Source organism: Cupriavidus sp. F041 (genome assembly GCF_057814235.1).
On record NZ_JBVASY010000002.1, the window covers coordinates 3,899,714 to 3,957,384 of the forward strand.

42 protein-coding genes, 6 tRNA genes, 3 rRNA genes and 1 pseudogene (2 of these 52 running past the window's edge) are annotated in these 57,671 nt (G+C 63.6%); 20 read left to right on the top strand and 32 right to left on the bottom strand.

Annotated elements, in window-relative coordinates; translation table 11 throughout:
• From ACZY0R_RS35385 to ACZY0R_RS35475, 19 genes are all read right to left on the bottom strand, one after another.
• Nucleotides 1-369: the start of an IS1595 family transposase gene (locus tag ACZY0R_RS35385; RefSeq protein WP_488865037.1), read on the bottom strand. It extends 657 nt beyond the left edge of the window; 369 of the gene's 1,026 nt are visible here — the first part of the coding sequence; its start codon is at nt 367-369; the stop codon falls past the left edge of the window.
• 186 nt (nt 370-555) lie between these two features.
• Nucleotides 556-4,800 (bottom strand): DNA-directed RNA polymerase subunit beta', encoded by a 4,245-nt coding sequence (gene rpoC / locus ACZY0R_RS35390; protein ID WP_035876149.1) that lies wholly within the window; start codon nt 4,798-4,800, stop codon nt 556-558.
• Between the two features lie 130 nt (nt 4,801-4,930).
• Nucleotides 4,931-9,037 carry a DNA-directed RNA polymerase subunit beta gene (rpoB, locus tag ACZY0R_RS35395; protein WP_035876151.1) on the bottom strand — a complete coding sequence of 1,369 codons (4,107 nt, stop codon included), beginning with the start codon at nt 9,035-9,037 and terminating at the stop codon, nt 4,931-4,933.
• Between the two features lie 411 nt (nt 9,038-9,448).
• The gene (rplL, locus tag ACZY0R_RS35400; RefSeq protein ID WP_035876154.1) at nt 9,449-9,823 is read right to left on the bottom strand and encodes a 50S ribosomal protein L7/L12; all 375 of its coding nucleotides are present in this window, start codon (nt 9,821-9,823) and stop codon (nt 9,449-9,451) included.
• Nucleotides 9,824-9,898: 75 nt separating this feature from the next.
• Complete coding sequence (gene rplJ / locus ACZY0R_RS35405) at nt 9,899-10,447, bottom strand: 50S ribosomal protein L10 (protein WP_006162335.1); 549 nt, start codon at nt 10,445-10,447, stop codon at nt 9,899-9,901.
• Between the two features lie 422 nt (nt 10,448-10,869).
• Nucleotides 10,870-11,565 (bottom strand): 50S ribosomal protein L1, encoded by a 696-nt coding sequence (gene rplA / locus ACZY0R_RS35410; protein ID WP_488865040.1) that lies wholly within the window; start codon nt 11,563-11,565, stop codon nt 10,870-10,872.
• Nucleotides 11,566-11,997, bottom strand: coding sequence for a 50S ribosomal protein L11 (rplK, locus tag ACZY0R_RS35415; RefSeq protein ID WP_006162338.1), 432 nt, complete (start codon nt 11,995-11,997; stop codon nt 11,566-11,568).
• Nucleotides 11,998-12,176: 179 nt separating this feature from the next.
• Nucleotides 12,177-12,758 carry a transcription termination/antitermination protein NusG gene (nusG, locus tag ACZY0R_RS35420; RefSeq protein ID WP_488865042.1) on the bottom strand — a complete coding sequence of 194 codons (582 nt, stop codon included), beginning with the start codon at nt 12,756-12,758 and terminating at the stop codon, nt 12,177-12,179.
• A gap of 10 nt (nt 12,759-12,768) precedes the next feature.
• Nucleotides 12,769-13,149: a preprotein translocase subunit SecE gene (gene secE, locus ACZY0R_RS35425; protein ID WP_045243152.1), complete on the bottom strand. Its 381-nt coding sequence runs from the start codon at nt 13,147-13,149 to the stop codon at nt 12,769-12,771.
• 61 nt (nt 13,150-13,210) lie between these two features.
• Nucleotides 13,211-13,286 (bottom strand) — tRNA-Trp (locus ACZY0R_RS35430).
• Nucleotides 13,287-13,370: 84 nt separating this feature from the next.
• Nucleotides 13,371-14,561, bottom strand: a complete 1,191-nt coding sequence (gene tuf / locus ACZY0R_RS35435; protein WP_488865032.1) for an elongation factor Tu — start codon at nt 14,559-14,561, stop codon at nt 13,371-13,373.
• 43 nt (nt 14,562-14,604) lie between these two features.
• Nucleotides 14,605-14,679, bottom strand: a tRNA-Thr gene (locus ACZY0R_RS35440).
• A gap of 41 nt (nt 14,680-14,720) precedes the next feature.
• A tRNA-Gly gene (locus ACZY0R_RS35445) sits at nt 14,721-14,794 on the bottom strand.
• Nucleotides 14,795-14,853: 59 nt separating this feature from the next.
• Nucleotides 14,854-14,939 (bottom strand) — tRNA-Tyr (locus tag ACZY0R_RS35450).
• A 343-nt stretch (nt 14,940-15,282) separates the two neighbouring features.
• A 5S ribosomal RNA gene (gene rrf, locus ACZY0R_RS35455) occupies nt 15,283-15,395 on the bottom strand.
• A gap of 134 nt (nt 15,396-15,529) precedes the next feature.
• Nucleotides 15,530-18,408: ribosomal RNA gene (locus ACZY0R_RS35460) — 23S ribosomal RNA — on the bottom strand.
• 314 nt (nt 18,409-18,722) lie between these two features.
• Nucleotides 18,723-18,798 (bottom strand) — tRNA-Ala (locus ACZY0R_RS35465).
• A gap of 46 nt (nt 18,799-18,844) precedes the next feature.
• Nucleotides 18,845-18,921: transfer RNA gene (locus ACZY0R_RS35470), tRNA-Ile, on the bottom strand.
• 60 nt (nt 18,922-18,981) lie between these two features.
• Nucleotides 18,982-20,513: ribosomal RNA gene (locus ACZY0R_RS35475) — 16S ribosomal RNA — on the bottom strand.
• The 16S, 23S and 5S rRNA genes sit together here with 5 tRNA genes alongside, the layout of an rRNA operon.
• A gap of 646 nt (nt 20,514-21,159) precedes the next feature.
• Here ACZY0R_RS35475 and ACZY0R_RS35480 point away from each other — a divergent pair.
• Nucleotides 21,160-21,555, top strand: coding sequence for a DUF488 domain-containing protein (locus tag ACZY0R_RS35480; protein ID WP_488865044.1), 396 nt, complete (start codon nt 21,160-21,162; stop codon nt 21,553-21,555).
• A 450-nt stretch (nt 21,556-22,005) separates the two neighbouring features.
• Here ACZY0R_RS35480 and ACZY0R_RS35485 read toward each other — a convergent pair whose 3' ends face one another.
• Nucleotides 22,006-22,764 carry a GntR family transcriptional regulator gene (locus ACZY0R_RS35485; protein WP_082094995.1) on the bottom strand — a complete coding sequence of 253 codons (759 nt, stop codon included), beginning with the start codon at nt 22,762-22,764 and terminating at the stop codon, nt 22,006-22,008.
• Nucleotides 22,765-23,056: 292 nt separating this feature from the next.
• On the opposite strand from ACZY0R_RS35485, the gene ACZY0R_RS35490 reads away from it, so the two are divergent.
• The 3 genes from ACZY0R_RS35490 (at nt 23,057) to ACZY0R_RS35500 (ending at nt 27,324) form a co-directional block, all read left to right on the top strand.
• On the top strand, nt 23,057-24,304 hold the full coding sequence (locus ACZY0R_RS35490) for a nucleoside recognition domain-containing protein (RefSeq protein ID WP_488865046.1): 1,248 nt from the start codon (nt 23,057-23,059) through the stop codon (nt 24,302-24,304).
• A gap of 555 nt (nt 24,305-24,859) precedes the next feature.
• Nucleotides 24,860-26,953 carry an FUSC family protein gene (locus tag ACZY0R_RS35495; RefSeq protein ID WP_488865048.1) on the top strand — a complete coding sequence of 698 codons (2,094 nt, stop codon included), beginning with the start codon at nt 24,860-24,862 and terminating at the stop codon, nt 26,951-26,953.
• Between the two features lie 92 nt (nt 26,954-27,045).
• On the top strand, nt 27,046-27,324 hold the full coding sequence (locus ACZY0R_RS35500) for a DUF1488 family protein (RefSeq protein ID WP_441635616.1): 279 nt from the start codon (nt 27,046-27,048) through the stop codon (nt 27,322-27,324).
• Between the two features lie 92 nt (nt 27,325-27,416).
• On the opposite strand, the gene ACZY0R_RS35505 is transcribed toward ACZY0R_RS35500, so the two are convergent.
• Both ACZY0R_RS35505 and ACZY0R_RS35510 read right to left on the bottom strand, forming a co-directional pair.
• Nucleotides 27,417-27,887, bottom strand: coding sequence for a universal stress protein (locus ACZY0R_RS35505; RefSeq protein WP_488865050.1), 471 nt, complete (start codon nt 27,885-27,887; stop codon nt 27,417-27,419).
• 127 nt (nt 27,888-28,014) lie between these two features.
• Entirely contained in the window at nt 28,015-28,830 is an 816-nt protein-coding gene (locus ACZY0R_RS35510) for a L,D-transpeptidase (protein WP_488865052.1), read from the bottom strand.
• Between the two features lie 483 nt (nt 28,831-29,313).
• Between ACZY0R_RS35510 and ACZY0R_RS35515 the strand changes: the two genes are divergently transcribed.
• Together ACZY0R_RS35515 and ACZY0R_RS35520 are read left to right on the top strand one after the other, a co-directional pair.
• Nucleotides 29,314-30,108 (top strand): DUF1835 domain-containing protein, encoded by a 795-nt coding sequence (locus ACZY0R_RS35515; protein ID WP_488865054.1) that lies wholly within the window; start codon nt 29,314-29,316, stop codon nt 30,106-30,108.
• A 23-nt stretch (nt 30,109-30,131) separates the two neighbouring features.
• On the top strand, nt 30,132-30,776 hold the full coding sequence (locus ACZY0R_RS35520; protein WP_488865056.1) for a TetR/AcrR family transcriptional regulator: 645 nt from the start codon (nt 30,132-30,134) through the stop codon (nt 30,774-30,776).
• 41 nt (nt 30,777-30,817) lie between these two features.
• On the opposite strand, the gene kefC is transcribed toward ACZY0R_RS35520, so the two are convergent.
• Nucleotides 30,818-32,641, bottom strand: a complete 1,824-nt coding sequence (gene kefC / locus ACZY0R_RS35525) for a glutathione-regulated potassium-efflux system protein KefC (RefSeq protein ID WP_488865058.1) — start codon at nt 32,639-32,641, stop codon at nt 30,818-30,820.
• A gap of 10 nt (nt 32,642-32,651) precedes the next feature.
• A complete protein-coding gene (gene kefF / locus ACZY0R_RS35530) occupies nt 32,652-33,209 on the bottom strand; it encodes a glutathione-regulated potassium-efflux system oxidoreductase KefF (RefSeq protein ID WP_488865060.1) in 558 nt (185 codons plus the stop codon).
• 415 nt (nt 33,210-33,624) lie between these two features.
• Between kefF and ACZY0R_RS35535 the strand changes: the two genes are divergently transcribed.
• Nucleotides 33,625-34,323 (top strand): GNAT family N-acetyltransferase, encoded by a 699-nt coding sequence (locus ACZY0R_RS35535; RefSeq protein ID WP_441635630.1) that lies wholly within the window; start codon nt 33,625-33,627, stop codon nt 34,321-34,323.
• A 79-nt stretch (nt 34,324-34,402) separates the two neighbouring features.
• Here ACZY0R_RS35535 and ACZY0R_RS35540 read toward each other — a convergent pair whose 3' ends face one another.
• The 3 genes from ACZY0R_RS35540 to ACZY0R_RS35550 all read right to left on the bottom strand — a co-directional run bounded on the left by ACZY0R_RS35540 (nt 34,403) and on the right by ACZY0R_RS35550 (nt 36,638).
• On the bottom strand, nt 34,403-34,894 hold the full coding sequence (locus ACZY0R_RS35540) for an Lrp/AsnC family transcriptional regulator (RefSeq protein WP_035862473.1): 492 nt from the start codon (nt 34,892-34,894) through the stop codon (nt 34,403-34,405).
• 396 nt (nt 34,895-35,290) lie between these two features.
• Complete coding sequence (locus ACZY0R_RS35545; protein ID WP_488865063.1) at nt 35,291-35,884, bottom strand: EF-hand domain-containing protein; 594 nt, start codon at nt 35,882-35,884, stop codon at nt 35,291-35,293.
• A gap of 163 nt (nt 35,885-36,047) precedes the next feature.
• The gene (locus ACZY0R_RS35550) at nt 36,048-36,638 is read right to left on the bottom strand and encodes a hypothetical protein (RefSeq protein ID WP_488865065.1); all 591 of its coding nucleotides are present in this window, start codon (nt 36,636-36,638) and stop codon (nt 36,048-36,050) included.
• Nucleotides 36,639-36,907: 269 nt separating this feature from the next.
• On the opposite strand from ACZY0R_RS35550, the gene gspG reads away from it, so the two are divergent.
• The 11 genes from gspG (at nt 36,908) to gspF (ending at nt 48,547) form a co-directional block, all read left to right on the top strand.
• On the top strand, nt 36,908-37,375 hold the full coding sequence (gene gspG / locus ACZY0R_RS35555; RefSeq protein WP_045239261.1) for a type II secretion system major pseudopilin GspG: 468 nt from the start codon (nt 36,908-36,910) through the stop codon (nt 37,373-37,375).
• 36 nt (nt 37,376-37,411) lie between these two features.
• Nucleotides 37,412-37,897, top strand: coding sequence for a GspH/FimT family pseudopilin (locus ACZY0R_RS35560; RefSeq protein ID WP_488865067.1), 486 nt, complete (start codon nt 37,412-37,414; stop codon nt 37,895-37,897).
• Nucleotides 37,894-38,322 carry a type II secretion system minor pseudopilin GspI gene (gene gspI, locus ACZY0R_RS35565; protein ID WP_488865068.1) on the top strand — a complete coding sequence of 143 codons (429 nt, stop codon included), beginning with the start codon at nt 37,894-37,896 and terminating at the stop codon, nt 38,320-38,322. The genes ACZY0R_RS35560 and gspI overlap by 4 nt, the downstream gene beginning before the upstream one ends.
• Nucleotides 38,300-39,016, top strand: a complete 717-nt coding sequence (locus ACZY0R_RS35570) for a PulJ/GspJ family protein (protein ID WP_488865070.1) — start codon at nt 38,300-38,302, stop codon at nt 39,014-39,016. Before gspI ends, ACZY0R_RS35570 begins: the two co-directional genes overlap by 23 nt.
• On the top strand, nt 39,013-40,086 hold the full coding sequence (gene gspK, locus ACZY0R_RS35575; protein WP_488865072.1) for a type II secretion system minor pseudopilin GspK: 1,074 nt from the start codon (nt 39,013-39,015) through the stop codon (nt 40,084-40,086). Before ACZY0R_RS35570 ends, gspK begins: the two co-directional genes overlap by 4 nt.
• A 343-nt stretch (nt 40,087-40,429) precedes the next feature.
• Complete coding sequence (gene gspL / locus ACZY0R_RS35580; RefSeq protein WP_488865074.1) at nt 40,430-41,827, top strand: type II secretion system protein GspL; 1,398 nt, start codon at nt 40,430-40,432, stop codon at nt 41,825-41,827.
• Nucleotides 41,828-41,850: 23 nt separating this feature from the next.
• Nucleotides 41,851-42,468 (top strand): type II secretion system protein M, encoded by a 618-nt coding sequence (locus ACZY0R_RS35585; protein ID WP_488866365.1) that lies wholly within the window; start codon nt 41,851-41,853, stop codon nt 42,466-42,468.
• Entirely contained in the window at nt 42,468-43,298 is an 831-nt protein-coding gene (locus ACZY0R_RS35590) for a type II secretion system protein N (RefSeq protein WP_488865075.1), read from the top strand. The genes ACZY0R_RS35585 and ACZY0R_RS35590 overlap by 1 nt, the downstream gene beginning before the upstream one ends.
• A gap of 53 nt (nt 43,299-43,351) precedes the next feature.
• Entirely contained in the window at nt 43,352-45,766 is a 2,415-nt protein-coding gene (gene gspD, locus ACZY0R_RS35595) for a type II secretion system secretin GspD (protein ID WP_488865077.1), read from the top strand.
• Nucleotides 45,767-45,774: 8 nt separating this feature from the next.
• On the top strand, nt 45,775-47,313 hold the full coding sequence (gspE, locus tag ACZY0R_RS35600; protein ID WP_488865079.1) for a type II secretion system ATPase GspE: 1,539 nt from the start codon (nt 45,775-45,777) through the stop codon (nt 47,311-47,313).
• A 16-nt stretch (nt 47,314-47,329) separates the two neighbouring features.
• Nucleotides 47,330-48,547 carry a type II secretion system inner membrane protein GspF gene (gene gspF, locus ACZY0R_RS35605; protein ID WP_045239267.1) on the top strand — a complete coding sequence of 406 codons (1,218 nt, stop codon included), beginning with the start codon at nt 47,330-47,332 and terminating at the stop codon, nt 48,545-48,547.
• A gap of 1,222 nt (nt 48,548-49,769) precedes the next feature.
• Here gspF and ACZY0R_RS35610 read toward each other — a convergent pair.
• Nucleotides 49,770-50,559: pseudogene (locus ACZY0R_RS35610) on the bottom strand (NYN domain-containing protein); the annotation flags it as partial.
• Nucleotides 50,560-50,886: 327 nt separating this feature from the next.
• On the opposite strand from ACZY0R_RS35610, the gene ACZY0R_RS35615 reads away from it, so the two are divergent.
• Nucleotides 50,887-54,480 carry an indolepyruvate ferredoxin oxidoreductase family protein gene (locus ACZY0R_RS35615; RefSeq protein ID WP_488865081.1) on the top strand — a complete coding sequence of 1,198 codons (3,594 nt, stop codon included), beginning with the start codon at nt 50,887-50,889 and terminating at the stop codon, nt 54,478-54,480.
• A gap of 236 nt (nt 54,481-54,716) precedes the next feature.
• On the opposite strand, the gene ACZY0R_RS35620 is transcribed toward ACZY0R_RS35615, so the two are convergent.
• Nucleotides 54,717-55,175 (bottom strand): hypothetical protein, encoded by a 459-nt coding sequence (locus tag ACZY0R_RS35620; RefSeq protein ID WP_488865083.1) that lies wholly within the window; start codon nt 55,173-55,175, stop codon nt 54,717-54,719.
• A gap of 62 nt (nt 55,176-55,237) precedes the next feature.
• Between ACZY0R_RS35620 and ACZY0R_RS35625 the strand changes: the two genes are divergently transcribed.
• Nucleotides 55,238-55,630, top strand: coding sequence for a hypothetical protein (locus tag ACZY0R_RS35625; RefSeq protein ID WP_488865085.1), 393 nt, complete (start codon nt 55,238-55,240; stop codon nt 55,628-55,630).
• A gap of 129 nt (nt 55,631-55,759) precedes the next feature.
• Here ACZY0R_RS35625 and ACZY0R_RS35630 read toward each other — a convergent pair whose 3' ends face one another.
• The 3 genes in view from ACZY0R_RS35630 to ACZY0R_RS35640 are tightly spaced (each overlapping or abutting the next) and all read right to left on the bottom strand, a layout consistent with a single transcriptional unit that may run on beyond the window.
• Complete coding sequence (locus ACZY0R_RS35630) at nt 55,760-56,194, bottom strand: hypothetical protein (RefSeq protein ID WP_488865087.1); 435 nt, start codon at nt 56,192-56,194, stop codon at nt 55,760-55,762.
• On the bottom strand, nt 56,191-56,790 hold the full coding sequence (locus ACZY0R_RS35635; RefSeq protein ID WP_488865089.1) for a DUF4166 domain-containing protein: 600 nt from the start codon (nt 56,788-56,790) through the stop codon (nt 56,191-56,193). Before ACZY0R_RS35635 ends, ACZY0R_RS35630 begins: the two co-directional genes overlap by 4 nt.
• Nucleotides 56,787-57,671 carry the 3' portion of a TIGR01777 family oxidoreductase gene (locus ACZY0R_RS35640; protein ID WP_488865091.1) on the bottom strand. 624 nt of this gene lie beyond the right edge of the window, so 885 of the gene's 1,509 nt are visible here — the last part of the coding sequence; its start codon lies off the right edge, out of view; the stop codon is at nt 56,787-56,789. Before ACZY0R_RS35640 ends, ACZY0R_RS35635 begins: the two co-directional genes overlap by 4 nt.

Genomic DNA, 57,671 nt, shown 5'->3' on the forward strand with positions numbered 1-57,671 from the left:
GAAGGCGGTCTCGTAACGCGACAGGCCGAGTTGGCGCTGGAACTGAACTGCCGACATGCCAGGCGTCTGACTGGCGACCAGATACGCCGCCCAGAACCAAACCGACAGCGGTGTGTGCGTGCGCTCCATGACGGTGCCAGCAGTGAGGCTCGTGTCGCGTGTGCAATGGCGACAACGGAAAACGCCGGGGCGATTGGCAAAGCGGTACGGCTCACCAAGCAAGCCACAGTGGTCACAAATGAACCCATCGCTCCATCGAGCGCGCTCAAGGTAGGCCATGCATGCCGCTTCGTCTGGAAACATCCGCTGAAACTCCGGCAGCGAGCCCGGAAACGGCAGATCGCCTCGGTCAAGCACATCAATAACCATGGCTGCCCCGGGTTGGCACAGATGCCCAACATACTATCGGTAGAGGGCTTGGGAGACAACCGGATAAGCACGGTCGAAACAATGCACAGCAAAACAAAATCCGAAATATAGAAGCAGGCAAAAAAATGCCCGGCCGCCAGGGCCGGGCATCTTCATGCAGCTTGCTGCAGGTTCAGGCTGGCAGTCTTAGACCGCGTCGCCCTCGCCTTCGGTCGTCGCCGGCACCACCGGCGGCTCGATGAAGAGCGACTGCTCTTCGTCGGAGATCGCCTGGGCGCGTTCGCGCTCGGCCGCCTCGCGCGCCTTGCGGGCGCGGTGGTAGGCCAGACCAGTACCAGCGGGGATCAGTCGGCCAACGATCACGTTTTCCTTCAGACCACGCAGGTCGTCGGTCTTGCCCATGATCGCGGCTTCGGTCAGCACGCGGGTAGTTTCCTGGAACGATGCCGCCGAGATGAAGCTGTCGGTGGACAGCGACGCCTTGGTGATACCGAGCAGCAGGTTTTCGTACGTGGCCGGACGCTTGCCCTCGGCGATCACGCGATCGTTCTCGTCGAGCAGTTCCGAACGCTCCACCTGTTCACCCGGGATGAACTTGGTGTCGCCCACATCCGAGATCTGCACGCGGCGCAGCATCTGGCGCACGATCACTTCGATGTGCTTGTCGTTGATCTTCACGCCCTGCAGACGGTAGACGTCCTGCACTTCGTCGACGATGTAGTGCGCCAGTTCCTCGATGCCCTTCAGGCGCAGGATGTCGTGCGGGTCCGCCGGACCTTCCACGATCATTTCGCCCTTGTTCACCACCTGGCCATCGTGCACCAGGACTTGCTTTTCCTTGGTGATCAGGAACTCGTGGGCGTTGCCGTCCAGGTCCGTAATCACCAGGCGTTGCTTGCCCTTGGTGTCCTTGCCGAACGACGTGGTGCCGGTGACTTCCGCCAGCACGGCGGCGTCCTTCGGCGAACGCGCTTCGAACAGCTCGGCCACACGCGGCAGACCCCCGGTAATGTCGCGGGTCTTTTGCGATTCGGTCGGGATACGTGCGAGCACTTCACCCACGTGCACCTGCTGGCCGTCCTTCACGGTGATCAGGGCGCCGACCTGGAAGCCGATGGTCACGGAATGGTCCGTGCCAGGGATCTTCACTTCCTGGCCGTTGGCGTCGAGCAGCTTCACCTGCGGGCGCAGGCCCTTGGTGGCAGCCGTACGGCGCTTGGCATCGATCACCACGAGGGTCGACAGGCCGGTGACTTCGTCCATCTGCTTGGCGACGGTCACGCCTTCTTCGACGTTCTCGAACTTGGTCGTGCCGGTGTACTCCGACACGATCGGGCGTGTCAGCGCGTCCCACGTGGCCAGCTGCGTACCAGCCTTGATGGCCTGGCCATCCTGCACCAGCAGCGTGGCGCCGTACGGGATCTTGTGGCGCTCGCGCTCGCGGCCGTGGTCGTCGGTGATCAGGGCTTCGCCGGAACGCGAGATGACGATCAGTTCGCCCTTCGCATTGGTGACGTAGCGCATGGTCGCCGTGAAACGCACGGTACCGGTTGCCTTCGCTTCCACGCTGGATGCCACTGCCGAACGCGATGCCGCGCCACCGATGTGGAACGTACGCATGGTCAGCTGCGTGCCCGGCTCGCCGATCGACTGGGCGGCAATCACGCCAACCGCTTCGCCGGAGTTCACCAGCACGCCGCGGCCCAGGTCGCGGCCATAGCACATGCCGCACAGGCCGTAGCGCGTGTCGCACGACAGCGGGGTACGCACCTTCACTTCGTCCACGCCGATGGCGTCGATCATGTCGACCAGGTCTTCGTCCAGCAGGGTGCCGGCCTCGATCGCGGTTTCCTGGGTTTCCGGATTCACCACGTCGGTCACCGTCACACGGCCGAGAATACGGTCGCGCAGGGCTTCGATCACTTCACCACCCTCGACCAGGGCCTTCATGGCCACGCCGTTGGTCGTGCCGCAATCGTCTTCCACCACCACCAGATCCTGCGTCACGTCGACCAGACGACGGGTCAGGTAACCCGAGTTCGCGGTCTTCAGTGCCGTATCCGCCAGGCCCTTACGCGCGCCGTGGGTGGAGATGAAGTACTGCAGAACGTTCAGGCCTTCACGGAAGTTCGCTGTAATCGGCGTTTCAATGATCGAGCCATCCGGCTTGGCCATCAGGCCCCGCATGCCGGCCAGCTGACGGATCTGCGCAGCGGAACCGCGCGCGCCCGAGTCGGCCATCATGTAAATCGAGTTGAACGAGTCTTGCTTGACGGTGTTGCCGTCACGGTCGACCACGTCCTCGTGCTGGAGCTGCTCCATCATCGCCTTGCCCACCTGGTCGCCAGCGGCGCCCCAGATGTCCACGACGTTGTTGTAGCGTTCCTGGTCGGTCACCAGACCCGACATGTATTGCTTGTCGTATTCCTTGACCTTGGCAGCCGCGTCGGAAATGATCTTTTCCTTTTGCGGCGGCACCAGCATGTCGTCGATGGCGATCGAGATACCGGCGCGCGTTGCCAGGCGGAAACCCGACTGCAGCAGCTTGTCGGCGAAGATCACGGTTTCACGCAGGCCGCACTTGCGGAACGCGGTGTTGATCAGGCGCGAGATTTCCTTCTTCTTCAGCGGCTTGTTCAGCACCGAGAAAGGCAGGCCCTTTGGCAGGATCTCGGACATGATCGCGCGGCCGACCGTGGTGGCCTGCAGCGTGATCTTGGGCGCGAAGCGGGCATCGCCCACGGCGTCCTTGTCGACCAGTTCATATTCGGTGATACGCACGTTCACGCGGGAAGCCAGTTCGACTTCCTTGTTCTCGTAGGCGCGGATCACTTCGCTGATGTCGGCAAACGTCAGGCCTTCGCCCTTGCCGTTGATCTTGTCGCGGGTCGTGTAGTACAGACCCAGCACCACGTCTTGCGACGGCACGATCGACGGATCGCCGTTAGCCGGGAACAGCACGTTGTTGGAGGCCAGCATCAGGGTGCGGGCTTCCATCTGCGCTTCCAGCGACAGCGGGACGTGCACAGCCATCTGGTCACCGTCGAAGTCGGCGTTGAACGCCGCGCAGACGAGGGGGTGCAGCTGGATGGCCTTGCCTTCGATCAGCACCGGCTCGAACGCCTGGATACCCAGGCGGTGCAGCGTCGGCGCGCGGTTCAGCATGACCGGATGCTCGCGGATCACCTCTTCGAGGATGTCCCACACCACCGCGGTCTGGCTTTCCACTTCCTTCTTCGCCGCCTTGATGGTGGTGGCGATGCCCATCGTTTCCAGCTTGTGGAAGATGAACGGCTTGAACAGCTCGAGCGCCATCAGCTTGGGCAGGCCACACTGGTGCAGCTTGAGGGTCGGACCCACCACGATGACCGAACGGCCGGAGTAGTCGACGCGCTTGCCCAGCAAGTTCTGACGGAAACGGCCGCCCTTGCCCTTGATCATTTCGGCCAGCGACTTCAGCGGACGCTTGTTGGCACCCGTCATCGCCTTGCCGCGGCGACCGTTGTCCAGCAGCGAGTCAACCGCTTCCTGCAGCATGCGCTTTTCGTTGCGCACGATGATTTCAGGCGCCTTCAGTTCCAGCAGGCGCTTCAGGCGGTTGTTACGGTTGATGACGCGGCGATACAGGTCGTTCAGGTCCGAGGTGGCGAAACGGCCGCCATCCAGCGGTACCAGCGGACGCAGTTCGGGCGGCAGCACCGGCAGCACTTCCAGGATCATCCATTCCGGCTTGATGCCCGAACGCTGGAACGCTTCAAGTACCTTCAGGCGCTTGGCGAACTTCTTGATCTTGGCTTCGGAACCGGTGGTCTGCAGCTCGGCGCGGATCGTTTCGATCTGCTTTTCGATGTCGATGCCGCGCAGCAGTTCACGGATGCCTTCGGCACCCATCATGGCCACGAATTCGCCTTCGCCGTACTCCTCGCACTTGGCGATGTAGTCGTCCTCGGACATGATCTGGCTCTTCTTGAGCGGGGTCATGCCGGGTTCGAGCACCACGAATGCTTCGAAATACAGGACGCGTTCGATATCGCGCAGCGTCATGTCGAGCACCATGCCCAGACGCGACGGCAGCGACTTCAGGAACCAGATGTGCGCGGTCGGCGCGGCCAGTTCGATGTGGCCCATGCGCTCGCGGCGCACCTTGGCCAGCGTCACTTCAACGCCGCACTTCTCGCAGATCACGCCACGGTGCTTCAGGCGCTTGTACTTGCCGCACAGGCATTCGTAGTCCTTGATCGGGCCAAAGATCTTGGCGCAGAACAGGCCATCGCGCTCGGGCTTGAAGGTCCGGTAGTTGATGGTTTCCGGCTTCTTCACTTCACCGTACGACCACGAACGAATCTTCTCCGGCGATGCCAGGCCGATCTTGATCGCGTCGAACTGCTCTTCCTGCTGAACCTGCTTAAAGAGATCGAGCAATGCTTTCATTGCAACTCCTTGTTTCGCCGCCAGCCCGACATCATGTCGGGCCCGCGGCATTCATCCTGTGGGAAAACCGTAGCGGGCATTCGGCGGGAGGCGGGCCATTGGCTATTGCCGACCCCCCGCGCAATCTCAATCAGTAGCGATCGAGGTCGATGTCGATACCCAGCGAACGGATTTCCTTCACCAGCACGTTGAACGATTCCGGCATGCCGGCGTCGATCGAGTGCTCGCCCTTGACGATGTTCTCGTAGACCTTGGTCCGGCCGTTCACGTCATCGGACTTGACCGTCAGCATTTCCTGCAACACGTAGGAGGCGCCGTAAGCTTCCAGCGCCCACACTTCCATTTCACCGAAACGCTGGCCACCGAACTGCGCCTTACCACCCAGCGGCTGCTGGGTCACCAGCGAGTACGGGCCGGTCGAACGGGCGTGCATCTTGTCGTCGACCAAGTGGTGCAGCTTCAGCATGTGCATCACGCCCAGCGTCACCGGACGCTCGAACGCTTCGCCGGTACGGCCATCGTGCAGCGTGACCTGTTGCTTGGAAGCGGTCAGGCCCATTTCCTTGGCGATCGCGTCGGGGTAGGCCAGGTCCAGCATGCGGCGGATTTCGTCCTCATGCGCACCATCGAACACCGGCGTAGCGAACGGCACACCCTTCTTCAGGTTGGTGGCCAGTTCCAGCACTTCGGCGTCGGACAGGCTGTCGAGGTCTTCCGGCTTGCCGCTCTCGTTGTAGATCTGAGCCAGCAACGGACGCAGTTCCTGCGCCTTCGCCTGCGCCTTGAGCATGGAACCGATGCGCTGGCCCAGACCGCGCGCGGCCCAGCCCAGGTGGGTTTCCAGAATCTGGCCCACGTTCATCCGCGACGGCACGCCGAGCGGGTTCAGCACGATGTCGGCAGGCGTGCCGTCGGCCATGTAGGGCATGTCTTCGATCGGAACGATCTTCGACACAACACCCTTGTTACCGTGACGGCCTGCCATCTTGTCGCCGGGCTGCAGGCGGCGCTTGACGGCCAGGTACACCTTGACCATCTTGATCACGCCCGGCGGCAGTTCGTCGCCTTGCGTGAGCTTCTTGCGCTTTTCTTCGAAGGCCAGGTCGAACTCGTGACGCTTCTGCTCGATGGCTTCCTTGACGGCTTCCAGCTGGGCGGCAACTTCCTCGTCGGCCGGACGGATGTCGAACCAGTGGTACTTGTCCAGGTCGGCCAGGTACTCACGGGTCAGCTTGGCGCCCTTGGACAGCTTCTTCGGACCGCCGTTGACGGTCTTGTCGAGCAGCAGGCGCTCCAGACGCTGGAAGGCATCGCCTTCGACGATACGCAGCTGGTCGTTCAGGTCCAGGCGGTAGCGCTTCAGTTCATCGTCGATGATCGACTGGGCACGCTTGTCGCGGGTCACGCCTTCGCGGGTGAAGACCTGGACGTCGATCACGATACCGCTCATGCCCGAGGGCACGCGCAGCGACGTATCCTTCACGTCCGAAGCCTTCTCGCCGAAGATCGCGCGCAGCAGCTTTTCTTCCGGGGTCAGCTGGGTCTCGCCCTTGGGCGTGACCTTGCCGACCAGCACGTCGCCCGCTTCCACTTCGGCACCGATGTAGGTGATGCCGGACTCGTCCAGACGCGCCAGTTGCGCTTCGGCGAGGTTGGAGATGTCGCGGGTGATTTCTTCCGGTCCCAGCTTGGTGTCACGGGCGACGACCGACAGTTCCTCGATGTGGATCGAGGTGTAGCGGTCTTCGGCAACCACGCGTTCGGAGATCAGGATCGAATCTTCGAAGTTGTAGCCGTTCCACGGCATGAACGCCACCAGCATGTTCTGGCCGAGCGCGAGCTCGCCCAGGTCGGTCGAGGCGCCGTCGGCAATCACGTCACCACGGGCGACGAAGTCGCCAACCTTGACCATCGGACGCTGGTTGATGTTGGTGTTCTGGTTCGAGCGCGTATACTTGATCAGGTTGTAGATGTCCACGCCGACTTCGCCTGCAACGGCTTCATCGTCGTTCACACGGATCACGATACGCATCGCATCGACGTAGTCCACCACGCCGCCACGGGTTGCCTGCACGGCGGTACCCGAGTCGACCGCGACGGTACGCTCGATGCCGGTACCCACCAGCGGCTTGTCCGGACGCAGGCAAGGCACGGCCTGACGCTGCATGTTGGCGCCCATCAGTGCACGGTTTGCATCGTCGTGCTCGAGGAACGGCACCAGCGATGCCGCCGCGGACACGATCTGCGAAGGCGCCACGTCGATGTACTGAACGCGGTCCGGCGTGACCATACGGGTTTCACGCTCGCTACCCTCACGCGACGACACCAGTTCGTCGATCAGGGTACCGTCGGTGTCGACCGTCGCGTTGGCCTGCGCCACCACGTACTTGCCTTCTTCGATAGCGGACAGGTAGTCGACCTGATCGGTCAGCTTGCTGTCGACCACCTTGCGGTACGGCGTTTCCAGGAAGCCGTATTCGTTCAGGCGTGCGTACAGTGCCAGCGAGTTGATCAGGCCAATGTTCGGACCTTCCGGCGTTTCGATCGGGCACACGCGGCCGTAGTGGGTCGGGTGCACGTCGCGGACTTCAAAGCCTGCGCGTTCGCGGGTAAGACCGCCCGGGCCCAGTGCGGAGACACGGCGCTTGTGCGTGATCTCGGACAGTGGGTTGGTCTGGTCCATAAACTGCGACAGCTGCGACGAACCGAAGAACTCGCGGATCGCCGACGAAATCGGCTTCGAGTTGATCAGGTCGTGCGGCATCAGGTTTTCGGTCTCGGCCTGGCCCAGACGTTCCTTGACGGCGCGCTCAACGCGCGACAGTCCGGCGCGGAACTGGTTTTCGGCCAGTTCGCCGACGCAACGCACGCGACGATTGCCCAGGTGATCGATGTCATCGACCTCGCCCTTGCCGTTGCGCAGGTTGACCAGGATCTTGATGGTCTCGAGGATGTCCTCGTCCTGCAGCACCATGCTGCCTTCGCCGCTCGGGCGGCCCAGGCGGCTGTTGACCTTCATGCGGCCAACGCGCGACAGGTCGTACGACTCTTCGCTGTAGAACAGGCGCTGGAACAGGGCTTCCACCGCGTCTTCGGTCGGCGGCTCGCCGGGACGCATCATGCGGTAGATGGCGATACGCGCAGCGGTCTGGTCGGCGGTGTCGTCCACGCGCAGGGTCTGCGACATGTACGGACCCTGGTCCAGATCGTTGGTGTACAGGGTCTGGATCTGCTTGACGCCGGCTTCGCGCAGGTTTTCCAGCACGGTTTCGGTCAGTTCGTCATTGGCGTTGGCAATCACCTCGCCGGTATCCGGGTCGATGATGTTCTTCGCCAGCACGCGACCGAGCAGGTAGTCTTCCGGCACGCTGATCAGCTTGGTACCGGCGGAATCCAGGTCACGGATGTGCTTGGCGTTGATCCGCTTGTCCTTCTCGACCACGACACGGCCGTCCTTGTCGGCGATGTCGAAGCGCGCGACTTCACCACGCAGGCGCTCGGGCACGAACTCCATCTGCGCGCCTTCCGACTGCAGCGTGAAGTTGTCGAACACGAAGAAGTGCGCGAGGATCTGCTCGGGCGTCAGGCCGATCGACTTCAGCAGGATCGTCACCGGCATCTTGCGGCGGCGGTCGACGCGGAAGTACAGGATGTCCTTCGGGTCGAACTCGAAATCGAGCCACGAACCGCGGTAAGGAATGATACGTGCCGAGAACAGCAGCTTGCCCGAGCTGTGGGTCTTGCCCTTGTCGTGCTCGAAGAACACGCCGGGCGAGCGGTGGAGCTGCGAGACGATCACACGCTCGGTGCCGTTGATCACGAACGAACCGGTCGACGTCATGAGCGGAATTTCGCCCATGTAGACTTCCTGTTCCTTCACTTCCTTGACCTTGCCCGGATTCTCCCGATCGTTGATGATCAGGCGCACCTTGGCACGCAGCGCCGAGTGGAAGGTCAGGCCGCGCTGTTGACATTCCTTGACGTCGAACGGCGGGTTGGAGAGATGATAGGAGACGAACTCCATACGGGCGAGCCCGTTGTGAGACACAATCGGGAAGATTGCGCTGAAAGCCGCTTGTAGGCCCTCTGTTTTGCGACGCGAGGGTGGCGTACCCTCTTGCAGAAACTGAGCGTAGGATTCAATCTGGGTGGCAAGCAGGAAAGGAACCTGATGAACCGTCGCGCGCTTCGCAAAACTTTTGCGAATGCGCTTCTTTTCGGTGAAGCTGTACGCCATGGGATCTCCGAATCATCGCAGGGCTGGCTGGACCGGCGCAGCACCTGAGGTGTTCAGCGACTGGGAGGGGATTTGGCGGTTGGCCGCTACCAACCTCTGGCTGACGGTGTCCGCACGCTGCGAGCCGGCAGAAACGACGCAATGCGTCATACCGGCCCGGGGGACACCCGACCAAACTTGTCTTCTGCAGTCGGTTCAGAAGACAAACATCAGCAACCACCTAGTGTGCCACTGATGTTTGGCCTCTGCTGAAGCTTAGGCATGCGCCCAGCTATCAAGCATCGTTTGCGCCACTTATTCGAGTTTCCGAGTGCACAGTAAAACACACTTCGTAGAAGCGCAAAAAGGCTGGCGCCGGGAATCTCCCTTTGCCAGCCCCATTCGCGTGCCAATGGGGCACGCGAGCACAGCTTACTTGACTTCGACCTTTGCGCCGGCGTCTTCCAGCTTCTTCTTGGCGTCGGCTGCAGCAGCCTTGTCCACGCCTTCCTTGACAGCCTTCGGTGCGCCGTCGACCAGATCCTTGGCTTCCTTCAGGCCCAGGCCGGTGATTTCGCGAACAGCCTTAATCACGCCAACCTTGTTTGCGCCGATTTCCGACAGGATGACGTTGAATTCGGTTTGCTCTTCAGCAGCGGCAGCACCGCCAGCGCCCGGGGCAGCAGCCACGGCCATCGAAGCGGCGGAAACGCCAAACTTCTCTTCAAACGCCTTGACCAGGTCGTTCAGTTCCATCACGGACATCGCGCCTACGGCTTCGAGGATGTCGTCTTTGCTGATTGCCATTTGAAATACTCCTGCTAAATGTGATTCGGTATCGGTAATGCGATCTTGATGAGCCAGGCTGCGGGGGCTTGCGCCTTAAGCAGCAGCGCCTTCGCTCTCGGCGGCGGCAGCAGCGCCTTCGCCTTCGGCAGGGGCGCCTTCGCTCTTCTTGGCGGACAGGGCGGCCAGCAGACGGGCGAAGCCCGACACCGGTGCCTGCATCACGCCAAGCAGCTGAGCAATCAGTTCGTCACGGCTCGGGATCGAGGCCAGTGCCTTGACGGCAGCAGCATCGAGCACGTTGCCGTCGTACGACGCTGCGCGCAGAACCAACTTGTCGTTGGTCTTGGCAAAGTCGTTCAGAACCTTGGCCGACGACACTGCATCTTCGGAAATACCGTAGATCAGCGGACCGGTCATTTGCTCTGCGAGGCCGGCAAACGGCGTGCCTTCCACGGCGCGGCGGGCCAGCGTGTTCTTCAGAACGCGCAGGTACACGCCTTGCTCGCGGGCCTTGGCGCGCAGCTTGGTCAGATCGCCAACCGCAATGCCGCGATATTCGGCAACGACGATGGTCTGGGCTTTAGCGACTTGCGCCGAAACCTCAGCAACGACGGCCTTCTTATCTTCAATATTGAGTGGCACGGTTAAGCTCCAAAACGATGCTTGTCTCCCGGATCATCCGGGACACGCACATCAGTCCAAACGAACGGCGTCCGATTTTGGCCCGAATCACCCGGGTCATTGCCCGGATTCTTCAATCCCTCGGGTTCGCCATCTGCGCTGGTGGGGCGGGTGGGCGTCGTGGCGAGCCACGTACGTTCCGTCCGATTAAGGCGAGGCAGCCAGACTGCAGCCGCGCCCGCCACCAGCGGTCTTTGATAACCAGCGGTGCCTGCCTCGCGCTTGCGCGCCGGCGAGTACCGCTGCCCAAAGCCTTGCTCCTTATCTCACCGCGCTACCCTCGGGCCACGCTGGAATCTGGAGACGATCCCGGCCTGGGCCAGGATCTGCAATTCTTTACACCGGGCGACGTTATCGGGTCCGCCCGGCGGGTGCCGTCAGCCTTAGGCCGACAGCGAAGCCTGTTCCACACGCACGCCAACGCCCATGGTGGACGACACGGCGATCTTGCGCAGGTACACGCCCTTGCTGGTAGCCGGCTTGGACTTCACCAGTGCTTCGATCAGCGCGTTCAGGTTGCGCTTCAGATCCGCATCCTGGAACGAACGGCGACCGATGGTGGCGTGGATGATACCGGCCTTGTCGACGCGGTACTGAACCTGACCGGCCTTGGCGTTCTTCACAGCCTGGGCCACGTCGGGGGTAACCGTACCAACCTTCGGGTTCGGCATCAGGCCGCGCGGGCCCAGGATCTGACCCAGCGTACCAACGATACGCATCGTGTCCGGCGAGGCGATCACCACGTCGAAGTTCAGGTTGCCGGCCTTGACTTGCTCGGCCAGGTCTTCCATGCCGACGATTTCGGCGCCAGCTGCCTTGGCAGCTTCAGCCTTTTCGCCTTGGGCGAACACAGCCACGCGGACCGACTTGCCGGTACCGGCAGGCAGCACCACGGAACCACGAACCACCTGGTCCGACTTCTTCGCATCAATGCCGAGTTGCACGGAAACGTCGATGGATTCGTCGAACTTGGCCGATGCGCAATCCTTCACCAGGCCCAGGGCCGCGTCGATCGGGTAGAACTTGGTGCGCTCGATCTTCGCCTTGTTGGCGGCGACGCGCTTGGAAACCTTAGCCATTTACAGACCCTCCACGGTGATGCCCATCGAACGAGCCGAACCGGCGATGGTACGCACGGCGGCGTCCAGATCAGCAGCGGTCAGGTCAGCGTTCTTTGCCTTGGCGATTTCTTCAGCCTGGGCGCGGGTGATCTTGCCAACCTTGTCGGTGTGCGGCTTGGCCGAACCCTTGGTCAGGCCAGCAGCCTTCTTGATCAGCACAGTCGCCGGGGGCGACTTCATCACGAAGGTGAAGCTCTTGTCGGCGAAGGCGGTAATCACCACCGGCACCGGCAGGCCGGGTTCCATACCTTGGGTCTGCGCGTTGAACGCCTTGCAGAACTCCATGATGTTCAGACCGCGTTGACCCAGTGCGGGGCCCACGGGCGGGGAGGGATTTGCCTTACCAGCCGGAATTTGCAGCTTGATAAAGCCAATGATCTTCTTGGCCATATTTACTCCAATCCGGACCGCTTCCTGGAGGAATGCGATCCTGTTGAGTCGTAGCGCGCTAACGCTGCAAGGGCGGTTCATCCACCCCAGCCAGCCTCACGCTCCTCTTGTGGCCGGCCCCTTGCGGGACTGGCCGTGCATTTTTCGCCGGCCTTGCGGCCAGCATAAAATGCGAAAACTTAAACCTTCTCGACCTGGCCGAATTCGAGTTCGACCGGAGTAGCACGTCCGAAGATGGTGACCGAGACGCGCAGACGCGATTTCTCGTAGTTCACTTCCTCGACATTGCCGTTGAAGTCGGTGAAAGGACCATCCTTGACGCGAACCATCTCGCCCACTTCGAACAGCGTCTTGGGACGCGGCTTCTCGACCCCTTCCTGCATCTGGGTCATGATCTTGTCGACTTCCTTCTGGGAAATCGGACTCGGGCGATTACGCGCACCACCCACAAAACCGGTGACCTTGCTGGTGTTCTTCACCAGGTGCCAGGTTTCGTCGGTCATTTCCATCTCGACCAGCACGTAACCCGGGAAGAAACGGCGCTCGGTGACAGACTTCTGGCCACCCTTGATTTCAACCACTTCTTCGGACGGGACCAGGATGCGGCCGAACTTGTCCTGCATTTCGGCGCGCCCGATGCGCTCCTGCAGCGCGCGCTGCACACTCTTTTCCATGCCGGAATAAGCGTGCACCACATACCAGCGCTTCTTCGACGAAGGCGATTCAGCTGCGGGGACTTCCTGTTGTGCGTTATCCGTCATGTTCTATCCTTCATTTCCAGCCCAGCACGAGCGAAAAAATGACCCACTCGATGAGCTTGTCCGCTGACCACAGGAACACGGCCATGATCACGACAAAGACGAACACCAGGCCCGTCATTTGCCCGGCTTCCTTGCGGGTGGGCCAAACGACTTTGCGGACTTCGCGATACGATTCCTTGGAGAAACCGATGAAGTCCTTGCCAGGTGCCGAGACCAGCGCGACCACCACGCCCAGTGCAATGCCGCCGAACAGGGCGGCGCCGCGCACATAGGATGGCTGCTGTGCCAGGGCATAGAAACCGATGACGCCGGCAACCACCAGTAGCACCGCGACGCCAAGCAACCACTTACCACTGGCGGCGTTGACGGTTTCGACGTTGGGATTGGCCATGTTTCGCAAACGAGACTAAGCCGCGTCACGATACTCTCTATCGCGACGCGGCTGATTGAATTGGCAGGGGCAGAGGGAATCGAACCCCCAACCTTCGGTTTTGGAGACCGACGCTCTGCCAGTTGAGCTATACCCCTAAAACAACTGTGGGGTCGGCAATGAAGCCAACCCCTCTGGCAACGAATACGGCCGGTTGGTGCCGTATTCGCTGATCGACTTTATCAGTCGAGGATCTTTGCCACGACGCCGGCGCCGACGGTACGACCGCCTTCACGGATGGCGAAACGCAGGCCTTCTTCCATGGCGATCGGGGCAATCAGCTTGACCGTGATCGACACGTTGTCACCCGGCATGACCATTTCCTTGTCCTTCGGCAGCTCGATCGAGCCAGTCACGTCGGTCGTACGGAAGTAGAACTGCGGGCGGTAGTTGTTGAAGAACGGGGTGTGACGGCCGCCTTCGTCCTTCGACAAGATGTAGACCTCGCCGGTGAAGTGCGTGTGCGGCTTGATCGAACCCGGCTTGCACAGCACTTGGCCGCGCTCGACGTCTTCGCGCTTCGTGCCGCGCAGCAGCAGACCCACGTTGTCGCCGGCTTGACCTTGGTCCAGCAGCTTACGGAACATTTCCACGCCGGTGCAGATGGTCTTGACCGTCGGCTTGATACCAACGATTTCGATTTCTTCACCGACCTTGATGATGCCGCGCTCGATACGACCGGTCACAACCGTGCCACGGCCCGAGATCGAGAACACGTCTTCCACCGGCATCAGGAAGGTACCGTCGATGGCACGTTCCGGCGTCGGGATGTAGGTGTCCAGCGCGTCGGCCAGGGCCAGGATCGCCACTTCGCCCAGTTCGCCCTTGTCGCCTTCCAGGGCCAGCTTGGCCGAACCCTTGATGATCGGGGTGTCGTCGCCGGGGAATTCGTACTTGGACAAGAGCTCGCGCACTTCCATTTCGACCAGCTCGAGCAGCTCGGCGTCGTCGACCATGTCGCACTTGTTCAGGAACACGATGATGTAAGGCACGCCAACCTGGCGGGCCAGCAGGATGTGTTCGCGGGTCTGGGGCATGGGGCCGTCAGCGGCCGAGCACACCAGGATCGCGCCGTCCATCTGCGCTGCGCCCGTGATCATGTTCTTCACATAGTCAGCGTGGCCCGGGCAGTCAACGTGTGCGTAGTGACGGTTAGCCGTTTCGTACTCGACGTGGGCGGTATTGATGGTAATACCGCGTGCCTTTTCTTCCGGTGCTGCGTCGATTTCGTCGTACTTCTTGGCCGAGCCGCCAAACTTGGCTGCCAGCACCGTAGCAATCGCGGCCGTCAGCGTGGTCTTGCCATGGTCAACGTGACCAATCGTGCCAACGTTCACGTGCGGCTTAGTCCGCTCGAACTTTTCCTTTGCCATTTCGCGACTCCTGTGTCGGTAGCGATATTGCCAGTGCGGTATTTGGTGCCCATGGGCAGGATCGAACTGCCGACCTCTCCCTTACCAAGGGAGTGCTCTACCACTGAGCCACATGGGCGAAACTTGACTGCTGCTTTTAGAACTGCAACCCGGGTAATCTGGAGCGGGTGAAGGGAATCGAACCCTCGTCGTAAGCTTGGAAGGCTTCTGCTCTACCATTGAGCTACACCCGCCGGGTTACCACGCTTTCTGCTTCACCCACACCTGCCGGGTACTGCTGCTTTGCAATTCTTGGTGGAGAGGGTTGGATTCGAACCAACGTAGGCGTAAGCCAACAGATTTACAGTCTGCCCCCTTTAGCCACTCGGGCACCTCTCCGCAGAGAACTTAAGATTATGGTGTAACTCTCCTTGGCTGTCAAGCACTTTCCGTACTATGCAAAGTCCGGAAGGACAGTCCTTTTGGAGATGACGTCGATGCCTGCACTGGCCATCTTCGGTCACACCATCAATCTCCGGTGTTCGATAAAGAATGAACACCTTCACCCTATAGGGGCTCGCCGGAGCCGCCAGGAAGGCGCCAGGCGGCCTTCCTGGACCGCCTGGCGAACCTCTACAGGTGCCGAGCTAAACGGCACGACAGCGGCGTTTTGATCCGCGTAAATCGCCGCCGCAAAAGCAAAACCCCCCAGTACTTTCGTACTGGGGGGTTTCAAGGGAGAGCCTGGCGATTACCTACTTTCACACGGGTATCCGCACTATCATCGGCGTAGAGTCGTTTCACGGTCCTGTTCGGGATGGGAAGGGGTGGTTCCAACTCGCTATGGTCACCAGGCATAAACGGTGGCCGCGTTGAGGTTGAGTCAACGCAGCGAATAGGGATGTAGTAGAGGTTGTGCGTATCGGCCAAGCTGCTTGTTACTGCTGCAGCGGCACGCGATACTCAACCAGCAGAAACACACTGGTTATAGGATCAAGCCTTACGGGCAATTAGTACTGGTTAGCTTAACGCATTACTGCGCTTCCACACCCAGCCTATCAACGTCCTGGTCTCGAACGACCCTTCAAGGAGCTCAAGGCTCCAGGGAATCCTCATCTTCAGGCGAGTTTCCCGCTTAGATGCTTTCAGCGGTTATCTCTTCCGTACATAGCTACCCTGCGATGCCTCTGGCGAGACAACAGGTACACCAGCGGTACGTCCACTCCGGTCCTCTCGTACTAGGAGCAGCCCCCGTCAAGATTCCAACGCCCACGGCAGATAGGGACCAAACTGTCTCACGACGTTTTAAACCCAGCTCACGTACCTCTTTAAATGGCGAACAGCCATACCCTTGGGACCGGCTACAGCCCCAGGATGAGATGAGCCGACATCGAGGTGCCAAACACCGCCGTCGATATGAACTCTTGGGCGGTATCAGCCTGTTATCCCCAGAGTACCTTTTATCCGTTGAGCGATGGCCCTTCCATTCAGAACCACCGGATCACTATGTCCTGCTTTCGCACCTGCTCGACTTGTCGGTCTCGCAGTTAAGCACGCTTTTGCCATTGCACTTTAGGTACGATGTCCGACCGTACCAAGCGTACCTTCGAACTCCTCCGTTACACTTTGGGAGGAGACCGCCCCAGTCAAACTGCCTACCATGCACTGTCCCCGACCCGGATTCACGGGCCAAGGTTAGAACCTCAAACAAACCAGGGTGGTATTTCAAGGTCGGCTCCACGCAGACTAGCGTCCACGCTTCAAAGCCTCCCACCTATCCTACACAGATCGGTTCAAAGTCCAATGCAAAGCTACAGTAAAGGTTCATGGGGTCTTTCCGTCTAGCCGCGGGGAGATTGCATCATCACAAACACTTCAACTTCGCTGAGTCTCGGGAGGAGACAGTGTGGCCATCGTTACGCCATTCGTGCAGGTCGGAACTTACCCGACAAGGAATTTCGCTACCTTAGGACCGTTATAGTTACGGCCGCCGTTTACCGGGACTTCAATCAAGAGCTTGCACCCCATCATTTAATCTTCCGGCACCGGGCAGGCGTCACACCCTATACGTCCACTTTCGTGTTTGCAGAGTGCTGTGTTTTTATTAAACAGTCGCAGCCACCATTTTATTGCAACCCCTTCACCCTCCTGGCGCAGGCCAGTCAAGCTACAAGGGCGTACCTTATCCCGAAGTTACGGTACCAATTTGCCGAGTTCCTTCTCCCGAGTTCTCTCAAGCGCCTTAGAATACTCATCTCGCCCACCTGTGTCGGTTTGCGGTACGGTCTCGTATGACTGAAGCTTAGAGGCTTTTCTTGGAACCACTTCCAATTGCTTCGCAGCACTAGGCCGCTCGCCCCATATCCTTGAATTCCGCGCCCGGATTTGCCTAAGCGCCTTCTCCAATACAGGGACCGGGACTTCCAACACCCGGACAACCTTCCGCGATCCGTCCCCCCATCGCATCATACGACGGTGCAGGAATATTAACCTGCTTCCCATCAGCTACGCATCTCTGCCTCGCCTTAGGGGCCGACTCACCCTACGCCGATGAACGTTGCGTAGGAAACCTTGGGCTTACGGCGAGGGGGCTTTTCACCCCCTTTATCGCTACTCATGTCAGCATTCGCACTTCTGATACCTCCAGCATCCTTTACAAGACACCTTCACAGGCTTACAGAACGCTCTCCTACCATGCACTTACGTGCATCCGCAGCTTCGGTGACTGGCTTAGCCCCGTTACATCTTCCGCGCAGGACGACTCGATCAGTGAGCTATTACGCTTTCTTTAAAGGGTGGCTGCTTCTAAGCCAACCTCCTGACTGTTTTAGCCTTCCCACTTCGTTTCCCACTTAGCCAATCTTAGGGACCTTAGCTGGCGGTCTGGGTTGTTTCCCTCTTGACACCGGACGTTAGCACCCGATGTCTGTCTCCCGTGATTGCACTCTTCGGTATTCGGAGTTTGCTATGGCGGGGTAATCAGCAATAGACCCCCCAACCATGACAGTGCTCTACCCCCGAAGGTGAGACACGAGGCACTACCTAAATAGTTTTCGGAGAGAACCAGCTATTTCCAGACTTGTTTAGCCTTTCACCCCTATCCACAGCTCATCCCCTAACTTTTCAACGTTAGTGGGTTCGGTCCTCCAGTACGTGTTACCGCACCTTCAACCTGGCCATGGATAGATCGTCTGGTTTCGGGTCTACACCCAGCGACTGAACGCCCTATTCGGACTCGCTTTCGCTACGCCTTCCCTAATCGGTTAAGCTTGCCACTGAATGTAAGTCGCTGACCCATTATACAAAAGGTACGCCGTCACCCGTTTCCAGGCTCCGACTGTTTGTATGCATGCGGTTTCAGGATCTATTTCACTCCCCTCCCGGGGTTCTTTTCGCCTTTCCCTCACGGTACTGGTTCACTATCGGTCGATCACGAGTATTTAGCCTTGGAGGATGGTCCCCCCATCTTCAGACAGGATTTCACGTGTCCCGCCCTACTTGTCGTACACCTAGTTCCACAACGCTGTTTTCGCATACAGGGCTATCACCTGCTATGGCCGGGCTTTCCATCCCGTTCTGCTAACAACACTGCTAAAGAGTACAAGGCTCTTCCCATTTCGTTCGCCACTACTTTGGGAATCTCGGTTGATTTCTGTTCCTGCAGCTACTTAGATGTTTCAGTTCGCCGCGTTCGCTTCCCTGACCTATGTATTCAGTCAGGGATGACCCATCAGGGCCGGGTTTCCCCATTCGGACATCTCCGGATCAAAGCTTGTTTGCCAGCTCCCCGAAGCTTTTCGCAGGCTACCGCGTCCTTCATCGCCTGTGATCGCCAAGGCATCCACCACATGCACTTGTTCGCTTGACCCTATAACGAGTGTGTCTCAAACTTGCGTTCAAGCCGTGCTCGCTACAGGATGAGTTCTCGCATTTGTGCCGTATTCCAAGTCATCTTTCGATCACTTAAATACATTTTGGTTGATACAATCACAACCCGGTATCGTGTGTTACTTCAGCGTCTCATCAACGCTCACGACACCTTTACTACATCCCATATTGTTAAAGAACAGCCGTGCGAAACTTGGTCTCGCAACGTCTTGGCCAAGGCCAAAGGCAAACGCTCAATCCTAAGCGCTTGCCTTTGACGACCAATCCAAGGTGCACACCGAAGTGCGCGGTAAATGGTGGAGGATGACGGGATCGAACCGACGACCCCCTGCTTGCAAAGCAGGTGCTCTCCCAGCTGAGCTAATCCCCCATGTACTTCTGTCCGGAGGTTCAGCGTCGAACCACCATCCGTAACTTGGTGGGTCTGGTAGGACTTGAACCTACGACCCCCGCCTTATCAAGACGGTGCTCTAACCACCTGAGCTACAGACCCTTGGCTGTAACAGCAAACAAACCGATAAGTGTGAACGCTCGACTTTAGATGCACGCTCTGAAAGGAGGTGATCCAGCCGCACCTTCCGATACGGCTACCTTGTTACGACTTCACCCCAGTCATGAACCCTGCCGTGGTAATCGCCCTCCTTGCGGTTAGGCTAACTACTTCTGGCAAAACCCACTCCCATGGTGTGACGGGCGGTGTGTACAAGACCCGGGAACGTATTCACCGCGGCATGCTGATCCGCGATTACTAGCGATTCCAGCTTCACGTAGTCGAGTTGCAGACTACGATCCGGACTACGATGCGTTTTCTGGGATTGGCTCCCCCTCGCGGGTTGGCAACCCTCTGTACGCACCATTGTATGACGTGTGAAGCCCTACCCATAAGGGCCATGAGGACTTGACGTCATCCCCACCTTCCTCCGGTTTGTCACCGGCAGTCTCTCTAGAGTGCTCTTGCGTAGCAACTAAAGACAAGGGTTGCGCTCGTTGCGGGACTTAACCCAACATCTCACGACACGAGCTGACGACAGCCATGCAGCACCTGTGTCCACTTTCCCTTTCGGGCACCTGATGCATCTCTGCTTCGTTAGTGGCATGTCAAGGGTAGGTAAGGTTTTTCGCGTTGCATCGAATTAATCCACATCATCCACCGCTTGTGCGGGTCCCCGTCAATTCCTTTGAGTTTTAATCTTGCGACCGTACTCCCCAGGCGGTCAACTTCACGCGTTAGCTACGTTACTGAAGAAATGAATCCCCAACAACTAGTTGACATCGTTTAGGGCGTGGACTACCAGGGTATCTAATCCTGTTTGCTCCCCACGCTTTCGTGCATGAGCGTCAGTGACGTCCCAGGGGGCTGCCTTCGCCATCGGTATTCCTCCACATCTCTACGCATTTCACTGCTACACGTGGAATTCTACCCCCCTCTGACATACTCTAGCCTTGCAGTCACAAGCGCCATTCCCAAGTTGAGCTCGGGGATTTCACGCCTGTCTTACAAAACCGCCTGCGCACGCTTTACGCCCAGTAATTCCGATTAACGCTCGCACCCTACGTATTACCGCGGCTGCTGGCACGTAGTTAGCCGGTGCTTATTCTTCCGGTACCGTCATCCCCCCGCTGTATTAGAGCAAGGGATTTCTTTCCGGACAAAAGTGCTTTACAACCCGAAGGCCTTCTTCACACACGCGGCATTGCTGGATCAGGGTTGCCCCCATTGTCCAAAATTCCCCACTGCTGCCTCCCGTAGGAGTCTGGGCCGTGTCTCAGTCCCAGTGTGGCTGATCGTCCTCTCAGACCAGCTACTGATCGTCGCCTTGGTGGGCCTTTACCCCACCAACTAGCTAATCAGACATCGGCCGCTCCTATCGCGCGAGGCCTTACGGTCCCCCGCTTTCACCCTCAGGTCGTATGCGGTATTAGCTAATCTTTCGACTAGTTATCCCCCACGACAGGGCACGTTCCGATGTATTACTCACCCGTTCGCCACTCGCCACCAGGATTGCTCCCGTGCTGCCGTTCGACTTGCATGTGTAAGGCATGCCGCCAGCGTTCAATCTGAGCCAGGATCAAACTCTTCAGTTTAATACCTGTGTGGTTCCGCGCAGTTGCCTGCTGAAACCTCGCTCTTTCGAGCGGTCGCTCACTCTCAGAAAACTGACTGGCTACATCCGCGATTTGCACCCCGGACATAACCAACATGTTTTACTGTGCGAGCACTTTATAACTTGTAAGCTAAAAGACCGAAGTCTTCCGCATCCGCTATCAAGCGCCCACACTTATCGGTTGTTTGTTTGTTAAAGAACTAACCGCGGTTCGCTTTGCTTACCGCGTCGCTGCGTTTGCTGCAGCAGAGAAACGAGATTATGAAGAGCAATCAGCGTTTCGTCAACAGGTTTTTTTACTTCCGTTCGCTGCGCCTTTCGCGCCGCCAACCACCCCTGCCAACCCCGCAACCCTTGTCCCGCCTGCTTTGCAGCGCGGTAGTTGTGTTGCGAGGGGGCGAATCTTAAGGGAGCCCCTCGGCCATGGCAAGCGTTTTCTGAAATGTTTTTCGCGCAATCCACAAAGAGCCTCATAGGCAACAAATGGACGCGAGAAGCGAGCTGGTAACGGGACTGGTCAAGGGCCATACGGCCGAGGCAATATACAACCGCCATTGGAAGGCATCGAGGAGGCGAGCCGACGCACCATCCGCTACCGCCTCTCTATATAGTAGAAGGAGATCTGCATGACCATCCGCATCGTGAGGCTGGGCTCACCCAGGTTGCCCGACGAAGGGATCCGCATCGGGACCGTGCGCCGGCCGCCGCGGGGCGTACCAAAGGCCGAATTCGCCACGCGGGACTTCTACGATGTGTGGTTCCCGAACCTGTCGCCGTCAGCCGAACTGGTCTCGGAAGCCCTTGCCATACAAGGCGAGGGGAGCGAGAAAGCCTGGCGGGCATTCGAGCGTCAGTTCCGGGCGGAGATGGCCCGTCCCGATGCAAGCCGGACCCTGGACCTGTTGGCTGCCATGTCGCAGCAAACCAACTTTTCGCTTGGCTGCTATTGCGAGCACGAGGAACGCTGCCACCGCTCTATCTTGCGCGCCCTGCTGGCGACGCGGGGAGCCGCCCTAGCTTAGGCCAGCCCAAGACAGCAGTGAAGCGGTCACACCACCCTATGGTCGTTCGCGCACTGGCGGCGAAATAGCGCGCGCAGGCTGGGCCAGCGGATAGGAAGGAGTGGCGTGCAGTGGCGCACAGCATCACGCTGCGCATAGTGCGCCATCAGTTGTTCGCCAATCGACTGCCGGAAATAGGAGGGCGCCGGGTAGCTCATGCTCAATCCCTATTGTGGTTCGTCAGGATCGATAGTATACCAAATTTTGGTGCAGTGCGTCATGTCGGGGCACGCGACCGCCCTACAATGGGGCGGTCGCGCCAGCACGTATCCCGGTTTTGTCCTTTGGAATCAACAGCAGACAAGCACCGCACCCCGGTAGAACGGACACGGCATCAAAAAGGTGTTTTGTATACCAAATACCGTAGGACCGTAGGCCATCCTCCGGAATTGGCGGCCATCCCTTGTGCTCTTAGCCTGCACCCGCGATGCTACCATCACGTTTGGCGGTACCGTCACGGCCGCTGGTCTCGCTGACGGCCATCTCTTCGGCTGCCTTGGCAGCGCTATATACATGGCGGGTCGCCAGCAGCGCCGCCAGGTCGGCATCGCCGGCGATGACTGCCTGCAGAATCTGGGCATGTTCCTCCCAGTTCTGCCTGGCGCGCGCCACATTCGCCGGCGCGAACAGCAGTCCCGTGCGCTCCCGCAGCGTACGCACCATATCCTGCAGCACGCTGTTGGCGGCGATATTGCCCAGCACTTCGTGGAAGTGGGAATTCAGTTCCACGAAGCGCTCCGAGCGGCCGCTGGCGGCAGCTTCGGTGCCCTGGCGCAGGACCTCGTTGAGCTCCGCAATCAGGGCTGGATCACGGCGCTGGGCAGCCAGCTTGGCGTTAAGTCCCTCCAGCGTGGCGCGCACTTCGACCATTTCCTTGGCGATATTCGGCGACAACGTCGCTACCGAGGCACCACGTCGCGGCTCGATGCGCACCAGGCCTTCCGCCGCCAGCGCGCGAAGCGCTTCCCGCACAGGAATACGCGAAACGCCCAGTTCGGTGGAAAGCTTGTTCTCGACCAGGCGTTCGCCCTGGCTATATTGCCCACCGAGGATGCGCTCGCGCAATGTATCGGTAACCAAGGCAAACAAAGGGGAATGCTGGGCGCCAAGGCTGGCGCCGGCGGAATCCGAACCGGGAAGAGCGTGTTCGGTACCAGGGGCGTCGGACATAGATTCTGGCTTGGGTCAGCAAGACACCGTCCTCGGCTAAAGCGCGCAGGCGGTCCGTCGCGGACGGTTGTCAAAGGGGTCAAGGACCGCGGCACCATCCCGGAACGTTCACGGAGAGGGCAGCCGCAGTGGCAATGTCCGCATTGTATACCGGCAGATCAGGGTTTTTGCGCAACGAAAAGCACCTGCGCCGTCATCGTCTCGCACGGCTTCGCCGCCGGGCCGTACTTCCGGCCCGGCAGGCTATGATGCGGTGGCCTCACCCCTCCCAAACCCCGCGTGTATTTCGCCGATGGCTCTGAACCTGGTCTGGCTCTCCTTCTTCCTGCTTGCTTTCGTCGTTGCCTGCATCCGTCTGGCGGCAGGCGATACCGCTGTGTTCCCGGCGATGCTGGCGAGCCTGTTCGACAATGCGCGTACGGCCTTTGAGATTTCCCTTGGCCTTGCGGGCGTCATGAGCCTGTGGCTGGGCATTATGCGCATTGGGGAGCGTGCCGGCGTAGTCGACGTTTTCGCGCGGGCCGTCAACCCGTTGCTGCGCCATTTCTTCCCCGGCATCCCACAGGGCCACCCGGCCCAGGGCGCGATGATGATGAATGTGTCGGCCAATATGCTCGGACTGGACAATGCGGCGACACCGCTCGGCCTCAACGCCATGCGCGAGTTGCAATCGCTCAACCCGCGCCCGGACACGGCCAGTAACGCGCAGATCATGTTTATCGTGCTCAACACGGCCGGGTTGACGTTGATCCCTACCTCGGTAATCGCCATGCGGCAGGCGATCGCCGTCAAGCAGGGTCTTACCGGATTCAATGCGGCCGACATCTTCCTGCCCACTTTGCTGGCCACTTGCGTCTCTTGTGTGGCAGGGCTGCTGGCGGTGGCCTGGGCGCAACGGCTCAATCTGCTCAAGCCAGTCGTGCTGGCCGCCTTCGGGCTGTTGGCAGCGGGTGTCTGCGGACTATTCCTCTGGCTGCGGCACGCGCCCCCGGAGCAGGTCAGCACCGCCACAGCGCTGGCCGGTAGCGGCTTCATCCTGACGCTAATCATAGTGTTCCTGGTTTGCGGGGCGATAAGGGGCATCAACGTCTACGACGCGTTCATCGACGGCGCCAAGGAGGGCTTTGGCGTGGCTGTGCAGATCATTCCTTACCTGATCGCTATCCTGGTGGCGATCGGGCTGTTCCGGGTGACTGGGTGCATGGACGTCCTGATGAAAGGCCTGACCGCCTCGTTTGCCTGGCTTGGCCTGGACACCGCTTTCGTGCCGGCCTTACCGGTTGGGCTGATGAAGATCCTGTCGGGTGCGGGCGCCCGCGGCCTGATGATCGATGTCATGACCACTTATGGCGTCGATTCATTCCAAGGCAAGCTTGCCGCCATCATCCAGGGCTCGACGGAAACCACCTTCTATGTGCTAGCGGTGTACTTTGGCAGCGTCAATATCCGCAACACCCGCCACGCACTGGCCTGCGCCTTGTTCGCGGACCTCATCGGACTATGTGCTGCCGTAGGCATTGCGTATCTGTTTTTCCGCTGAAACGGGAACAGTGCACAGCCATAAGGCCCATAACATATCGTCAAATACTCAAGGAAAAGAGAGCAAAAAAACAAGAAAACGGGCTCGGCAATGTATTAAGCCACTACTTTGTTGCTCACAAGCAACATGTTTGTGAAGCCAGACACGCTTGCCACCCGCACCGCTTGGTGCGTCGCAACAAATCGTATATAGTGGAATCTGTCTCCTCCACCACCTCGGTGGATTCCAGCCCGCGCACGAAACTGCGCGGGTTTTTTTTGCCCTCGATCTGCCGATGATCTTGGTTATAGCCCCTTGCTATAACGCGTCATCGCTTGGCCGGCGAGCCTTTTCGAAGGGCGCACCAAAGCAGTTCCGCACGCGCACCATGATGGGACCGGATTGCACCGGCACAGCGTAAAACACGGATTCCGCGGCGCGATGTTGCGGCGCAGCATTTCATGCAGTAGAGTCGATCTGTCACTCACGCTTGGCGCGACGGATCCCCGCTTTCCAGCGCCCTCCCTTCTTACCAACATGCTTTCCGCGTTGCGCCCGCCCCGCCCCGATGCCTGGATGCTGCAAAGAGGCCTGGTCTACGCCTTCTCATTTCTCGCGCTCGCCGGATTGGGATGGCTTACCGGGCAGGCGGGGTATCTGTGGGCGGCAACAGCTTCGATCTGGACCTGCCTTGCCGACCGCCGCGGTACTGCGGGCGAGCGTCTGATCACGCTTGGCTCCGTCGGGATCGGTGGCGCCGTTGCATGCGCCCTGGGGATGGCCGCGGCCGTGACGCCATGGACAGCGCTAGCCTTGGTACTGATGGCAGGGCTAGCTGCAGGCCTGGCCGAAACCAAGGGTGCCGTTCCCGCGCTGTCGGCCAAGCTGCTCTATGTGGTGTTGATCGCCTCCTGTCTGCAGCCAGCCGGAGACGCAGAGCTGGCCGCGCGGGTCATTGCCGGCAGCCAGGAGTTCCTGCTCGGCGGCATTTTCGCCTGCCTGGCCTGCCTGTTCCTGATTCCCTCAGAACGCGACAACCGACCGCGCGATGAGATCCTGGCGGTGTTCGACGCCTTGCTGCGCTTTGCCAGCGCGCTGGCGGGCGACAACCCCGTGGGCGACACGGCCGCCAGCAAGCGCGAGATCCGCGAGCGTATCGAGGCGGCACGCCTGGCAGTCAATGCGAGACGCAGCCTGCGGGATCCCCTTGGCTTGATGCACTATGCCTATGTGGTGAGCCTGGCCGATGCCATGTTTGCGCTGCTGATCGTTGCCGCCGAATTGCACAGCCGCAGGGACGATGCAAGCGGCCCCGGCGATGGCGGCGTCGAGCGCCTGCCGCTCCTGCACCTGATGCGTTGCGTCGCCGATGTCCGGGAGCAAGTCTGCGAGGCACTGGCACATCAGGCGCCAGACCTGCCATCGCTATGCGCGGCACTGGCGCGCGAATTGCGGCGCCTGCACGCGCCGCTGGCCAATGCCGGCGCTCCGCCACCGTACCAGGCCGCCCTGGGTGCATTGGCACGGTATCCGGCGTTTGCCGATTGGCGCAGCGAGTACCGCTGGCCGCGACGCGCCTACCGGCGAACGTGGCAACGCTGGCGGGCCGCCTTTGCCGAGCATACTGCCCGCGACGCCCGCGTGGCCCGCCATGCGGTGCGGCTGGCGATGGCCGGCAGCCTGAGCCTGATGCCGGCGCAGTTCTGGAAGGTGGATCACGGTTACTGGGTTGCGGTCACTGTCATCATGGTGCTCAGCCCTCAACTGCAGACCACGCGAAGGATCTCGTTCCAGCGTTTTGCTGGTTCCCTGGCCGGCGCACTGCTGGCCTGCGCCATCGGGCTGGCCCACCCGCCGGCGCCGCTTGCGCTGGCGATCAGCGCAGCATTCCTGGCTGCTGCCTATACCAGTCGGCTGGCCGGCAGTCCGGGCGCCTTCGCCCTGGGCCTGACGCCGGCGGTGATCCTGTTCTCATGGGTGGGAGCGCCTGCGGCGGACAGCAGCCACTTTGCCGCCCTGCGCGGTATCGACACGGCGCTCGGCTGCCTCATCGCGCTGGCCAGCTACTATGTTCTGGCGCCGCGCGCCGAATTGTCGCGGGTGTATCGCCATAGCATCGATGCCCTCGTGGCAAACACTGCCTACCTGCGTGCGGCACTTGCCGGCGCCAGCGCGTTTACAAGCTCGCCCACCCGCTCGCCGGCTCCCACGCAAACCCGTCTGGAAACGTTGCGTGTGATGGCCGGACGCACCTCCAGCCGGGCCGATCACACCTTGCAGCAAGCCGCAGCGGAACTCACGCCGGAACTGACCTGGGAATATGCCAAGTTGCATATGGCCTTGAGGCGCATGGCGGCACTGGCAGGACTGGTGCGAGCCGGGCTCGAAGCTGAAGCCGGCGCCAGCCTGCCGGAGCCGGCCACGCTGGCAATGCTGCATGGCCTCGCGGCGCAGCTTTCAGAGCTGGCTGCACACCCCGGCTCCGGCGCGACGTCCGTCACGGCCGGAGCCATGCCCGACGCCACCGCCCCCCTCGACCGGTTCCTGATCGAACAGGCCGTGCTCGCCTCATCCCAGGCCAGCGCGGCGCACATAGCCATGGCCGCAATACACCAGCTGGCCGGCGGTCTGAGCAAGCGCACCGATCAGCACTTGCCGCAACCGGGTTGATTGCGGTCAAGCTGCCGGCGCGGGCCTGCATCACGGATCGGCACGATCACCTAGAATGGTGTCATCCCTCAGTGACCGATGTGAGGCACGCCATGCCCGAAATTTCCTTTCCCCGCAGCGTTCCCACTTACTGTGCGGCCAGTCTGACGCTCTCCTGCCCCGCGACGGTGAACGGCAAGCCAACGCTCTATTCCATTACGGCCGAGGCACTCGAAACACACTTTGGCGCGCGCTCCCCGCGCGAGGAAGATCTGGTGCGGGCGTTCACCAGCCACCGGCAGCGTATCGAGCGCATTGCCGAAGGGCTGTTCGAGCTAACCCAGGCACGTGAGATCCTGTTGCGCAGCGGACATATCCGTTTCGCCGGCTGAGAATCCGAGGACTGGCAAGCAAAGCGCCCCGTTCCGGCTGCATGCCAGCCGGTGCCCGACCGGCCGCATCCATCTATCGCGCCCGGTCGTGCTCAGCCTTCCGCCGCTTGGCCACGCACCAGCAGCACCGGCACGTTGGCCTGGCGCATGACCGACTCGGCCACGCTACCCAGGACCAGCCGGCGCACGCCGCGCCTGCCGTGGGTCCCAATCACGATCAGGTCAGCACCCCAGTTGCTGGCAGCCTCATTCACGGATCCGGCGATATCGCCGCCCACCGCCTGTTCGGTGACCAGGCGCGTCTCGTAACGCACGCCTTGCGCTGCGAGCCGCTGGGCCGCAGCCGCCAACGCGCGCTCGCCGCTCTCGGCCAAGGCATGCATTACTGGCGTCGGATCGTAGTAGGCGACATCGAACATTAGCTGGCCGTTGTCCACGATATACAGGGCAAGCACCTCCGCGTCGCCGGCACCTGCGAGCCGGATTGCCTCGTTCAGGGCCAGGTCGGAAGTTGCGCTACCGTCCACAGCCACCACGATCTTCTTATATGCTGCATTCGTCATTGCCATTTGCTCCAGGAACATCACGGATAGTGGCGAAAGCGCCATCGCGCTCCGCCGGAATTGATACTACTCCCCTAATGCGTCAGGTCGCCGGTACGGCACATTGTTGCCCGTACCCGGATCAGCGTCACTGGGAGGAAACCGGACTCGCACCGGAGTCGACTATCACGAGATAGCGGCCCGGCCGCGCCACCGGCGTGCGGTCCGGCGCAAGGACCCAAAGTGAGTCACCGCGCTCGACCGCTGCCACGTAATCAGCATCGATCAGCCCGAAGCGATCGATCAGGCGATTGAGTCCGGCAGGAATCCGCACGCATCCCTTGGACGCCGGACGACCGAGGCGGGACTCCAGCCGGTCTGGGTCGGTCGCGTGCATTTGCAGCCGCATCTGGCTCTCGCCGCCCTTGCCCCAGCCGCGTTCGGCATCGACCCAGCCAAAGTCATAGACGCGCATGCCGCGCACGCCGTAGCCGCGGATCCCGTTCTCGTTGTAAGTACCCTCGGCCCGAAAATCCATGTTTTCCAGGCTGTGGTCGAACACACCGACGGGCGTAATGAAGTGATCGAATTCACCCGGCTTGCCTGTCGATGTGGATGTCGCGCCAACCCATCGCCAGGAGGCGCCATCGCCGGCTCGCGCGAACACCATGGCGGCCTGGACGCGGGGATTGCGGTCGACCAGCACGACCCAGTCGCCGGCCCCGGCGTCCAGCCCGTCGGCCTGGAGCGCGGATGCCAGCAGGCCGGCATACCGTGTAACGGTGGCGGCCGGCAAGTTGAGATGGCGCGGCACCTGCTGTGTGAACGCTTGCCGCACCGTGCTGAATTCGCTGCTGGCAGTAGCCAGCGGCGCCTGGATTGAAAACAGCCCCAACAGCGCCAGCAGTGCGCACCGCTGGCGGAAAGTGAGGACGCCGGCCCTCCGGGGGCGAGTACGTTGCATAGTTGCCTCCTTGCGCAAGGTCGCAGCCAGATACCGGGCCGGCGCTACCTGGAAATGCGCTGATCGAAGCGATATGCTTGATGATTCACGTTTGTTCAGCCCGCTGCCTTGCTCAAGATCAAGATACTGGGTGAGCGCCGGGTGAGCGCCGTTAACGCCGCCGACGCTACCAGGCACCGCGTGCATAGTGCCTCTTACTGTTATATAGACCGATGGGGCGGCTACGATTTCCCGACGCGACGCTCGATGCCTCTCGCGAGGACATGTTCGATGCGCTGCACGCGGGACGCGCCGTGAACCGCATCTGCAAGGAAGAATCCTTCCACCAGCGCCAGGGCGCGCGGCGCTGGCCCGCGCCGCCGTCAGCGCAGGCGACGGAAGCGCAGCCAAGCGCATGCGGGAGGGATAAGGCGCCCAGAACGATCCGGCAAGGCCCTTGCGTTTCATGCCAGAGTCTGGGCGCATCCATATACAATCACGGCCATGCAATACATCCATGTCGTCAACGGCGACGTAGCGGGCAACACGCTACGGCAAGCCCTCGCCCAGGCCGCCCGGCCCGACCCGGTCGTCGTGCTTCGCGACGACCTCGCCGTCGGTCCACTTGCCGACGTCGACAGCAGCGGACTCATCCGCTCCGGTTTCTGGCAGCGCGTGGCGCCCTATAGCGACATCGACTTCGCCGCAGAAATGCACCAGGCGCTCGACCAGTTGCACAAGTTGCGCAAGGATGAGCTGGAAGTCGCCATCTGGCACGGCCAGAGCGCATCCGACCAGCTGATGCTGCGCCGTGTGGTGTTCCATCTCTACCAGTCGCCGCAGCGCATCAATGAAGTGGCCATGGACCTGCGCGAACTGGAAGTACCAGCGAGCGGCAATCTGGCCGCTATCGGCATGTACCCCGCGGCCCGCCTGGCGCGGCGCTTCTCCACCATTGCGCCGGTCTCGGTACTGCGCCTGGGTCGCCTGGGCTACGAGTGGCAGCAGAACGTCAAGGAAAACGCCGACGTGCGCCTGTGGAAAGGCAATACGCTGGTGCCCGCGGCTTATCACACGGTCGATGAAGTGATCCTGGAGCGCGCCCCGCTGGAATGGGCGCCGGCCGCCCTGGTGGTGGGCGGCGTGATGGGCGCCATCGAAGGCCTTCTGGCCAGCGACTGGTTTGTGTTCTGGCGCTGCCGCGAACTGATCGGTGCCGGCCAGCTCGTGCTGCGCGGCAACGCCGAGTCGCTGCAGACCTGCGAGCTCCGCCGCAATCTGTCCGCCGGCGGCGATTAAGAAGAAGAAAAGCAAACGTCTCCATGGCCCGTACCAAGGCACCCGATTTCGAGGCGCAGCGCGAACAGATCCTGGAACTGGCCGCCGCCGCCTTTGCCGCCAGCAGCTACCCCAGCACCTCGATGGCCGATCTGGCCGCCGCCTGTGGTACTTCCAAGGCGCGGCTCTATCACTATTACGAGAGCAAGGAAGCGATCCTGTTCGACCTGCTTGACCGCTACACGCGCCGGCTTATGCTGATCGTGACCGAGGTCGACGCCGAGGCCGAGCGCCAGGGGCGCAGCGAGCGGGAAAGCTTCGCCAACCTGATCCGGGCCTTCCTGGCCGAGTACGAAACCTCGCAAACCCGGCACGTCGCCCTGATCAACGACGTCAAGTTCCTCGCCGAAGAGCAGCGCGACCAGATCCTCAGGCGCGAGCGCGACGTGGTAGCCGCCTTCTCGCGGCAGTTGCGCCGGGCCTACCCGGAACGCGTCAACCGCGACAACCAGGCGGCGCTGACGATGACGGTGTTCGGCATGATCAACTGGACCTTCACCTGGCTCAAGCCTGGCGGCAAGCTGTCGTACGCGGAATTCGCCGAGATGGTGATCGACCTGCTCGCAGGCGGGCTGCCGGGCACCCACGCCACCGGAACGTCGACCAGGCAGATCGGAAGTGCCGCGTAAGGCATACTGATACAACGAGCGCCAGCGGGGCGCCCGTTGTATCAGGACCAGTCTTCCTCTTCCTTGCGGCGGCGCTGGTCGCGATCCTGCCGGAACATTTCCTCCAGTTCGTCGCGCGCCTGGCGCGCCAGCGATACGAGCTTTTTCTGGTCGGTGTAATGCGGGTAGAAACGATCGATCGCCGCGATATTGTGGCGCCGGAACCTGAGCGCGAGCGAGCGCGCATGCGTGGGATCGTAGCCCAGTCCCTCCAGCACGCGGCGTCCCAGCATCAGCGACCCCTCGAACAGTTCGCGCTCGAATAAATTCACCCCGCGGTCCTTTAGCTGGTAGACGTGCGACACATGACGCGCCCGCGCATAGATTTCCAGGTGCGGGAATCGCGCCCGCACACTGTCGATCAGCGCCAGGCTGTCCTCCATCCCGTCGATAGCCACCACCAGGATGCGCGCCCGCTCGGCGCCGGCGGATTCGAGCAGGTCCATGCGGGTGGCATCGCCGTAAAAGACCTTGAAGTCGTACTGGCGCAGGAACTCGATCTGGTCGGGATCGTGGTCCAGCACGGTCACGCCGATCCCCTGGGCATAAAGCAGCCGGCCGATGATCTGGCCAAAGCGGCCGAAGCCGGCGATCAGCACGGGGTTGTCCTGCGGCGAGATCACATCGTCCGGACGGCGCGCCAGGCGGGCCAGCCGGGGCGCCACAAGCCTGTCGTAGGCAAGCAGGAGCAGCGGCGTAGCCACCATCGACAGCGCCACGACCAGCACCAGCAGTGCCTCGGTGCGCGCCGGCAGCAGCCCCGCGCCTCCCGCCACGCCAAACACCACGAAGGCAAACTCACCGCCTTGCGAAATCAACAGTGCAAACAGCAGCCACTCGCCCCGCGCGATGCCGAAGCGCGGCGCCAGCAGGGCCAGCACCACCGTCTTGAGCAGCACGAAGCCAACCACCAGGGCAGCCACCTGGCCCGGCGCCTGCGTCAGCACGCCGAAGTCGATCGACATGCCGACCGCCATGAAGAACAGGCCCAGCAGCAAGCCCTTGAACGGCTCCAGGTCGGCCTCCAGCGCATGGCGATATTCCGAGTCCGCCAGCAGTACGCCGGCCAGGAAGGTGCCCAGCGCCATCGACAATCCCACCGCGTCCATCATCAGGGCGATGCCGACCACCAGCAGCAGTGCGAAGGCGGTGAACATCTCACGCATATCGGTTCGCGCAATAAAACGCAGCGCCGGCCGCACCAGGTAGCGCCCGCCCACCACCACGGTGCCGATCACCCCGACCGCCTTCGCCGCCCCGAGCCATCCTGCCGCCCCGGACGTCCCGGCCACGCCGGCTTCGGCGCCCCCGGCCGCCAGCAGCGGCAACAGTGCGATCATCGGGATCGCGGCGATGTCCTGGAACAGCAGGATGCCGAAGCTGGCCGCACCCGCGGGCGTACCGAACAGGTTGCGCTCCGACAGCGTGGCGAACGCGATCGCGGTGGACGACAACGCCAGCCCCAGGCCCGCCACCAGCGCCACCTGCCACGGCGCCCCGACAAGCGCCGCGACGCCGCCGACCAGGAGGGCGCAGGCGGCCATCTGGGCGCCGCCGTAGCCGAAGATGACGCGGCGCAACGCCCACAGCTTCTTGGGCTCCAGTTCCAGGCCGATCACGAACATCATCAGCACCACGCCGAACTCGGAGAAATGCAGGATGGATTCGACATTGGTGACTAGCCGCAGGGCCCACGGGCCGATCGCCACGCCCGCCAGCAGGTAGCCGAGCACCGCGCCCAGGCCGAACCGCCGCGCCACCGGCACGGCCAACACGGCGGCGATCAGGAAGACCACCAGCGCCACCAGGAAATCGTGTTGTTCCATGGCGCGCTCCTCAGCCTGCGGCAACGCGCGCGGCGCCGCCCAATACGCCGGACACCCGGCCGATGTGATCGGCCAGCGTCCGGGCATCGGCCTGGTTGGCGTCATGCAGGACCAGCGGCGCCAGCCAGTTCATGCCGCACAGCACGGCGGTCTGCTCCAGCGGCAGCATGTATTCCTCGATACTGTGGCCGTGTGCGCCATCGGTGCCGTACGAGTCGGCATGGCCACCGGTACTGGCCACCACCAGCAACGACTTGCCCCGCAACGCCGTCCCGCCGGGACCGTAGGCCCAGCCGCTCTCCAGGACTTCGTCCAGCCACAGCTTGAGCAAGGCCGGAACGCTGTACCACTGCACCGGGAACTGCAGCACCAGCGTGCCGGCGCGCGCGAGCGCGCGCTGCTCCGCGACCACATCGATGTCGTAGTCGGTGTAGCTGGAATAGAGATCGTGCACGGTGACGTCGGGCAGGCTTTTCAGCGCTGTCGCCAGGGGACGATTGACGCGAGACAGATGCGGCCGGGGATGGGCATAGATGACGAGAATCGGGGGCTCTGCCTTGGGATCCACGAAAAATCCTGAAAAACGTACTGCAAAACGAAGGGCACACGGCAAGAAATGCCGCATGAATCACAAAACAATGCGGACAACCCGGCGCTGGCACGCCGGTTCAAGGTACAAACGGCGGCTGGTGGTAGAACAGAAAGGAATGCGGCGTTGCAGCAAACCCACAACGCGATGCCGGAATCACCCTCTCGATATCACCATAACCCATTGATTTACATAGATTTATACGAAATTTACAAAATCGCACAAGCTTCTCACGGGCCTAACTTTACGTCGAACTGACAATTCCACTACAATACTTTTTGCGTTGCAGCAAGATAGTGTTTGCCCTCACCTCTCGCGCCAATTGTCGAAAGTGCATGGATAAACACCCGCTGAGTGCTATTTTTATACCTGAATACGTCGCAAGGAAAACAAAGTGAATCCGCTCGAACTGAGCAAGGCCGTCGGGGCCGTATCCGACGAAGATCTCCGCCGTGCAGCCGCAGCCGCGCAGGCCTCGCAGCGCCCCACCACCCTGGTGCGCGAGCTGGCAGCGCATCACCGCTCGCGCCTGCTCAAGCATTTCCTCGCCCTGGGTGAGGAGGATCGCCTGCTCCGTTTTGGCCAGTCGGTTGGCGATCATGTGATCGAAGCCTATGTCGACAGCATCGATTTCGACCACGACACTGTCTTCGGCGTCTACGACGAACACCTGGAGCTGATCGGCGTGGGCCACTTCGCCAACCTGCGCGACAACGCCCAGGGCCGCGTGGCCGAGTTCGGCGTCTCCGTGTCGCAAAGTGCCCGTGGCCGCGGCATCGGCAGCTCACTGTTCGAGCGTGCCGCCATGCACGGCCGCAACAGCAATGTGCGCACCTTGTACATGCACTGCCTGTCGCGCAATGCCGCCATGATGCACATCGCCAAAAAGGCCGGCATGAAAGTGCAATACGCCTATGGCGAGGCCGACGCCTACCTCGAACTGCCGCCCGCCGATACGGTCAGCCGCCTGACCGAAGCGCTTGACGAGCAGGTAGCCGACCTCGACTACATGCTGCGCCGCAATCTTCGCGATGCACGCCGTTTCGGCCTGCGCTTCTGGCGCTCGATGGTGCCGCAAAAGCGTACCGCCTGAGTCAGCGCCAACCGGCCACGTTCAAATGGCGCGCCACCCGGCGCGCCATTTTCATTGGTGCTGGCGCCTGCGGCATGGATCAGCCGCCCGGTACCGGCAACGCCGTGGTGTCCTTGATGCATTCGAGCGCGAAGCTCGAGCGCACGTCGATCACCGCCGGATGGGCCAGCAAATCGTCCTTCATGAAGCGCGCGAAGTGCTCCATATCTTCTACATAGACCTTGAGCAGCAGATCCATCTCTCCCGTCATTGCATGACAGGCGGCCACCTCCGGCCAGATGGCGATGGAGGCGCGGAACAAATCCAGCGGTGCCTTGCCCTTGGGCGCCCCGCCATGCTTCTCCAGCCGTACATTGATATAGGCCAGCAGCCCCAACCCGATCCTGCCAGGCTCCAGCAACGCGGCATACTGGCGAATCACCCCGATCTCCTCCAGCCGGCGAATGCGCCGCAGGCAGGGGCTGGGCGACAGGTTCACGCGCTCGGCCACTTCCAGGTTGGTCAACCTCCCGTTGGTCTGCAGCACCTCCAGGATCTTCCTGTCGATCTTGTCCAGCTCCACCTTGCTCACGATATTGTTGCTCCGCAATATGTTTGTCGGCAATTTTTTTGCGCAAATTTAGCAAATCGTGCACAAGTACGCAATTTTTTGTGGATGGGTAGGCCGTCCCCCCGGCTTCATCGCCCCACGCGATCGCCTTCCGGGTGCAAGACGCTGCCTCCGCCTGCCACCGTGCACTGGAACTGGGCGCCTGGGACCAGGCGGCATTGAACATTCAGGCCGCCAGGAGCAGCTGCGATCCGCTGATCCACCTGGCCGAACGTTGGGAAGGCAAGGATGGTGCCAACACGGGCTTGGCCAACCGCGCCCTGGCGCGCGTCATCAGCAAGCGCGAAAAGAAAAGGCGCGGCCAGTCCGGCCGCGCCTTTTCTTTTTCACACGGCGCGTCGCGCCGTGCGTCCTGCCTTAGCCGCCGCGGCTCGACGGTGCCGTCGGATTGGGCTGACTATTGCGGGGCATCTGCTGCATCCGCTGGTCGTGCATCTTCTTCATGCCGGCGCGGATCTCGTCCAGCGTCACCTTGCCGTCATGGTTGGTGTCCAACTGATCGAAGTTCTTGGCCAGGCGAGGCATGCCGGCTTGCATTTCAGCCTTGGTCAGCGCGCCGTCACCATTTTTGTCGGCCGCCTTGAAGCGGGCCTCGAACTCAGCCTGCATCTCGGCCCGGCGCTGCTCCCAGTTCGCCTTGTGATAAGCCGCCAGTTCGTTCTTGTCGAGCTTGCCGTCGTGATTGGTGTCGATCTTGTTGAACAGCGCGTCGGCTTCGGCCTTGGAAATCGCCCCGTCGCCATCGGTATCGATCGATTTGAGCCACATGCCGCCACCATGGCCCATATGGTGATGCATGCCGCCGTCCATTCCGGGTGCTGGCGCAGGTGCGGGTGCGGGCGCTGCCGGGGCCGCGGCGGTCTGGGCGAAAGCCGTGCCGCCGATCGCCAGGAACACCGCCGAAGCGGCCATGAAATTCCGGATCGAACGCGTCTTGAGATTGCCTTGCATGTCTTTGCTCCTTTTTCGTCTCAGTGGACTGGTAAGGATTAGAACGCAGGGCAGGCCGGAAAGTTGGTCCATCTAATACGTTGTTACGCAGGTCACAGTTGGACGCCGCCCGCGTAAGCCATTGAAAGTTGCGGTAAGTAAGTCAGCACGCCGCCGTTACAAGTCAGTCTTTAACGCTAGTTGATTCATTGCCGCCACCCGGCTGGGATTGCGGCGGCGCAGCAACGGGCGTGGCCGGCATCGGCGTCGAAAGCGGCGCGGCGGCGCCGGAGGGCAGCCCCGGCTGCGCCGGGGCTGCCGGGCCATGCCTGACGATGGCCGGGACCGGCAGCGGGATCTCCTGGCGCACGCCGTTGCGCTCGATCACGACCGCGCGGTCGCGTACTTCCGTCAGCCGGATCTGCGGCGACAGCGCCGTGCCCGCGCGCACCGCCTTGGGAGGACCGCCATCGAGCGAGACGATGGCCGCGCCAGCACCGCTGCCGATATCGGCGACCACGCCGATCACCTGCACGTCGCGCACGCCGGACTGCGCGCTGCCGCCAAACAGCGTGCCAGCCGCACCGGTCTCCACCGCCTCGGTCTGCGCCACGCGCGCCGCGCGCGGCACGGGAATGGTCTTCATCGCGCCGAAGGTGAGCGCCCAGCGGGTCGCAAGGGCGCACAGCGCGATGAACAGCACGAGCCCGGCCAGTCGCGGCAGCCAGAGGCCGGAGGGGTTGAAGCGAAGGGCGGGCCGCAGGGATAGTTGCACGGAGGTAGGTAAGCTGGGCGTGAAAGCACCAAGCCTACCAGAGCCGTATGACAGCTGTCTGCCCCACGCACGCCCGCGCCACACCGGCCCCGGGCGGCGGCCTGGCGCCAGCGGCTGCCGCCGCGGCCGTTTCGAGGTCGGTGAACATGCAAGCACTCGCTCACAATGTCGTCATGTTCTGGCGGTTATACTGTTTGACTAACCGGATCGCCGCCACGCGCAAGAAGAAAAGCAGGCGCTCCGCCAGAAATTCCATAAGGCTAACCATGATGCGTAGGATCGTTGCCAACTTCTCCGACTCTTCCCCCCGCCTCGGCCGTCGTCGCGCCCGCGGCTTCACCCTGATCGAAATCATGGTCGTGATCGTGATCCTTGGCGTGCTGGCCGCGCTGGTGGTCCCGAAGATCATGAGCCGCCCCGATGAAGCCCGTATCGTCGCAGCGCGCCAGGACATCTCCTCGATCATGCAGGCACTCAAGCTGTACCGCCTCGACAACAGCCGCTATCCCACCACCGAGCAAGGCCTTGCCGCACTGGTGGCCAAGCCCACCACCGAGCCGGTTCCCAACAACTGGAAAGGCGGCGGCTACCTGGAAAAGCTGCCCAAGGATCCCTGGGGCCATCCCTACCAGTACCTGAACCCCGGCGTGCGCGGCGAGATCGACGTGTTCAGCTTCGGCGCCGACGGCCAGGCTGGCGGCAGCGCCAACGACGCCGATATCGGCAACTGGGAATAAGGTAACAACGCCATGATCCGGGCCGGGCGCGCAGCCATGAGCACCTGGCCACAGGGACGGCGATCACACGGCGACCGCGGCTTCACCTTGCTGGAACTGCTGGTGGTGATGGTGATCGCCGGCATCGTGATCTCGCTGGTCGCCGTCAATGCCTCGCCCAATGAGCGCGGCCGTGTGCTGGACGACGGACAGCGCATTGCGCGGCTATTCGAACTGGCACAGGAAGAAGCCCAGCTGCGTGCCCGGCCGATCGCCTGGGAGGCCGATACCGGCGGCTGGCGTTTCCTGCAAGCCACACCCGCCGGATGGATCCCTCTGACCGATGTATTCGCGCCCGCCAAGTGGCGCCTGGCGCTCGACGGCGTGGCAGTGACCGAAGGCGGCAGCGGCAACACCGGCGCCCGCCTGGTGTTCGGGCGGGAGCTGATCGACGGCCCCCAGCACGTAGTGCTGGTGCGCGGCGACATCCGCGTCGACGTGGCCGCCGACGGAACCGGGCGCTACTTCGCCAGCACGCCATGATGCTCCGATCCCCGTCCTTCCGGTCCCCCCCCAAACACCGGTGTTTGCCCGCGCACGGCTTCACCCTGATCGAGGTACTGGTCGCCCTGACCATCCTGGCCGTGGCGCTGACCGCCGCCATGCGTGCGATGGGGTCGATGATCGAGGCCGGCTCCTCCTTGCAGACCCGCATGCTGGCCGAGTGGAGCGCCGAGAACCACCTCGCCAGCCTGCGCTTGTCCAAGACCTGGCCCGAACCCGGCACGCGCGGCTACGCTTGCCCGCAGGGCGGCGTCGAACTGTATTGCGAAGAAACTATCTCCGGCACGCCCAACCCGTCTTTCCGCCGCGTTGAGATTGCGGTCTACCCGTCCGGCGCCGACAAATCCGTGCGCCTTGCCTGGCTCGTCACCATCGTCCCCAATGAAACGCGCAACCTGCTTTAGGCGGCCATTCGGGCGGCCAGCCGCGCGCGGCTTCACGCTGCTGGAAATGCTGGTGGCCATCACCTTGCTCGCGGTGATCGCGGTGATCGCCTGGCGCGGGCTGGATGCGATGACGCGCGGCCGCGAACGGCTGACCGACCACGACAACCGCCTCAATACCCTCAAGCTGCTGTACGGCCAGTTCCAGTCAGACTGCGAGCATCTGGCCAGCCCGGCCCTGCTGCAGACCAGCCCGGTCGAATTTGGCAATGGCCAGGTGCTGATGGTGCGCGACCGCCGCGACGAGGGCCGCCCCACGCAATGGCAGGTGGTGGTCTACCGGCTCAACGGCAATACCGTGGTGCGGGTGGCCAGCCCGCCAGCGGACAGCCGCAACGCGGTGCGGACCGCGATGATTACCCTGCGCCAGGCCAACGACGGCGGCAACCTCGCGCGGGCGCTGGTCAGCGATGCGGACAGCCTGTCGGCACGCGCCTGGATCGAGCCGGGCGGCTGGCAGACCGAGAACGGCCGCATTGCCGCGGCCCTGCTTGGCGGCAACGCCAGCGCCAGCGCGGTGGCTGCCTCGGGCGCAAGCGCCAGCCCGGGCGTGGCCACCACGGTGGTGCGCGCGATCGAACTCAACCTGACGGCGCGCATGGGCGACGGCGACACGCCGCGGCGCTTCCAGAAGATCTGCATGACCGGCCTATGAGCAAGCGCACACGCCATCTCGTGGCCGCGCGGGCGGCAACCGCCCGCCGCCCCGCTCCCCTTGTGCTGACAAGGCGCCGCCAGCGCGGGGCCGCCGTGGTGACGGCGCTGCTGGTGGTCACGCTGGCGGTAGTGGTGGTATCCGGCATGTTATGGCGGCAGCAGGTACAGATCCGCTCGATCGAGAACCAGCGCCTGCTGGCCCAGGCGACCTGGATCGAACGCGCGGCCGTCGACTGGGCCCGCCTGATCTTGCGCGACGACCAGCGCCGCACCAACGTGGATCAGTTGGGCGAGCCCTGGGCGGTACCGATCGCCGAAACCCGCCTGTCGGACTTCCTGGGCGCCGCGCTGCGTACCGACCAGGAGGGCGAGACCTCGTTCCTGTCTGGCCGCATCCTTGACGCCCAGGCCCGCTTCAACCTCAGCAACCTGGTGCTATGGACAGCCAGCGAAGCGCAGGGCCGGGTCGCCACCATCGACGCCCCCAGCCTGGCGATCTATCGCCGCCTGCTGCAGACGCTGGGCCTGAGCGTGGCGCTGGCCGAGCCAACCGCGCGCTACTTGTTGAGTGCCGCCGGCGGCAACAATGGCAACAGCAGCGACAGCCAGCGGGGACTGCGCTCACCCGATGACGTCAACGACCTGCTCGCCATCCCGGGCTACACGCCGGCTATCGTGGCCACGCTGACGCCCTTCGTCGATGTGCTGCCCGAGCGCACGCTGGTCAATGCCAACACCGCCGAGGCCGAAGTACTGACTGCGGTAATCGACAAGCTGCCGCTGGACCGCGCCCGCGAACTGGTGCGCCAGCGCGACCGCGCCTTCTTCAACAATATCGGCGACCTGCAGACGCAATTGCGCACGCTGGCGCCGCAGGCCGACCCGAACGCCGCCACCAGCACGCTGGACGTGCGCACCCACTATTTCCTCGTCTACGGGCTGATTCGTCATGAGCGCGCCAGCCGCATGCAGGTCTCGCTGGTCTACCGCGGCGAAGTGCTGGGCAACGCCAACACCACCCGGGTGGTCTGGGTGCGCGATATCGACCGCATGCCCGAGCAGCGTTGAGGCGCCCCCCGCCGCGGCCACGGGTGTGGTTCCAGGCACGAGGCAACGCCGCTGTCCGTGCCGTGACGAAGCGTCCAGGCGTCCCCGGCGACGCCTGCCGGCGCGCTTTTCGAGCGTTTGCCAACTGAAGTCTGACAGATACGTATTGACGCCAATTCGTCACACAGGCAAGGTATGCTCCGGCCCGGCGGAACCGTGGTCCCATGGACCTGGCGCTCCGCCTGTACGGTGCCGCCGGCAGCCAGGCTGGGCGTCTGTCATGCATGCGGCGCGGTCCGCTGCAGGGTCACCAGCCCCCGCTATCGTTCAATGACGCCGTGATTGGCGCAGTAGCAAGGAAATCTTGAGCACCACCCTGTACGTCCGCCTGCCGCATCGGCCGCACGACCAGCCGCAACCCTGGCACTTCGGTGCCCTGCCGTTTGCCCTGGTGCGCACGGCCGTCGCCGAGCGCGACCGCCGGCATGGCCCGCAAACGGCCGGGCAGCTGTTGCGCGAAGGCCACGCTGCCATCGCCGAACTGCCTGCCGCCGACCACCTGGTCCTGATCATGGCAGCCAGCGACGTTCTGCTGACCGGCGCCATGGTGCCGCCACTGGCGCCGGCGCGCCTCAAGCTGGCGCTGCCGAACCTGGTCGAGGAAGTGCTGGCCACCGACGCCCACCCTTGCCATATCGCCGTTGGCCCCGTCCTCGATGCGGTGACGGGCAAGGCCGCCAGCGGCTCGCGCCGTCGCTTGCTGATGGTGACCGACCGCGCTTGGCTGCGCGCCGTGCTGGACGCCTTTGCCGAGCATCGCTACCGCCGCCGCCATGTGCTGCCGGCACAGTTGTGCCTGCCGCTGGCGGTAGTGGCCGCTCCCGCTGAAGCAGCGGCTGGCGCCGATGCCGATGCCCCGGCCCCCGCGGTCATGGCGGCACTGGCGCTTGAAGCCGCCACCCTGACCAGCGCGTCCCCCCTGTTCGAAACGGAGGGTTTCGCACCGGCCGATATCTCGCGCTACTGGCAACTGACTGTGCGCAGCGGTGAGTACGCAGGCTACGGCCTGCTGCTTGGTTCCGATGCGCTGGGTGCCTGGCAGGGACTCGCCCCGGCCGGTGAGTGGTACGCATCGCCGGAAGCCATGGCGCAGGTGGCGCCCCAGGGCGCGCACCCGCTGGACTGGCAGGCATGGATCGAAGGGGCGCAGGCCAGCCTGCGCGAGCCCTCTCTCGACCTGGCCCAGTTCGAATTCGCCCAGGGCCGCGCCGATCGCTGGAACCTCAAGGCCTGGCGCCTGCCGCTGGCGCTGGCTGCGGGCCTGATGGTAGTCCAGCTGATCGGCATGAACGCCCACTGGCTGCTGCTGCGCCAGGAAGAGCAACGGCTGGTGGCCGGGCAGGAACAGGCATTGCGCAGCGCCTTCCCGCAAATTCCGGTGGTGATTGACCCGCCGCTGCAGATGCGCCGCCAGGTCGAACAGCTCCGCCTGGCCAGCGGCCGCAGCACGCCTGACGATTTCCTGCCGCTGGCCGACCGCTTCAGCCAGGCCGCAAGCCAGCTCGCGCCGGACGCGCTGCTGGCGCTCGAATACCGCGGGCATGCCCTGTTCGCCACGCTCAAGCCCGGCACCGACACCGACGCCCTGCGCAGCGCGGCACGCCAGTCCGGCCTGGCCATGGAAGCCGACAACAGCCCACCCGACCCCTCGCGCGGCAACGCACCGGCCGGTACGCGCTGGTCGATCAAGCCCAGCCTGTGAGCGCGGACCGCCAAGTGAACATGATGAAAGACACCGCATCGAAACCCGGCCCTGGCGCCGCCAAGCGCGGCCCAGGCGCCCGGGCGCGCACCGCGGAGCGCCTGGCGCGCCTGCGCCCGCGCGTGCCGCAGCGCTGGCAGGAGCGTTTCGACGCATTCTGGTCGGCGCGCAATCCGCGTGAACAGGCCATCCTGGCTGGCGGCAGCGCCGTGCTGGCGCTGGTCATCGGCTATACCGTCCTGTGGGAGCCCGCCGCCGAAGGGCGCGCCAAGCTGCAGCGCAGCCTGCCGCAGTTGCGCAGCGACCTCGCCGAGATGGAAACGCTGGCGCAGGAAGCGCGCGGCCTGGCGGCCAGCCCGGCGCCGTCGTTGCGCGGCGAGGCGCTGAACCAGGCGCTGCAGGAGAGCCTCACCCAGCATGGCCTCAAGGCCACCCGCCTGGCCGGCACCGGCGACAACAGCGTGCAGGTCCAGCTCGACAAGGTGCCCTTCGGCTCGGTCGCGAGCTGGCTGCAGGACGTGCGCCAGCAGCAGCGCCTCAAGGTGATCGATACCCGTATCGTTTACGTTGGCGCCACTGCCGTGGTCAATGTCACCGCGACCCTGCAAGGCCCCACCGGCAACCCGGGCGGGCGCGGCTGATGGCGCGCCTGGAAGCCCTCAGGCTGTCCCGCCACCGCGTCCGCAGCCCTCGCGGCTGGCGGCGCGTGGGCTGGCTGGCGCTCGGCTGCGTGACCGTGGCACTGACCGTGCTAGCGGCATTTCCCGCGGCATGGATCGCCGACAGCATCGCCAGCCGCAGCCAGCGCCGCGTGCTGCTGGTCGATGCCGATGGCTCGATCTGGAAAGGCAGCGCCACCCTGGCGCTGTCGGCGGGCGCCGGTAGCGAGACCGCCACCGTGCTGCCTGGCCGCCTGCAATGGTCGGTGGCGTTCTTGCCGTTGCTGACCGGCACCCTGCGCGTGGTGGTGACCCACTCGGAGGCCATGAGCGGCCCGGTGGGCGTGGCGGTCACGCCATTCGGCTGGACCGCGCAAACCGGCGCCATCCGCCTGCCAGCATCGCTGCTCGAAGGCGTCGGCGCGCCATTCAACACGCTGCGCCCGGACGGACTGATGCGCATCAACTGGTCCACGCTGCAAGGCCGCTTCTTTGGCCAGCCCGGCAAGCCGGGCGGCGCTGCCGGCTTAACAGGCCACGTGACCCTGCGGCTCGACCAAGTATCATCGGCTGTCAGCCGCCTGCGCCCCCTCGGCAGCTACCGCGCCGAGATCGACTGGGCCGGCGCCGACGGCAAGCTGCAACTGACTACCCTCGCCGGGCCGCTGCACCTGCAAGGCAACGGCACCCTGGGCCGCCACGCGCGTTTCGAGGGCACGGCCCGTGCCGACCCCGACGCCGCGAAGCAATTGGTAGGCCTGTTGAGCCTGCTGGGACGACGTGAGGACAATGTGACACGGCTGCGCTTCTGACCCCGGCGGCGGCGCGAAACCTTCGCGCCGCCGCCCGCAGCCCGGAACCGAATATGAAAACCCAAGCCCTTCGACCTTCGCTCAAGACCCGCTGCGCCCGCGCCACCGCGCTGCTATGCGGCCTCTCCCTGCTGGCACCCGCGCCGCTGTGGGCCCAGCAACCGAGCCAGCCTGCCGCCCAGCCCGGCCAGCCGCCGGACCTGACCCCGGGCAACCGCGACCAGGTCGTGCTCAACTTCGTCAACGCCGACCTGGAGTCGGTAGTGAAGGCGGTGGGACAGGCCACCGGCAAGAACTTCGTCATCGACCCGCGCGTCAAGGGCTCCGTGAACCTGGTGACCGAGCAACCCGTGTCGCGCTCGCAGGCGCTCGAAACGCTGGGCTCGGTGCTGCGCATGCAGGGCTACGCGATGGTCGAGAGCAACGGTTTCACCAAGGTGGTGCCGGAAGCCGACGCCAAGCTGCAGGGCTCGCCGATCGTGGTCGGCGGCGGCAGGTCGCGCGGCGACCAGGTCGTGACCCAGGTGTTCCGCCTCAACTATGAGTCGGCCAACAACCTGGTGCCGGTGCTGCGGCCGATGATCGCGCCCAACAACACCATCACTGCCTACCCGGCCAACAACACGCTGGTCATTACCGACTACGCGGAAAACCTGCAGCGCCTGGCCCGCATCATTGCCGCCATCGACGCGCCGGCCTCTGGCGAGGTCGAGCTGGTGCCGCTCAGGAATGCCATTGCCAGCGATACCGCACTGGTGCTGCAAAAGCTGCTTGACCCGGGCGCCGCCGGTGCCGCTGGCGGCGCCGCGGCCGCCGCAGATGCCAGCCTGCGCACTTCGGTGGTGGCGGAGCCGCGCAGCAATTCGCTCATGATCCGCGCCTCGAGCCGGGCACGCTTGCAGCAAGCGCGCCAGCTCATAGAAAAGCTCGACCAGCCCTACGCGCGTCCGGGCAATATCTGGGTGGTGCCGCTGAAAAACGCCGAAGCCACCAAGCTGGCGCTGACGCTGCGGGCCATCGTGGCAGCCGACGGTTCCTTCAACACCAGTCAGTCCGGCACGCCTGGCGCGACCGGCGCGGGTGCCACCGGCGGCACCGGGCTGCTCAATACCTCGACGCCGGCCAGCGGCCAGTACACCGGCGGCACCACAGGCACGTCGCGCAGCGGCTCCGGATCTGGCTTCGGCTCGGGCAGTTCGGCATTCGCGAACTCATTCGCCACCAACACGTTGCCGACCACCGGGGGCATCATCCAGGCCGACCCGGCCACCAACTCGCTCATCATCACGGCCAGCGAACCGGTCTACCGCAACCTGCGCACAGTGATCGAAGACCTGGACGCCCGGCGCGCGCAGGTCTATATCGAGTCGATGATCGTGGAGGTGTCGTCCACCCAGACCGGCCAGCTCGGCATCCAGTGGCAAGGCCTGATCAACCCGCGCGGCAGCAATACCAACGTCTTTGCCGGCACCAACTTCGGCACCGGCGGCCAGAACATCATCAACCTGACCGGCGCCGCCGCTGCCATCAACGCAGGCGGCGTGGCAGCCATTCCTGCGGTCTCGGGCCTGGTACCGGACCTGGCCGGCCTGAACCTCGGCCTCGTCAACAAGGCGATGGGCCTGGGCGCCCTGCTGCACGCGCTTGGCGCCGACGGCAGTGTCAACCTGCTGTCCACCCCGAACCTGATCACGCTGGAGAACGAGGAAGCCAAGATCCTGATCGGCCAGAACATCCCGATCACCACCGGCTCCTATGCGCAGACCGGCGGCGCCGCGTCGGTCACGCCGTTCCAGACCTTCGACCGCAAGGACGTCGGCATCACGCTGCGGGTCAAGCCGCAGATCACCGACGGCGGGCTGGTAAAGATGCAGATCTACCAGGAGTCGTCGTCCGTGGTGCAAGGCACCGCCACCCTCACCCAGGGCCCGACCACCAATGTGCGCTCGATCGAAACCAACGTGCTGGTCGACGACGGCCAGATCATCGTGCTGGGCGGCCTGATCGAAGACACTTACGGCGACGGCGTGCAGAAGGTCCCGGGCCTGGGCGACCTGCCGCTGATCGGCGGGCTGTTCCGCTACGAGAACAAGAACCGCGGCAAGACCAACCTGCTGGTGTTCCTGCGGCCGTACGTGATGCGCACCGCCGGCGCCACCGACCGCCTGACGCAGGACCGCTACGAATACATGCGCACCCTGCAGCAAGGCTTTGTGTCGCCCAACATCATGGTGCGTGACGGCAATACGCCGGTGCTGCCGCCGGCGGATGCGCCGATGTCGCCCTTCGTCGACCCGCGCTCGCGCGGGCCGGTGCCGGGTCCGCTGCCGCTGGAACAGACGCTGCCGCAATCGCAGCAGCAACCGCAACAGCAGCCCCGCACGCAGAACCCGTCGGGCAATGACACGCCGCTGCCGAGCGTCAACCTTGGCAACGCGGCGGTGGATTCCACTCGCGCGGTGAACTGAGACAAGCCATGGCAACAAGCATCGCCCCCGCCGCAGCGTCCGACGACGTGCTAGAGCCACCGTCGACCATCGCCGCGCGGCTGGTCTCGTACGGCTTCGCGCGCGAGGCGCGCCTGCTGATCGCGCACCAGCGCGCCGATGGCCTGGAGGTGTGGGTGAGCCGCGCCACTTCGCCCGCGGCGCTGGCCGAAGTGGCGCGCGTGCACGGGCCGTTGCGCCTGCGCGTGCTGGAACCCGAGGCGCTCGAACATGCCATGTCCGAGGCGTACAACCGCCAGGACAGCGACAGCGCCGCCCAGGTGGTTGGCGAGGTGGAAGGCGAGGTCGACCTGTCGCGGCTGATGCAGGACATTCCCGCGGTGGAAGACCTGCTCGAATCCGAGGACGACGCGCCCATCATCCGCATGATCAACGCGCTGCTCACCCAGGCCGCGCGCGAAGGCGCCTCCGATATCCATATCGAGCCCTTCGAGTCTTCCTCGGTGGTGCGCTTTCGCGTGGACGGCACGCTGCGCGACGTGGTGCGCCCGAAAAAGGCACTGCATGGCGCGCTGATCTCGCGCATCAAGATCATGGCGCAGCTCGACATCGCGGAAAAACGCCTGCCGCAGGACGGCCGCATCACGCTGCGCGTGGGCGGACGTCCCGTGGACGTGCGCGTCTCCACCCTGCCCACCGGCCACGGCGAACGCGCGGTGTTGCGTCTGCTGGACAAGGAAGCCGGCCGCCTCGACCTGGCCAAGCTCGGCATGGCGCCGGGCACGCTGGCCGGTTTCGATCACCTGATCCGCCAGCCGCACGGCATCATGCTGGTGACGGGGCCGACCGGCTCGGGCAAGACCACCACGCTGTACGCCGCGCTGTCGCGGCTCGATTCGCGCACCACCAACATCATGACGGTGGAGGACCCGATCGAGTACGACCTGGACGGCATCGGCCAGACCCAGGTCAACCCGCGCATCGACATGACCTTCGGCAAGGCGCTGCGGGCTATCCTGCGCCAGGACCCGGACGTGGTGATGATCGGTGAAATCCGCGACCTGGAAACCGCGCAGATCGCGGTGCAGGCATCGCTGACCGGCCACCTGGTGCTGGCCACGCTGCACACCAACGATTCCGCCTCGGCGGTGACGCGCCTGGTCGACATGGGCATCGAGCCGTTCCTGCTGTCGTCGTCGCTGCTCGGCGTGCTGGCGCAGCGGCTGGTACGCCGGCTCTGCCAGCACTGCAAGCGCGAGGAAGTGGTCGAGGTCACGCCCGAGGCAGCCGAAGTGCTGCTTGCGCAAGGCAAGCCGCTGCAACGCATCTGGCATGCGGTGGGCTGCGACAAATGCGGCAACTCCGGCTATCAGGGCCGCATGGGCGTGTACGAGCTGCTGAGCGTCGACGACGAGATCCGCACCATGATTCACGGCCAGGCGGCCGAATCGGAAATCAAGAAAGTGGCTTTGGAGCGTGGCATGCACACCATGCGCCACGATGCGCAGCGCTGGATCGATTCCGGCGCCACCGCGCTGGAAGAAGTGCTGCGCGTGACGCGCGACTAAGGGACGGGCCGCATCCATGCCAGCCTATCGTTACGAGGCAGTCGACGCCGCCGGCAAGACCGACCGCGGGGTGATCGAAGCCGACAGCCCCAAGCAGGCCCGCGTCCACTTGCGCGCACGCGGCCTGACGCCGCTCAACGTCGATCCGCTGGCGGGCGTCGGCGGCGTGCAGAAGAGCAGCACCGCCGCCTTCGTGCGGCGGCTCTCCACGCAGGAACAGGCGCTGTTCACGCGCCAGCTCGCCAGCCTGATCGTGGCCGGGCTGCCGCTGGACGAAGCGCTGGCGGCGCTGGCCGACCAGGCCGAGCGCAGCTACGTGCACGAACTGCTGGCCGGCATCCGCGCCGACGTGGTCGGCGGCAGTTCGCTCTCGGCGGCATTGCTGCATCATCCGCGCGATTTTCCGGATATCTACCGCGCGCTGGTCTCCGCCGGCGAGCACTCGGGCCACCTCGGGCTGGTGCTGGAAAAGCTGGCCGACTATATCGAGACGCGCAACACGCTGACCTCCAAGATCCGGCTGGCCTTCACCTATCCTGCCATCGTTACCGTGGTGGCCTTCGCCATCGTGATCTTCCTGCTGTCCTACGTGGTGCCGCAGGTGGTGAGCGTATTCGCCAACACCAAGCAGAAGTTGCCGACACTGACCATCATCATGCTGGCGCTGTCGGATTTCGTGCGCAACTGGTGGTGGGCCGCGCTGGCGTTCATTGTGGCTGTAAGCCTGGGGATACGCAGTCTGCTGCGGCAGCCCGGTGTGCGCCTGGAGTGGCACCGCTGGCTGCTGACCGCGCCGCTGGTCGGCAAGCTGATCCGCGGCTACAACACCGCGCGCTTCGCCAGCACGCTGGCGATTCTCGTGTCGGCCGGCGTGCCGATCCTGCGCAGCTTGCAGGCAGCCGGCGAAACACTGACCAATGAGGCACTCAAGGCCAACGTGGACGATGCCACCATGCGCGTGCGCGAAGGCGCCTCGCTGGCGCGCGCGCTGGCGGCGCAGAACCAGTTTCCCTCGGTGCTGGTGCATCTGATCCGCTCCGGCGAAGCCACCGGCAACCTGCCGATCATGCTGGAGCGCGCGGCGCAGGGCGAAGGCGCGGAGCTGGAGCGCCGCACGCTGTTCCTCACCAGCCTGCTGGAGCCGCTGCTGATCCTCAGCATGGGCGTGGTGGTGCTGCTGATCGTGCTGGCGGTGCTGATGCCGATTATCGAGATCAATCAGTTGGTGCGGTAGGACCAGGCTTTGCCGCGCAAGCGGCTGAAATGCAAAACGGCGCCCTCGGGCGCCGTTTTGCATTTCTTGTTTCTACTGAGGCTTGCGAGCCGAAGTCACCCGCAAAGGCGTACTTCGGCTTCACCGCCCATAGCCTATTCGGCAGCCTTGGCGGCCTTCTTCGGCGCGCGCTTGGCAGGTGCCGCGGCGGCTGCCTTCTTGGCTGCCGGCGCCTTCTTGGCTGCCGGTGCTTTCTTCGCGGGCGCCGCTGCCTTCTTGGCGGGAGCCGCAGCCTTCTTGGCTGCTACCCTTTTGGCAGGCGCGGCAGCCTTCTTGGCCCGGGCCGGCGCCTTGGCTTTTGCCTTGGTCTCTGGCTCGCTCGCTTCGACGGCTTCAGCCGTTTCCACCTCGTCCACCTCGCCCACCAATTCCACCGATTCGACGGCTTCGCCCGGCTCGACGGCTTCGATTACCTCGGCAGCTTCGATCGGCTCGAATGCCTCTGGCACTTCGACAAACTCGACCACCTCGGCGACTTCGATTGTCTCGACGACCGGTGCTACCACCGTCGCGGACGGCGCCACGAAGATCGAACGGTCGATCGGCCACGGGATCTCGCTCAGCGTGACCTCGGGCTTGGGCGGCCGGCGGCGCGCACCGTTCGTATCGCCGGACTCGATTTCCGTCTGTTCATCTGCCTGCTGCTCATCGCCATCGAGGGCCAGCGCTTCACGCTCCAGGGCATCCATCGGATCGACCACGAAGGTGGCGACAGGCTGGCTCACGGGCGCGGGGGCAGCGAGTTCGGGCAGCGGTGCGGGCTGGACAGGCAGCGCCGGCTGCTGCGCAGGCGCCGGGCGCGATCCGAACTGTTGCTGGGAAGCCTGGCGATCATCGCCTTGACGACCTTCGCCACGACGGTTGTCGTTACGGCGACCGCGCTTTTCACGCCGCTCGCGGTTCTCGCCCTGGCGGTTCTCGTCCTGGCGGTTCTCGCCCTGGCGGTTCTCGCCCTGACGGTTCTCGCCCTGACGGTTCTCGCCCTGACGGTTCTCGCCCTGACGGTTCTCGCCCTGACGGTTCTCGCCCTGACGGTTCTCGGCCTGGCGGTTCTCGGCCTGGCGGTTCTCAGCCTGGCGGTTCTCAGCCTGACGGTTCTCGCCTTGGCGGCTCTCGCCCTGGCGGCTCTCGCCCTGGCGGCTCTCGCCCTGACGACCCTCACCCTGACGGTCTTCACCTTGACGAGCCTCGCCCTCACCCGGCTTCGAACGGCGCTTCAGCCGCACCCACAGCGTCTTGTTGTTGCCGCCGTTGCGAGTCTCGACTTCGAACAGGCCGGTGGCGGCCACCAGCTCGGAGAGCTTGCCATAGCCATAGTTGCGCGAATCGAACTCGGGTGCCTGCTTGGCGATATGGTTGCCCATGCCGCCGAGCGTGGCCCAGCCCTCTTCGTCCGAAACCGCTTGCGATGCGCTTTGCAGCAGGCGGACCAGGCGCGAATCCTGGCGCAGCTCACCGCTGTTGCGCTTGCGCGCGGGCGCGGCGGCACCGTCGGATTCCGTATCGGTGTCGGCGTCGCTGTCGCTGCGCAGCACGTCGGCAAAAATAAACTTGTCGCAGGCCGTGACGAATGGCTTGGGCGTCTTGCGTTCGCCGAAGCCGTACACGGTCAGCCCCTGCTCGCGGATACGCGAGGCCAGGCGGGTGAAATCGCTGTCGCTGGAAACGATGCAGAAGCCGTCGAAGCGGCCTGTGTACAGCAGGTCCATCGCGTCGATGATCATTGCGCTGTCGGTGGCGTTCTTGCCTACCGTGTAGCGGAACTGCTGGATCGGCTGGATGGAGTGCGAGAGCAGGCGCTCCTTCCAGCCGGCCAGGTTGGGCTTGGTCCAGTCGCCGTAGATCCGCTTGACGGCGGCCACGCCGTACTTGGCGACTTCGGCCAGCAGGCCTTCGACGATGGCGGGCGCCGCATTGTCGGCGTCGATCAGCACAGCCAGGGTCGCAGTGCCCTGGCGGGAGGAAATAGTCATGTTGGGTCCTGGAGGCCGGTCGGCCTCGGATGGGGCGGGTTGCACCACGGCGTGATCCCTTGGGATATGACGCTCGGCTCGCATCTGCCCGTTTGTTGCGTAAACCTGTTTGCAACGCAGTGTACACGCGAAGCGTGTCCATACGGGAAACCACGCCCCGGGCAGCCGCACTTTTTGCTGCATCGCAAGGTGCCGCGCCCTCCGGCGCGGTGCTACCATGCGCCAAAGAGACACGGCCGTTTTCCGCCTTCACAAGAGGCGGCGCACGGTCGCCCACAACTGAAGTGAGTCGGCGATCCCGACTGCATGCCCCATAGAGGAGCACCTATGAATGCCCCACTGACCCCTCCGGTCAGCGACGCCATCCGCCGCGCGCTCGAAAATGTTTCCCTCGAAGATAAATACACGCTAGATCGCGGCCGCGTCTATATCAGCGGCACGCAGGCCCTGGTACGCCTGCCGATGTTGCAACGCGAGCGCGACCGCGCCGCCGGCCTGAACACCGCGGGCTTTATCTCCGGCTATCGCGGCTCGCCGCTGGGCGCGCTGGACCAGTCGCTGTGGAAGGCCAAGCAGCACCTGGCCGCGCACGACATCGTGTTCCAGGCGGGATTGAACGAGGATCTGGCCGCCACTTCCGTATGGGGCTCGCAGCAGGTCAATATGTACCCGGATGCCAGGTTCGAAGGCGTATTCGGCATGTGGTACGGCAAAGGTCCGGGCGTGGACCGCACCAGCGACGTCTTCAAGCACGCCAACTCCGCCGGCTCCTCGAAGCACGGCGGCGTGCTGGTGCTGGCGGGCGACGACCACGCGGCCAAATCGTCCACGCTGGCGCACCAGTCCGAGCACATCTTCAAGGCTTGCGGCCTGCCGGTGCTCTACCCCTCGAACGTGCAGGAATACCTCGACTACGGCCTGCACGCCTGGGCCATGAGCCGCTACTCCGGGCTGTGGGTGTCGATGAAATGCGTGACTGACGTGGTGGAATCGTCGGCCTCGGTGGAACTGGATCCGCACCGCGTGGAAATCGTGCTGCCGGAGGATTTCATCCTGCCGCCGGGCGGCCTCAATATCCGCTGGCCCGATCCGCCGCTGGAGCAGGAAGCGCGCCTGCTGGATTACAAGTGGTACGCCGGCCTGGCCTATGTGCGCGCCAACAAGATCGACCGCATCGAGATCGATTCGCCGCATGCCCGCTTCGGCATCATGACAGGCGGCAAGGCCTATCTCGACACGCGCCAGGCGCTGGCCAACCTGGGCCTGGACGACGAGACCTGCGCGCGCATCGGCATCCGCCTGTACAAGGTGGGCTGCGTGTGGCCGCTGGAAGCGCACGGCGCACGCGCCTTTGCCGAAGGCCTGCAGGAAATCCTGGTGGTCGAGGAAAAGCGCCAGATCATGGAGTACGCGCTCAAGGAAGAGCTGTACAACTGGCGCGACGATGTGCGCCCCAAGGTCTACGGCAAGTTTGACGAAAAGGACAACGCGGGCGGCGAATGGTCGATCCCGCAGAGCAACTGGCTGCTGCCGGCGCACTATGAACTGTCGCCCGCCATCATCGCCCGCGCCATCGCCACCCGGCTCGAAAAGTTCGAACTGCCGTCGGACGTGCGCGCACGCATTGCCGCGCGCATCGCGGTGATCGAGGCCAAGGAAAAAGCCATGGCCGTGCCGCGCGTGGCGGCCGAGCGCAAGCCCTGGTTCTGCTCGGGCTGCCCGCACAATACGTCGACCAACGTGCCCGAAGGCTCGCGCGCCCTGGCCGGCATCGGCTGCCATTACATGACGGTGTGGATGGACCGCAGCACCAGCACGTTCAGCCAGATGGGCGGCGAAGGCGTGGCATGGATCGGGCAGGCGCCGTTCGCCGGCGACAAGCACGTGTTCGCCAACCTGGGCGACGGCACCTACTTCCACTCCGGGCTGCTGGCGATCCGCGCGTCGATCGCTGCCAACGTCAACATCACCTACAAGATCCTCTACAACGATGCGGTGGCCATGACCGGCGGCCAGCCCGTCGACGGCAAGCTGTCGGTGCAGGACGTGGCCTTCCAGGTTGCGGCCGAAGGCGCGAAGAAAATCGTCGTCGTCACCGACGAGCCGGAGAAATACAGCGCCGCCATCAAGCTGCCGCAAGGCGTGGAAGTGCATCACCGCGACCAGCTCGACAGGATCCAGCGCGAACTGCGCGAGGTGCCCGGCGCCACCATCCTGATCTACGACCAGACCTGCGCCACCGAGAAGCGGCGCCGCCGCAAGCGCGGCACTTACCCCGATCCGGCAAAGCGCGCCTTCATCAACGACGCGGTCTGCGAAGGCTGTGGCGATTGCTCGGTAAAGTCCAACTGCCTGTCGGTGGAACCGCTGGAAACGGAGCTTGGCACCAAGCGCCAGATCAACCAGTCATCGTGCAACAAGGACTTCTCGTGCGTCAACGGCTTCTGCCCGAGCTTTGTCACGGCGGAAGGCGCGCAGGTGAAGAAGCCCGAGCGCCACGGCGTGTCGATGGACAACCTGCCCGCATTGCCGGAACCCGCGCTGCCTGGGCTTGACCATCCCTTCGGCGTGCTGGTCACGGGCGTAGGCGGCACCGGCGTCGTCACCATCGGCGGCCTGCTGGGCATGGCGGCACACCTGGAGAACAAGGGCGTGACCGTGCTCGACATGGCGGGCCTGGCGCAGAAAGGCGGTGCGGTGCTGTCGCACGTGCAGATCGCCGCGCATCCCGACCAGCTCCACGCCACCCGCATCGCCATGGGCGAGGCGGACCTGGTGATCGGCTGCGACGCCATCGTCAGCGCCATCGACGATGTCATCTCCAAGACCCAGGTCGGGCGCACGCGTGCCGTCATCAACACCGCGCAGACGCCCACCGCCGAGTTCATCAAGAACCCCAAGTGGCAGTTCCCCGGCCTGTCGGCAGAACAGGATGTGCGCAACGCGGTCGGCGAAGCTTGCGACTTCATCAACGCCAGCGGCCTGGCCGTGGCGCTGATCGGCGATGCCATCTTTACCAATCCGCTGGTGCTGGGCTACGCCTGGCAAAAGGGATGGCTGCCGCTATCGCTGGACGCCCTGGTGCGCGCCATCGAACTCAACGGCACGGCGGTGGAAAAGAACAAGGCAGCATTCGACTGGGGCCGCCACATGGCGCACGACCCTGAGCATGTGCTGTCGCTCACCGGCAAACTGCGCAGCACCGCCGAAGGCGCCGAGGTAGTCAAGCTGCCCACCTCCTCCGGCGCCATGCTGGAAAAGCTGATCGCGCACCGCGCCGAACACCTGACTGCCTATCAGGATGCGGCTTACGCGCAGACCTTCCGCGACGCGGTGAACCGTGTGCGCGCAGCGGAAAGCGCGCTGGTCGGCAGCGGCAAGCCGTTGCCGCTGACCGAAGCGGCGACACGCAATCTCGCCAAGCTGATGGCCTACAAGGACGAGTACGAAGTCGCGCGGCTCTATACCGACCCGGTCTTCCTCGACAAGCTGCGCAACCAGTTCGAAGGCGAGCCCGGCCGCGACTACCAGCTCAATTTCTGGCTGGCGCCACCGCTGATGGCCAAGCGCGATGAGAAGGGGCATCTGGTAAAACGCCGCTTCGGCCCGTCCACGATGAAGCTCTTCGACGTGCTCGCCAGGTTGAAGGGCCTGCGCGGCGGCGTGTTCGATGTGTTCGGCAAGACCGCCGAGCGCCGCACCGAGCGCGCGCTGATCGGCGAGTATCGTGCCTTGCTGGACGAACTGACAAGCGGCCTGAGCGCAGCCAACCACGCAACCGCGATCACGCTGGCGAGCCTGCCGGACGACATTCGCGGCTTCGGGCATGTCAAGGACGACAACCTGGCGAAAGTGCGTACGCGCTGGACGGCGCTGCTGGAGCAGTTCCGGCATCCGGAGTCGGCGCAGCAGGTGGCTTGAGTTTCAGGTTGAACGGAGCGCTGCCGCGAAGGGGCGCTCCGGTTGCTGTCGGACCCCACATTTTCGGAGATGTGGGGTCTTTTTATTTCCGGCGTGGCTGCTGTCGGAGCCAATTCTTGCTTCGCACGGCAAGATGGCACTGCGCATCTCGTTATGCGGAACTCAGTGTCCTTCGTCCCGCAGCACCTGAATCGCATTGATCGACTTTTTCGTCCGCTGACGGCCAAACCTGGCCCTTACTGGTGAGCGATGCCGGTATCTTCTGGCATCGGCAACCCGGTGAACTTCACCCTATGAGTAGGCATGTCGCAACAGGCATGTGGGCATGCAGGAAGAAAATCGACCCCTACCGCGCGACCTGACTCCCCCATTGCGGGATCATCCAGGAACGTTGCCCGTGCGCTGGTATGAATTCTTGGGGGATTGAATCCCCGGCTGACAAGAAAGTGACGAACTGTCTCGGCACGCGCGCTGACAAGTCGCCTCCCACCTGTATCGCCACCGACCAGATATGCCGCAATGAAGAAATAGTCGTAGTTCGGGTAGTGAACCCGCAGGTCCGCGAGCCAAGTCCCAAGCTTGAGCGCCGCACTGGCATTCAGCGTGTGTACATTCTTCGGGAACTGAAGGTCTACTCCCTTCACGCGTGGACTGCAAGCGAAGGCCACGCTATTCGACAGGCACATCGACAGCATGGCGCATCCGACCCACCGCCGATACGAACTCGCCGCAGGGCAGATAGCACTACTGGAGGCGCATGAAACCAGAATTCAGCCTGTTGCAGATGAGAGATGTTTGGATTGATGCCTACAAATATGGCGACATCGATCAGTTGGATTTCGTGCAGAGCGCCCACTTCTTTGTGAAGCGAGGCGAGATGATCCTGACCAAGCAGCAACAACTTGGACACATACGTACACGCGTGGCTGCAAACGCATGGCGCGCTGACGAATTGAACGCTCACGATGAAACAAAAGACGTGATGGAGCACGCCGAGTGGGCAACGACCTCCGGCACTGGTTCAATGAGACAGAACGGGAGGGTGCTCTCCCGATTCAGGTTTCTGGAACTCTGGCTGGTCAGTGACGGGCGATGGCAGGTCGCCGCGTTGTGTTGTGAGGATGCCGGCAACCGTGAGACATCGAGCTAGCCTTGTTTCCCCAAGCGGAACGCATGCCGCTATACGACTCGACGCGGGAAGCGGCTGCGTCAGCGTCTGGTAGCCGCCAGGCACGCCATGCGCGATGGAAGGGGTAGAGACATTGCTGACGCAGCAATATCAGCAGTCCCGCTGCTTCAACGCGAACAGCGTCATCCCCCAGAACGGCACCCACCAGACCAGATCGCTGCACAGCACGAACAGGCCGCTGCGCCATTCGAAGACGCCAGTCAGCGCGCCATGCAGGAAGCCCAGCGGCCCCAGCGTCTTGCCCACCAGGCCCACCACCACCAGCGGCCAGTAGCGCAGCATGTCCTGCGCCGCGATCCAGTATCCCAGCGCGTAGACGCCCACCATCATGCCGATGCAGCGGATCATGGCGTCCGGCGTGACGGGCATGCCCAGCCAGTCGAAGATCTGCGACGGCCACAGGCTCAGCGCAATCGCATAGAGCAGGTTATAGAGCGCGGCCAGCCGCAATACCGCGGGCATCCACGCTGGTATGCGGGGCAGGCTGACGGACGCATTGCGCCCGATGGTCGGGTCGGACTTCATTCCACATTCTCCAGGTGAGTGTCAGGTTCAGGTTCAGGCTCGCGGATGGCGAGCACGCCGTCGTAGCGCAGCAGGTAGCCCAGGCGTGGCGCCCATATGCGCACGTCGCAGCGATAGCGGTCCGCATCCAGTGCGCGTTCGCTGGCCAGCACGTGCAGCCACGGCACGGTCAGGCCGAACAGGCTGACACCGCGGCTGGCCTGCCGCAGGCGCCCGGCACCATCGACACGCGTTGCCAGCACGATGGCCAGCGGCCCCATGCGTTCCGTCACTTGCCCGGCCCGCGCGTGCCGCATGCGGCTTGCCACGGTGTGCCCGCCGATGCTGCGGTGCCAGCGCTCGCCGGCGGGCTCCGGCGAGATGGTCACAAGGCACGCCGCCGCCACCGCGGGCCGGGGCAGCCCCGACAGCCGCATCAGCGCGCGCAGCCAGCCCCGCGCACTCCAGCGCACGCTCAGCGTGCCGTGCAAGTGCACGCCCTCGGCACGATGCACGCGCCGCAGCACCGGCGGCAGGCTGGCAAGGGCGGTCCCCAGCATGGTCCCGTACAGGCCTTGCGGGCCAGCGTCCGGGCCTTGCGCGGCGAGCGTGTTCATCCACGTGCCCGCCCGTTGCCGAGCAGGTCCTCCAGCGCCAGTTGCAGGGTCGGGAAGCGGAAGGCATAGCCTTCCCGCTGCAGGCGCGCCGGCGCCGCGCGCAGCCCGTCGAGCAGCAGCGTGGCCTGCTCGCCCAGCGCAAGACGCATGGGCCAGGCCGGCGTCGGCATCCAGGCCGGGCGGTGCAGCACAGCGGCGGCGATGCGGACCAGGCCGGCCTGCGTGGGAGTCTCAGGCGCCACCAGGTTGTAGGTGGCGATGGCGCCTTCGCTTGCCGGCGCCGCTCCACGGCACAGCCACGCGATCGCGCCAAGCACGTCGTCGATGTGGATCCAGCTCTGCGCCTGGCGGCCGCCGCCCATCGGGCCGCCAAAGCCCAGCCGCACCGGCATCAGCATGGCCGGCAGTGCGCCCTGGTGGCCGTAGACCACACCCAGGCGCAGGATGGCCAGCGGAATGCCGAGCCCGGCCACGGCGTGCGCCGCCTGCTCCCATTCCCGGCACAGTTGCGAGGCGAAGAGATCCTGCGGCGCGCTGGCTTCGGTACGCTCGCGCAAATCGTCGTCGGCCTGGATGCCGTAGTAGCCCACCGCCGAACCGTTGATCAGCAGACGCGGCCGGTGCGTGGCCGACGCGAGCCAGGCAGTCAGCGCGCGGGTGGTGCCCACGCGGCTCTCCACCAGGCTGCGCTTGCGCGCGGCGCTCCAGCGCGAGCCCAGGATAGGTGCGCCGGCGAGGTTCACCACGACATCGAAGCGCGTGGCAGGATCGAGTTCCGCGAGGGCGCCGACGCACGCCGCGCGGCCATCGAACAGCTGCGATGCCACGCGCGGGTTGCGCGCCCAGATCGTGACGCGGTGCCCGTCCGCCAGCAGCGCCCG

What these genes read in the sequence shown, in the direction of transcription:
- ACZY0R_RS35620 (WP_488865083.1), bottom strand. Translation starts at nt 55,175, where the DNA reads ATGCTGTCGATGTGCCTGTCGAATAGCGTGGCCTTCGCTTGCAGTCCA.
- gspD (WP_488865077.1), top strand. Translation starts at nt 43,352, where the DNA reads ATGAAAACCCAAGCCCTTCGACCTTCGCTCAAGACCCGCTGCGCCCGC.
- ACZY0R_RS35590 (WP_488865075.1), top strand. Translation starts at nt 42,468, where the DNA reads ATGGCGCGCCTGGAAGCCCTCAGGCTGTCCCGCCACCGCGTCCGCAGC.
- rpoC (WP_035876149.1), bottom strand. Translation starts at nt 4,800, where the DNA reads ATGAAAGCATTGCTCGATCTCTTTAAGCAGGTTCAGCAGGAAGAGCAG.
- tuf (WP_488865032.1), bottom strand. Translation starts at nt 14,561, where the DNA reads ATGGCAAAGGAAAAGTTCGAGCGGACTAAGCCGCACGTGAACGTTGGC.
- rpoB (WP_035876151.1), bottom strand. Translation starts at nt 9,037, where the DNA reads ATGGCGTACAGCTTCACCGAAAAGAAGCGCATTCGCAAAAGTTTTGCG.
- gspF (WP_045239267.1), top strand. Translation starts at nt 47,330, where the DNA reads ATGCCAGCCTATCGTTACGAGGCAGTCGACGCCGCCGGCAAGACCGAC.
- ACZY0R_RS35495 (WP_488865048.1), top strand. Translation starts at nt 24,860, where the DNA reads ATGCTGCAAAGAGGCCTGGTCTACGCCTTCTCATTTCTCGCGCTCGCC.
- ACZY0R_RS35480 (WP_488865044.1), top strand. Translation starts at nt 21,160, where the DNA reads ATGACCATCCGCATCGTGAGGCTGGGCTCACCCAGGTTGCCCGACGAA.
- ACZY0R_RS35615 (WP_488865081.1), top strand. Translation starts at nt 50,887, where the DNA reads ATGAATGCCCCACTGACCCCTCCGGTCAGCGACGCCATCCGCCGCGCG.
- kefC (WP_488865058.1), bottom strand. Translation starts at nt 32,641, where the DNA reads ATGGAACAACACGATTTCCTGGTGGCGCTGGTGGTCTTCCTGATCGCC.
- ACZY0R_RS35625 (WP_488865085.1), top strand. Translation starts at nt 55,238, where the DNA reads ATGAAACCAGAATTCAGCCTGTTGCAGATGAGAGATGTTTGGATTGAT.
- rplL (WP_035876154.1), bottom strand. Translation starts at nt 9,823, where the DNA reads ATGGCAATCAGCAAAGACGACATCCTCGAAGCCGTAGGCGCGATGTCC.
- ACZY0R_RS35500 (WP_441635616.1), top strand. Translation starts at nt 27,046, where the DNA reads ATGCCCGAAATTTCCTTTCCCCGCAGCGTTCCCACTTACTGTGCGGCC.
- ACZY0R_RS35585 (WP_488866365.1), top strand. Translation starts at nt 41,851, where the DNA reads ATGAAAGACACCGCATCGAAACCCGGCCCTGGCGCCGCCAAGCGCGGC.
- ACZY0R_RS35630 (WP_488865087.1), bottom strand. Translation starts at nt 56,194, where the DNA reads ATGAAGTCCGACCCGACCATCGGGCGCAATGCGTCCGTCAGCCTGCCC.
- rplA (WP_488865040.1), bottom strand. Translation starts at nt 11,565, where the DNA reads ATGGCTAAGGTTTCCAAGCGCGTCGCCGCCAACAAGGCGAAGATCGAG.
- ACZY0R_RS35515 (WP_488865054.1), top strand. Translation starts at nt 29,314, where the DNA reads ATGCAATACATCCATGTCGTCAACGGCGACGTAGCGGGCAACACGCTA.
- gspI (WP_488865068.1), top strand. Translation starts at nt 37,894, where the DNA reads ATGATGCTCCGATCCCCGTCCTTCCGGTCCCCCCCCAAACACCGGTGT.
- ACZY0R_RS35560 (WP_488865067.1), top strand. Translation starts at nt 37,412, where the DNA reads ATGAGCACCTGGCCACAGGGACGGCGATCACACGGCGACCGCGGCTTC.
- ACZY0R_RS35510 (WP_488865052.1), bottom strand. Translation starts at nt 28,830, where the DNA reads ATGCAACGTACTCGCCCCCGGAGGGCCGGCGTCCTCACTTTCCGCCAG.
- ACZY0R_RS35485 (WP_082094995.1), bottom strand. Translation starts at nt 22,764, where the DNA reads ATGTCCGACGCCCCTGGTACCGAACACGCTCTTCCCGGTTCGGATTCC.
- ACZY0R_RS35490 (WP_488865046.1), top strand. Translation starts at nt 23,057, where the DNA reads ATGGCTCTGAACCTGGTCTGGCTCTCCTTCTTCCTGCTTGCTTTCGTC.
- ACZY0R_RS35570 (WP_488865070.1), top strand. Translation starts at nt 38,300, where the DNA reads ATGAAACGCGCAACCTGCTTTAGGCGGCCATTCGGGCGGCCAGCCGCG.
- gspE (WP_488865079.1), top strand. Translation starts at nt 45,775, where the DNA reads ATGGCAACAAGCATCGCCCCCGCCGCAGCGTCCGACGACGTGCTAGAG.
- ACZY0R_RS35505 (WP_488865050.1), bottom strand. Translation starts at nt 27,887, where the DNA reads ATGACGAATGCAGCATATAAGAAGATCGTGGTGGCTGTGGACGGTAGC.
- ACZY0R_RS35545 (WP_488865063.1), bottom strand. Translation starts at nt 35,884, where the DNA reads ATGCAAGGCAATCTCAAGACGCGTTCGATCCGGAATTTCATGGCCGCT.
- rplK (WP_006162338.1), bottom strand. Translation starts at nt 11,997, where the DNA reads ATGGCCAAGAAGATCATTGGCTTTATCAAGCTGCAAATTCCGGCTGGT.
- gspG (WP_045239261.1), top strand. Translation starts at nt 36,908, where the DNA reads ATGCGTAGGATCGTTGCCAACTTCTCCGACTCTTCCCCCCGCCTCGGC.
- secE (WP_045243152.1), bottom strand. Translation starts at nt 13,149, where the DNA reads ATGGCCAATCCCAACGTCGAAACCGTCAACGCCGCCAGTGGTAAGTGG.
- gspK (WP_488865072.1), top strand. Translation starts at nt 39,013, where the DNA reads ATGAGCAAGCGCACACGCCATCTCGTGGCCGCGCGGGCGGCAACCGCC.
- ACZY0R_RS35520 (WP_488865056.1), top strand. Translation starts at nt 30,132, where the DNA reads ATGGCCCGTACCAAGGCACCCGATTTCGAGGCGCAGCGCGAACAGATC.
- nusG (WP_488865042.1), bottom strand. Translation starts at nt 12,758, where the DNA reads ATGACGGATAACGCACAACAGGAAGTCCCCGCAGCTGAATCGCCTTCG.
- ACZY0R_RS35635 (WP_488865089.1), bottom strand. Translation starts at nt 56,790, where the DNA reads ATGAACACGCTCGCCGCGCAAGGCCCGGACGCTGGCCCGCAAGGCCTG.